This window comes from Acidovorax sp. GW821-FHT09A11 (genome assembly GCF_059418365.1).
Genome location: NZ_JBWKPS010000009.1, coordinates 1 through 56,357, shown reverse-complemented (window position 1 = coordinate 56,357; position 56,357 = coordinate 1). Strand labels below are relative to the sequence as shown.

General features: G+C 68.7%; 51 protein-coding genes and 1 pseudogene (1 of these 52 running past the window's edge). 33 read left to right on the top strand and 19 right to left on the bottom strand.

The window, feature by feature from the left end; all coding sequences use genetic code 11:
- From AC07PV_RS20175 to AC07PV_RS20165, 3 genes are all read left to right on the top strand, one after another.
- Window positions 1-272, top strand: partial view of a response regulator gene (locus tag AC07PV_RS20175; protein WP_218339545.1) — the 3' portion only. The gene continues 388 nt to the left of window position 1, outside the view; the window shows 272 of its 660 coding nt (coding positions 389-660); its start codon lies off the left edge, out of view; its stop codon occupies window positions 270-272.
- Entirely contained in the window at window positions 269-1,729 is a 1,461-nt protein-coding gene (locus AC07PV_RS20170) for a sensor histidine kinase (RefSeq protein WP_494631158.1), read from the top strand. Before AC07PV_RS20175 ends, AC07PV_RS20170 begins: the two co-directional genes overlap by 4 nt.
- A 69-nt stretch (window positions 1,730-1,798) precedes the next feature.
- Window positions 1,799-2,443, top strand: a complete 645-nt coding sequence (locus AC07PV_RS20165; protein ID WP_218295886.1) for a DUF2306 domain-containing protein — start codon at window positions 1,799-1,801, stop codon at window positions 2,441-2,443.
- 55 nt (window positions 2,444-2,498) lie between these two features.
- On the opposite strand, the gene metG is transcribed toward AC07PV_RS20165, so the two are convergent.
- A complete protein-coding gene (metG, locus tag AC07PV_RS20160; protein ID WP_494631157.1) occupies window positions 2,499-4,613 on the bottom strand; it encodes a methionine--tRNA ligase in 2,115 nt (704 codons plus the stop codon).
- Between the two features lie 181 nt (window positions 4,614-4,794).
- Here metG and AC07PV_RS20155 point away from each other — a divergent pair, with 181 nt between their 5' ends.
- Window positions 4,795-5,925 (top strand): SMP-30/gluconolactonase/LRE family protein, encoded by a 1,131-nt coding sequence (locus tag AC07PV_RS20155; protein WP_494631156.1) that lies wholly within the window; start codon window positions 4,795-4,797, stop codon window positions 5,923-5,925.
- A 27-nt stretch (window positions 5,926-5,952) separates the two neighbouring features.
- On the opposite strand, the gene AC07PV_RS20150 is transcribed toward AC07PV_RS20155, so the two are convergent.
- Both AC07PV_RS20150 and AC07PV_RS20145 read right to left on the bottom strand, forming a co-directional pair.
- Window positions 5,953-7,227 carry a patatin-like phospholipase family protein gene (locus AC07PV_RS20150; RefSeq protein WP_218295883.1) on the bottom strand — a complete coding sequence of 425 codons (1,275 nt, stop codon included), beginning with the start codon at window positions 7,225-7,227 and terminating at the stop codon, window positions 5,953-5,955.
- Between the two features lie 103 nt (window positions 7,228-7,330).
- Window positions 7,331-7,915, bottom strand: coding sequence for a restriction endonuclease (locus AC07PV_RS20145; protein ID WP_494631155.1), 585 nt, complete (start codon window positions 7,913-7,915; stop codon window positions 7,331-7,333).
- A gap of 115 nt (window positions 7,916-8,030) precedes the next feature.
- Between AC07PV_RS20145 and apbC the strand changes: the two genes are divergently transcribed.
- Complete coding sequence (apbC, locus tag AC07PV_RS20140) at window positions 8,031-9,122, top strand: iron-sulfur cluster carrier protein ApbC (protein WP_218295882.1); 1,092 nt, start codon at window positions 8,031-8,033, stop codon at window positions 9,120-9,122.
- A gap of 25 nt (window positions 9,123-9,147) precedes the next feature.
- Window positions 9,148-10,092: a LysR substrate-binding domain-containing protein gene (locus AC07PV_RS20135; RefSeq protein WP_369643166.1), complete on the top strand. Its 945-nt coding sequence runs from the start codon at window positions 9,148-9,150 to the stop codon at window positions 10,090-10,092.
- 176 nt (window positions 10,093-10,268) lie between these two features.
- On the opposite strand, the gene AC07PV_RS20130 is transcribed toward AC07PV_RS20135, so the two are convergent.
- The 14 genes and pseudogenes from AC07PV_RS20130 to AC07PV_RS20065 form a co-directional block, all read right to left on the bottom strand.
- The gene (locus AC07PV_RS20130) at window positions 10,269-11,615 is read right to left on the bottom strand and encodes an ABC transporter substrate-binding protein (protein ID WP_218339539.1); all 1,347 of its coding nucleotides are present in this window, start codon (window positions 11,613-11,615) and stop codon (window positions 10,269-10,271) included.
- A 31-nt stretch (window positions 11,616-11,646) separates the two neighbouring features.
- Entirely contained in the window at window positions 11,647-12,201 is a 555-nt protein-coding gene (locus AC07PV_RS20125; RefSeq protein ID WP_370627781.1) for a cache domain-containing protein, read from the bottom strand.
- Window positions 12,202-12,204: 3 nt separating this feature from the next.
- Window positions 12,205-12,819, bottom strand: a pseudogene (locus AC07PV_RS20120) (methyl-accepting chemotaxis protein); the annotation flags it as partial.
- Window positions 12,820-13,234: 415 nt separating this feature from the next.
- The gene (locus AC07PV_RS20115) at window positions 13,235-14,059 is read right to left on the bottom strand and encodes a carbohydrate ABC transporter permease (RefSeq protein WP_218295878.1); all 825 of its coding nucleotides are present in this window, start codon (window positions 14,057-14,059) and stop codon (window positions 13,235-13,237) included.
- Window positions 14,060-14,078: 19 nt separating this feature from the next.
- On the bottom strand, window positions 14,079-14,954 hold the full coding sequence (locus tag AC07PV_RS20110) for a carbohydrate ABC transporter permease (RefSeq protein ID WP_218339537.1): 876 nt from the start codon (window positions 14,952-14,954) through the stop codon (window positions 14,079-14,081).
- Between the two features lie 12 nt (window positions 14,955-14,966).
- A complete protein-coding gene (locus AC07PV_RS20105; RefSeq protein WP_369643164.1) occupies window positions 14,967-16,298 on the bottom strand; it encodes an ABC transporter substrate-binding protein in 1,332 nt (443 codons plus the stop codon).
- A gap of 34 nt (window positions 16,299-16,332) precedes the next feature.
- Window positions 16,333-17,427, bottom strand: coding sequence for an ABC transporter ATP-binding protein (locus tag AC07PV_RS20100; RefSeq protein WP_218295875.1), 1,095 nt, complete (start codon window positions 17,425-17,427; stop codon window positions 16,333-16,335).
- A gap of 15 nt (window positions 17,428-17,442) precedes the next feature.
- Window positions 17,443-18,207, bottom strand: coding sequence for a cytochrome b561 domain-containing protein (locus AC07PV_RS20095; RefSeq protein ID WP_218295874.1), 765 nt, complete (start codon window positions 18,205-18,207; stop codon window positions 17,443-17,445).
- Window positions 18,204-19,154, bottom strand: a complete 951-nt coding sequence (locus AC07PV_RS20090) for a YncE family protein (RefSeq protein WP_218339535.1) — start codon at window positions 19,152-19,154, stop codon at window positions 18,204-18,206. Before AC07PV_RS20090 ends, AC07PV_RS20095 begins: the two co-directional genes overlap by 4 nt.
- Window positions 19,151-20,098 carry an SMP-30/gluconolactonase/LRE family protein gene (locus AC07PV_RS20085; protein WP_218339534.1) on the bottom strand — a complete coding sequence of 316 codons (948 nt, stop codon included), beginning with the start codon at window positions 20,096-20,098 and terminating at the stop codon, window positions 19,151-19,153. Before AC07PV_RS20085 ends, AC07PV_RS20090 begins: the two co-directional genes overlap by 4 nt.
- On the bottom strand, window positions 20,095-20,433 hold the full coding sequence (locus AC07PV_RS20080) for a hypothetical protein (RefSeq protein ID WP_218295871.1): 339 nt from the start codon (window positions 20,431-20,433) through the stop codon (window positions 20,095-20,097). Before AC07PV_RS20080 ends, AC07PV_RS20085 begins: the two co-directional genes overlap by 4 nt.
- A gap of 14 nt (window positions 20,434-20,447) precedes the next feature.
- The gene (locus AC07PV_RS20075; RefSeq protein ID WP_494631152.1) at window positions 20,448-21,377 is read right to left on the bottom strand and encodes a dihydrodipicolinate synthase family protein; all 930 of its coding nucleotides are present in this window, start codon (window positions 21,375-21,377) and stop codon (window positions 20,448-20,450) included.
- Between the two features lie 10 nt (window positions 21,378-21,387).
- The gene (locus AC07PV_RS20070; protein WP_218295869.1) at window positions 21,388-22,560 is read right to left on the bottom strand and encodes an L-rhamnonate dehydratase; all 1,173 of its coding nucleotides are present in this window, start codon (window positions 22,558-22,560) and stop codon (window positions 21,388-21,390) included.
- A gap of 19 nt (window positions 22,561-22,579) precedes the next feature.
- Window positions 22,580-23,626: a 4-hydroxythreonine-4-phosphate dehydrogenase PdxA gene (locus tag AC07PV_RS20065; protein WP_369643157.1), complete on the bottom strand. Its 1,047-nt coding sequence runs from the start codon at window positions 23,624-23,626 to the stop codon at window positions 22,580-22,582.
- Between the two features lie 154 nt (window positions 23,627-23,780).
- On the opposite strand from AC07PV_RS20065, the gene AC07PV_RS20060 reads away from it, so the two are divergent.
- From AC07PV_RS20060 to AC07PV_RS19945, 24 genes are all read left to right on the top strand, one after another.
- Window positions 23,781-24,731, top strand: coding sequence for a LysR family transcriptional regulator (locus tag AC07PV_RS20060; RefSeq protein WP_218295868.1), 951 nt, complete (start codon window positions 23,781-23,783; stop codon window positions 24,729-24,731).
- 161 nt (window positions 24,732-24,892) lie between these two features.
- Complete coding sequence (locus tag AC07PV_RS20055; RefSeq protein ID WP_494631151.1) at window positions 24,893-26,803, top strand: NADH-ubiquinone oxidoreductase-F iron-sulfur binding region domain-containing protein; 1,911 nt, start codon at window positions 24,893-24,895, stop codon at window positions 26,801-26,803.
- The gene (gene fdhF / locus AC07PV_RS20050; RefSeq protein ID WP_494631150.1) at window positions 26,800-29,709 is read left to right on the top strand and encodes a formate dehydrogenase subunit alpha; all 2,910 of its coding nucleotides are present in this window, start codon (window positions 26,800-26,802) and stop codon (window positions 29,707-29,709) included. Before AC07PV_RS20055 ends, fdhF begins: the two co-directional genes overlap by 4 nt.
- Before the next feature lie 63 nt (window positions 29,710-29,772).
- Complete coding sequence (locus AC07PV_RS20045) at window positions 29,773-30,360, top strand: DUF3305 domain-containing protein (RefSeq protein WP_218339528.1); 588 nt, start codon at window positions 29,773-29,775, stop codon at window positions 30,358-30,360.
- Entirely contained in the window at window positions 30,353-31,072 is a 720-nt protein-coding gene (locus AC07PV_RS20040) for a DUF3306 domain-containing protein (protein WP_218339527.1), read from the top strand. The genes AC07PV_RS20045 and AC07PV_RS20040 overlap by 8 nt, the downstream gene beginning before the upstream one ends.
- Window positions 31,032-33,107, top strand: a complete 2,076-nt coding sequence (locus AC07PV_RS20035) for a 4Fe-4S binding protein (RefSeq protein WP_494631207.1) — start codon at window positions 31,032-31,034, stop codon at window positions 33,105-33,107. Before AC07PV_RS20040 ends, AC07PV_RS20035 begins: the two co-directional genes overlap by 41 nt.
- A 14-nt stretch (window positions 33,108-33,121) precedes the next feature.
- A complete protein-coding gene (locus tag AC07PV_RS20030; protein WP_494631148.1) occupies window positions 33,122-33,736 on the top strand; it encodes a TorD/DmsD family molecular chaperone in 615 nt (204 codons plus the stop codon).
- A 146-nt stretch (window positions 33,737-33,882) separates the two neighbouring features.
- Window positions 33,883-34,095, top strand: a complete 213-nt coding sequence (locus AC07PV_RS20025; protein ID WP_492807080.1) for a formate dehydrogenase — start codon at window positions 33,883-33,885, stop codon at window positions 34,093-34,095.
- A 13-nt stretch (window positions 34,096-34,108) separates the two neighbouring features.
- The gene (locus AC07PV_RS20020; protein ID WP_218339525.1) at window positions 34,109-37,075 is read left to right on the top strand and encodes a formate dehydrogenase subunit alpha; all 2,967 of its coding nucleotides are present in this window, start codon (window positions 34,109-34,111) and stop codon (window positions 37,073-37,075) included.
- Window positions 37,076-37,186: 111 nt separating this feature from the next.
- Window positions 37,187-37,804, top strand: coding sequence for a formate dehydrogenase FDH3 subunit beta (gene fdh3B, locus AC07PV_RS20015; protein WP_218295860.1), 618 nt, complete (start codon window positions 37,187-37,189; stop codon window positions 37,802-37,804).
- On the top strand, window positions 37,801-38,037 hold the full coding sequence (locus AC07PV_RS20010; protein ID WP_494598336.1) for a hypothetical protein: 237 nt from the start codon (window positions 37,801-37,803) through the stop codon (window positions 38,035-38,037). The genes fdh3B and AC07PV_RS20010 overlap by 4 nt, the downstream gene beginning before the upstream one ends.
- 13 nt (window positions 38,038-38,050) lie before the next feature.
- A complete protein-coding gene (locus AC07PV_RS20005) occupies window positions 38,051-39,259 on the top strand; it encodes a formate dehydrogenase subunit gamma (protein ID WP_494631146.1) in 1,209 nt (402 codons plus the stop codon).
- An 11-nt stretch (window positions 39,260-39,270) separates the two neighbouring features.
- Window positions 39,271-39,660 (top strand): hypothetical protein, encoded by a 390-nt coding sequence (locus tag AC07PV_RS20000; protein WP_492807086.1) that lies wholly within the window; start codon window positions 39,271-39,273, stop codon window positions 39,658-39,660.
- 127 nt (window positions 39,661-39,787) lie between these two features.
- A complete protein-coding gene (locus AC07PV_RS19995) occupies window positions 39,788-40,729 on the top strand; it encodes a formate dehydrogenase accessory sulfurtransferase FdhD (protein ID WP_494631144.1) in 942 nt (313 codons plus the stop codon).
- 98 nt (window positions 40,730-40,827) lie between these two features.
- Entirely contained in the window at window positions 40,828-42,450 is a 1,623-nt protein-coding gene (locus tag AC07PV_RS19990) for a C13 family peptidase (RefSeq protein ID WP_218339523.1), read from the top strand.
- A gap of 40 nt (window positions 42,451-42,490) precedes the next feature.
- Complete coding sequence (locus AC07PV_RS19985) at window positions 42,491-45,010, top strand: ABC transporter permease (RefSeq protein ID WP_218295854.1); 2,520 nt, start codon at window positions 42,491-42,493, stop codon at window positions 45,008-45,010.
- A gap of 73 nt (window positions 45,011-45,083) precedes the next feature.
- Entirely contained in the window at window positions 45,084-45,518 is a 435-nt protein-coding gene (locus tag AC07PV_RS19980; protein ID WP_494631142.1) for a group II truncated hemoglobin, read from the top strand.
- A 223-nt stretch (window positions 45,519-45,741) separates the two neighbouring features.
- The gene (locus tag AC07PV_RS19975) at window positions 45,742-46,338 is read left to right on the top strand and encodes a LemA family protein (protein WP_369643149.1); all 597 of its coding nucleotides are present in this window, start codon (window positions 45,742-45,744) and stop codon (window positions 46,336-46,338) included.
- A gap of 171 nt (window positions 46,339-46,509) precedes the next feature.
- Window positions 46,510-47,601, top strand: coding sequence for a M48 family metalloprotease (locus AC07PV_RS19970; protein WP_369643148.1), 1,092 nt, complete (start codon window positions 46,510-46,512; stop codon window positions 47,599-47,601).
- Between the two features lie 111 nt (window positions 47,602-47,712).
- Window positions 47,713-48,204, top strand: coding sequence for a RidA family protein (locus AC07PV_RS19965; protein WP_494631140.1), 492 nt, complete (start codon window positions 47,713-47,715; stop codon window positions 48,202-48,204).
- Window positions 48,205-48,253: 49 nt separating this feature from the next.
- Window positions 48,254-48,667: a GFA family protein gene (locus AC07PV_RS19960; RefSeq protein WP_218339518.1), complete on the top strand. Its 414-nt coding sequence runs from the start codon at window positions 48,254-48,256 to the stop codon at window positions 48,665-48,667.
- 26 nt (window positions 48,668-48,693) lie between these two features.
- A complete protein-coding gene (locus AC07PV_RS19955) occupies window positions 48,694-48,930 on the top strand; it encodes a DUF7661 family protein (protein ID WP_218295848.1) in 237 nt (78 codons plus the stop codon).
- A gap of 323 nt (window positions 48,931-49,253) precedes the next feature.
- Window positions 49,254-49,481, top strand: coding sequence for a hypothetical protein (locus AC07PV_RS19950; RefSeq protein WP_218295847.1), 228 nt, complete (start codon window positions 49,254-49,256; stop codon window positions 49,479-49,481).
- A 94-nt stretch (window positions 49,482-49,575) separates the two neighbouring features.
- Window positions 49,576-51,648, top strand: coding sequence for a bifunctional 2',3'-cyclic-nucleotide 2'-phosphodiesterase/3'-nucleotidase (locus tag AC07PV_RS19945; RefSeq protein ID WP_494631138.1), 2,073 nt, complete (start codon window positions 49,576-49,578; stop codon window positions 51,646-51,648).
- A gap of 141 nt (window positions 51,649-51,789) precedes the next feature.
- Here the strand turns inward: AC07PV_RS19945 and AC07PV_RS19940 are convergent, their stop codons facing one another.
- Entirely contained in the window at window positions 51,790-52,437 is a 648-nt protein-coding gene (locus tag AC07PV_RS19940; protein ID WP_218295845.1) for a PepSY domain-containing protein, read from the bottom strand.
- Window positions 52,438-52,671: 234 nt separating this feature from the next.
- Here AC07PV_RS19940 and AC07PV_RS19935 point away from each other — a divergent pair, with 234 nt between their 5' ends.
- From AC07PV_RS19935 to AC07PV_RS19925, 3 genes are read left to right on the top strand one after another with little or no spacing between them, the layout of a single operon-like run.
- Window positions 52,672-53,379 carry a PepSY domain-containing protein gene (locus tag AC07PV_RS19935; protein ID WP_255594761.1) on the top strand — a complete coding sequence of 236 codons (708 nt, stop codon included), beginning with the start codon at window positions 52,672-52,674 and terminating at the stop codon, window positions 53,377-53,379.
- On the top strand, window positions 53,379-54,053 hold the full coding sequence (locus AC07PV_RS19930) for a response regulator transcription factor (protein WP_218295843.1): 675 nt from the start codon (window positions 53,379-53,381) through the stop codon (window positions 54,051-54,053). Before AC07PV_RS19935 ends, AC07PV_RS19930 begins: the two co-directional genes overlap by 1 nt.
- Window positions 54,053-55,558, top strand: coding sequence for a sensor histidine kinase (locus AC07PV_RS19925; RefSeq protein ID WP_255594760.1), 1,506 nt, complete (start codon window positions 54,053-54,055; stop codon window positions 55,556-55,558). Before AC07PV_RS19930 ends, AC07PV_RS19925 begins: the two co-directional genes overlap by 1 nt.
- 130 nt (window positions 55,559-55,688) lie before the next feature.
- Here AC07PV_RS19925 and AC07PV_RS19920 read toward each other — a convergent pair whose 3' ends face one another.
- The gene (locus AC07PV_RS19920) at window positions 55,689-56,315 is read right to left on the bottom strand and encodes a Smr/MutS family protein (protein WP_255594780.1); all 627 of its coding nucleotides are present in this window, start codon (window positions 56,313-56,315) and stop codon (window positions 55,689-55,691) included.
- Window positions 56,316-56,357: the final 42 nt, after the last annotated feature.

Sequence of the window (56,357 nt, the reverse complement as noted above, 5' to 3'; positions counted from 1 at the left end):
GTGCCCTGCAGCTGGACCTGGCCACGCGCGAGGTGCTGCAGGGCGGCGCCCGCGAGGCCCTCACCGCCCGCGAATTCGCGCTGCTGCATGCGCTGCTGGAGCGCCCCGGCGCCATCCTGTCGCGCGAGCAGCTGGAAAACCGCATCTACGGCTGGGGCGAGGAGGTCAGCAGCAACGCGGTGGACGTGCTCATCCACGGCATGCGCCGCAAGCTCGGGCCCGACGCCATCCGCAACGTGCGCGGCCTGGGCTGGCGGGTGGCGGCGCCATGACGGGGCCGGTGCGCGAGCACGCGGCCCGCTGGTACCGCCCCCGGTCCCTGCGCGGGCAGATCCTGCTGTGGCTCGCGCCCTGGATCCTGGTGGGCGCCGTGGTGGCGGGCTGCGCGTTCTGGGCGAGCTACAGCGCGCTCATCCACACCTTCATGCAGTACCAGATGGAGGTGTTGGCGCGTTCCCATGCAGCCGGCGGGCAGGGGCCGGCGGGCACCAGCGATGGCGGCGACGGCCGGGACGCTGGCCACGGGGTCGAGCCCCTGCCGCTGCTCAGCGATACCAACATCCTGGACTGGGGCGCCTTTGCCGTGCAGGTGTGGTCGGCCGACGGGCGGCTGCTGGCCACGTCCCGGCCCGACACCGGTGTGCCACTGCAGGCCGCGCCAGGGCACGGTCTGCTGCGCACCCACGATGCCTGGGCGCCTGGGTGGCGCGTCTACACCGCGCCAGCGGCCGGGCCGCACCAGCGCCGCGTGCAGGTGCTGCAAAGCGAGAAATTCCTGCAGGAAGAAGTGGCGGTGCGCACGCTGTACGTCATCGTGCCCATGGCGCTGCTGGTACCGGCGCTGCTGTTCACGCTGTGGCTGGTGGTGGGGCGCGCATCGCGCTCGCTGCGCCTGGTGGCCGATGAAGTGGCCCAGCGCGACGACCGCAGCCTGGGCGCCATCCGCATGGACCGCGTGCCCGAGGAGATCGTGCCCCTGGTGGGTTCCTTCAATGCACTGCTGGCGCGCCTGGGCGAGGCCTTTGCCGCGCAGCGCCGCTTTGTGCAGGACGCCGCCCACGAGCTGCGCACGCCCATGGCCGCGATGGCGCTGCAGCTGGAGAACCTGCGCCCCTTCGTGCCTGCGGGCGATGCGCAGCAGCAGTTCGCGCAACTGGACGCGGGCATGCGCCGGGCGCGGCACCTGGTCGGCCAGTTGCTGCGCCTGTCGCGCCAGGAGGCACCGGTGGCTGCGCAGGCATCCGCCGCGCCCGTTGACATCACTGCCTTGCTGCGCGACAGCGTGGGCCAGCTGATGCCGCTGGCGGACCAGCGGCGCATCGACGTGGGTTTTGCCGGAGACGGGCAGGTGGCCGTCCACGCCGCCGCCAGCGAGCTGCGCAGCGTCTTCGACAACCTGCTGGACAACGCCCTGCGCTACACCCCTGAGGGCGGTGCGGTGGAGGTGCGCTTGCACCGGCTGGACAGCGGCGCCGTGGTGGACATCATGGACACCGGCCCGGGCATTCCGCCAGACCTGCTGGAGCGGGTCTTTGATCGCTTCTTCCGCGTGCCCGGCAACGACGCCGACGGCAGCGGGCTGGGCCTGGCCATCACCCGCGCGGCAGCGCTGCGCCAGGGCTTGCGGGTGGAGCTGCGGGCGCGGGACGACGGCGCCGCGGGCCTGCTGGCGCGGGTGCATCTGCCCCCGCCCCAGCCCGCGCCCGCGCCGCTGCTAACACCCGCCTAAGGCGCTGCTAACACGGGGCTCAGACGCAATTTCTAGAGTGGATGGACTTCCATTTCACAGAAAGTTGCCATGTCTCCACGTACTCTCGCCCCCGCCCTGGCTTGGGGTTTGCTCGCGCTGTCGGCCCTGGCCGTCGGCATTGTCTCGTTGCGCTATGCGCTGCCCGGCATGCCCTTCCCGATGGACCTGCCCAGCCTGCAGTCGGCGCCCCGGGCTTTCGTGGTGCACGCGGTCAGCGCATCGCTGGCACTGATGCTGGGCCCGCTGCAATTGATGGCGGCATGGCGCACCCGGTTTCCGGCCCTGCACCGCTGGGTGGGGCGCGGGTATGTGGCGGCGATTGCGGTGGGCTGGCTCTCGTCGCTGCCCCTGGCACTGGATGCGATGACGGGTCCCGTGGCCGTCCTGGGTTTCCTGGCGCTGGGCGTGGCCTGGATCGTGGCGACCGGCATGGGCCTGCTGCGCGCGCTGCAGCGCCGTTTTGCCGAGCACCGGCGCTGGATGGTGCGCAGCTATGCGCTCACGGCGGCAGCCATCACGCTGCGCGTCTACCTGGGGGGCAGCATGGCCCTGGGGGTGGATGAGCAGGTGTCCTACCCCTTCATCGCCTGGCTGTGCTGGGTGCCAAACCTGCTGGGCGCCGAGTGGTACCTGCGGCGACAGGCGCTGCGCGCGGGCCGGCCGCAGCGGTCGCCGCCGCTGGCATCGCTGTGAGCGAACGAGCGGCGGGGCCCGGGAAGGCAACGGCCGGCGCGGCCGTTGCAGTGCTTCAGCGCACCCGCATGCCGGGCGTGGCGCCGGGCCAGGGGTTGAGCACGTAGATGCCGGGGTTGGCCTTCTCGTCGCCATGGCTGGCGGCCAGCACCATGCCTTCGGAGACGCCGAACTTCATCTTGCGCGGCGCGAGGTTGGCCACCATCACCGTGTGCTTGCCGATCAGGTCGGCGGGCTGGTAGGCGCTGGCGATGCCTGAAAAGACATTGCGCGTGCGGCCTTCGCCCACGTCCAGCGTCAGGCGCAGCAGCTTGGTGGAGCCTTCGACCGGCTCGCAATTCACGATCAGCGCGATGCGCAGGTCGATCTTGGTGAAGTCGTCGATGGTGATGGTGGGGGCCAGTTCCTCGCCGCCGGGGGATGCTATTGTTTCAGTAGCTACTGGCGCTTGTTCTGCCTGCGCTGGAGCCTCAAACAATGCTTCCAGCTGCTCGGGGGTCACGCGCTGCATCAGGTGCTGGTAGGGGGTGATCGCCTGCACGTCGCCCGCCACGTCCCACTGCCGCATGTCCACACCCACAAAGCCTTGCACGGCCTGGGCCAGGCCCGGCAGCACGGGCGCCAGGTAGCGCGTGAGCGCGGCGAAGGTGTTGATGAGCACCGAGCAGACCTGGTGCAGCGCCTCGTTGTTGGCCGCGTCCTTGGCCAGGTCCCAGGGCTTGTTCTGGTCCACATAGGCGTTGACCTTGTCGGCCAGCTGCATGATCTCGCGCGTGGCCTTGCTGTACTCGCGGGTTTCGTACATCTGCGCGATGGCGCCGCTGGCACCGCGCACCTCGGCCAGCAGGGACGCGCCCGTGGCGCCGAAGTCGCTGGTGAGCTTGCCGTCGAAGCGCTTGGTCAGGAATCCCGCAGCGCGGCTGGCAATGTTCACGTACTTGCCGATCAGATCGCTGTTCACGCGCAGCATGAAGTCCTCGGCGTTGAAGTCGATGTCTTCGTTGCGCGCGCTGAGCTTGGCCGCCAGGTAGTAGCGCAGCCATTCGGCGTTCATGTTCAGGCTCAGGTACTTGAGCGGGTCCAGGCCGGTGCCACGGCTCTTGCTCATCTTCTCGCCGTTGTTCACGGTGAGAAAGCCATGCACGAACACGTTGTCGGGCGTCTTGCGGCCGCTGAAGTGCAGCATGGCGGGCCAGAACAGCGTGTGGAAGGTGACGATGTCCTTGCCGATGAAGTGGTACTGCTCGGTGTCGGCAGCGGCCATGTATTCGTCGAACGAGCGGGTGTCGCCGTGTTTTGCCTTGGGGCCGCCCTTGTCGAACCAGTTCTTGAGCGAGGCCAGGTAGCCCACGGGGGCGTCGAGCCACACGTAGAAGTATTTGCCCGGCGCGTCGGGGATCTCGATGCCGAAGTAGGGCGCGTCGCGGCTGATGTCCCAGTCGCCCAGGCCTTCGCTGGTCGTGCCGTCCGGATTGGTGCGCACGGTGAACCATTCCTTGATCTTGTTGGCCACCTCGGGCTGCAGCTTGCCGTCCTGCGTCCACTTCTCCAGGAACTCCACGCAGCGCGGGTCCGAGAGCTTGAAAAAGAAATGCTCGGAGTTCTTCAGCTCGGGCTTGGCGCCGGACAAGGCAGAGAACGGGTTGATCAGGTCGGTGGGCGCGTACACCGTGCCGCACACCTCGCAGTTGTCGCCATACTGGTCCTTGGCATGGCACTTGGGGCATTCGCCCTTGATGTAGCGGTCGGGCAGGAACATGTTCTTCTCGGGGTCGAAGAACTGCTCGATGGTGCGCACCTCGATCAGCGAGCCGTCGGCGCGGTCGCGCAGGTCGCGGTAGATCTGGCGGGCCAGCTCGTGGTTCTCTGGCGCGTCGGTGCTGTGCCAGTTGTCGAAGCTGATGTGAAAGCCGTCCAGGTACTGCTTGCGGCCCGCGGCGATGTTGGCCACGAACTGCTGCGGCGTGACGCCCGCCTTCTCGGCGGCGATCATGATGGGCGCGCCATGCGTGTCGTCGGCGCCCACGAAGTTCACCGCGTGGCCCTGCATGCGCTGGAACCGCACCCAGATGTCGGCCTGGATGTATTCCATGATGTGGCCGATGTGGAAGTTGCCGTTGGCGTAGGGCAGGGCGGTGGTGACGAAGAGTTTGCGTGCGGATGACGTCATGAAAAGCGGCTTTCTCGGGCGGAACCCGCGATTTTAGGCGTTTGGCGCCCTGCCTCGCGGCCGCGGGCGCTCCAGCCCCGCGCGCGGGTCGCGCAGGTGCCAGCGAACGGGCCCCGGGCAGGGTGCGCGGGGGCTCGCCGGGCCCACAATGCCTGGCACCGACCACAACGGAGGAACGCCGATGGCAAAGAAGCTGGGGAGGAGACTGGGATGGAGCGCCGCTGGCGCCGTGCTGGTGCTGGCGGCCTACCTGGCATGGTGGCCCGTGCCCATCCGGCCCGTGGCCTGGAGCGCCCCGCCCGCGCCCGGCTACCAGGGCGTGCATGCGCCCAACACGCGGCTGGCCCAGCTGCAGGTGATCGACCTCCACGGCGAGGTCGGCCCCGAGCACATCGCCGTGGGCAGGGACGGCAAGCTCTACACCACGGTGCTCAGCGGCAACATCCTGCGCATGAACCCCGATGGATCGGGCCAGGAGGTCTTTGCCAATACCGGCGGGCGGGTGCTGGGCTTTGACTTCGACGCGGCGGGCCACCTCATCGCGGCCGATGCGGTCAAGGGCCTGCTGTCCATCGCGCCCGATGGCAAGGTCACCGTGCTGGCCGACAAGGTGGGCAGCGATCCCATCCGCTATGCCGACGGCGTGGTGGTGGCCCAAAGCGGCAAGATGTACCTGAGCGACGCCTCCACGCGTTTTGCCCCCAAGGACTGGGGCGGCACCTTCGAGGCCAGCGTGCTCGACATCCTGGAGCAGGCCAGCACGGGCCGGGTGCTGGAGTACGACCCCGCGACTCGCGCCACGCGCGTGGTGGCCCGGGGCCTGAGCTTCGCCAACGGCGTGGCGCTCAGCCAGGACGAAAAGAGCCTGTTCGTCAACGAAACCGGCAAGTACAGGGTATGGAAGATCGCGGTGGACGCGAACGACCTGGACATCAGCCTGCCCGGAGCCCAGGCCAGCGTGCTGCTCGACAACCTGCCCGGCTACCCCGACAACCTGATGCGCGGGATGGACGGCCGCATCTGGCTGGGCTTTGCCAAGCCGCGCGGCGCGGCCATCGACAACATGGCCGGCAAGCCCTGGCTGCGCAGCCTGACACTGCGCCTGCCGCGTGCGCTGTGGCCCATCCCCCAGCCGTACGGCCACGTGATCGCGTTCACCGACGACGGCAAGGTGGTGGCCGACCTGCAGGACCCGGCGGGCGCCTACCCGGAAACCACGGCCATCACCGAGACGGCGGACCGGCTATATGTGCAGAGCCTGCACGCGCACGGCCTGGGCTGGCTGCGCAAGGACGTGCTCAAGGCGCGGTAGCGGACGCCGGGGCGGACCGGCGGCCCTTCAGGCGTGCTCGCGGGTCTGAATGTCCGCGCCGCTGTCGGTCCAGCCGAAAAAGCGGCACACCTCGGCGCGCATGGCCAGCGTGTCGGCCCGGCCCAGGGCCATCAGCTCTTGCGTGTAGCCGGATTCGAACAGCAGGTAGCTGGCCAGCGCCGCGCCGCGCACATCCGCCATGTTGGACGTGACGCCCAGCGCCGCCAGCATGGCGCGCACGGGGGCCGGCAGATCGCCCACGTGGCGCGCGGCCACCGCGTCGAGCCGCTGCGAAGGCGCGATCACCAGCAGTTCGATGGGCCGCAGCGCGCTGTGCGCGCGCACGTCGGGGGGGATCAGCGACAGCGTCTGGTTGACCCGCTGCACCCGCTCCACGTCGACCGCCAGCGCGTCCAGAAAGATGTTGGACAGCGCATGCCCCGCGATCTGCGCGAGCGTGGGGTAGCTGGGCGTGGGGTTGGCCGCGGCGTCGCCCCGGGGCTCGTGCATGCGGCCCGCGCCGATCACCAGGATGCGCTCGGCCCCCAGGTGGATGGCGGGCGCGATCGGGGCCGACTGGCGCATGGAGCCATCGCCGAAGTACTCGGTATGGTCGTCGATCGTGATGCCCTTGGCCGGGAAGATGAACGGAATGGCCGAGGACGCGAGCAGGTGCTCGTGCGTGATGCGGTCGCGCGCGGCCTTGCGCTGCGAGCGCACCCAGGGCTGCACCGGCGCGTTGGATTCGAAGAACGTGACGTGCTCGCCCGAGCTGTAGCTCGATGCCGTGACCGCCAGCGCGGTGAGGTGCCCCTTGCGGATGAGCCGGGGCAGGCGCACCAGGGGCACCATCTTCACCAGCAGTTTCTCCAGGGGCGAGTTGTCCAGCAGCGACCGGGGCCGCATGCGGCGCCACCGCGCCAGCGCCCAGCCCATGGACAGCAGCGTGAGCCAGCGCGCCCCGCTGCGCATCACGGACAGCGAATCGGCGCCATACACCTGGCTGGCATGGAACTGGCGCCACACGCGTGCGATGCGGCGCACCGCGCGGTCGAAGTTGTCGGCCCCGCAGGCCAGCGCCGCCGCGTTGATGGCGCCCGCGGAGGTGCCCGTGATGATGGGAAACGGATTGGGCCCGCCGCCCGCGCCACAGGCATTGCGGATGTCGGCGATCGCCTCCAGCACGCCTACCTGGTAGGCGGCGCGGGCACCGCCGCCGGTCAGCAGCAGGCCGGTGGGACGGGCGGGCGGGGCCGCGGGAGCGGGGGCGCAGGCGTCGGTGGGGGGGCTGATCGATGGCATCGTCGAAGGGGTGGGTGATGTGCCAAGTGTGGAGTCCGCCACCGGTCGCTCCATCTGGGAAAACCCGCATGGCGGGCTGCGGGGCGGGCCGGCGGGGCGTGGATCAGCGCCGGCTGCTCAGCAGCAGGGCCGCCACTGCATCGCCCTGCAGCACGGCGATCCCATGGTCGCGGGCATACAGGCGCGCGTTGTCGCTGACCTGCCCCAGGGCCGCCACATAGATGCCCGCCGGAGCGTCGCTGGCCACCATGGCCGCGTGCAGTTCGCGCAGGGGCTCCACGCCATGGGTGGCGGCCTTCCAGCGCTTGGCGCTCACCAGCGTGGTCTTGCCGCCCAGGGTCAGGCGCATGTCGGCCCCGGCGTTGTTGCCGTTGATCCACTCCACGGTGTAGCCCGCCCGGGTCCAGGCGGATGCCAGGGTGTCGGCAAAGCTGCGCCAGGGCATGCTGCCCACGGCCTCCAGCATGTCGGCCACCTGGGCCGGGTTGGGGGCGCGCAGCTGCTTCCAGGCCGCGATGCAGCCCACCACGAAGATGGGGAAACCCGCGAGCGCTCCCACCACGAAGTACTCCTTGGGCAAGAGGGCGCCCGCCGCCAGGACAATGAGGCCGACCACCACGAAGCTGACCCACCAGGGCGAGCGCAGCAGCATGGCAAACAGGGACTTTTCGGCCATCTTGAATTTCACGGGGGTCCTTTTCTTTCGGTTTTGGGCGCAGGCGGCGGCAACGCGGCGCATTGTCCTTCAGACGCGGAGGGCACGGCGCTTGGATAGACTACCCGCCTCTTCTGGAGATTATTGAATGGCAGTCACCGAACAGGGCCTCTTGGCCGCACTTTCCAGCGTGCTGGACCCCCACACCGGCAAGGATTTCGTCAGCACCCGGGCCCTGCGCAACGTGCAGATCACCAGCGGCGACGTGGCCTTCGACGTGGAACTGGGCTACCCCGCCAAGAGCCTGGTGCCTGAGCTGCGCCGCAGCCTCGTGGCGGCCGCCAAGGGGATTGCCGGGGTGGAGAACGTGTCGGTCAACATCACCACCAAGGTCATCGCGCACGCCGTGCAGCGCGGCGTGCAGCTGTTGCCCCAGGTCAAGAACATCATCGCCGTGGCCTCGGGCAAGGGCGGCGTGGGCAAGAGCACCACGGCCGCCAACCTGGCCCTGGCGCTGGCTGCCGAGGGCGCCAGCGTGGGCGTGCTCGACGCCGACATCTACGGCCCCAGCCAACCCATGATGCTGGGCATCAACCGCCGCCCCGAAAGCGACGATGGCAAGACCATGGAGCCGCTGGAGAACTATGGCGTGCAGGTCATGTCCATCGGCTTCCTGGTGGACCAGGACGAAGCCATGATCTGGCGCGGCCCCATGGCCACCCAGGCGCTGGAGCAGCTGCTGCGCCAGACCAACTGGAAAGACCTCGACTACCTCATCATCGACATGCCGCCCGGTACCGGCGACATCCAGCTCACGCTGAGCCAGCGCGTGCCCATGACCGGCGCCGTGATCGTCACCACCCCGCAGGACATCGCCCTGCTGGATGCCAAGAAGGGCATCAAGATGTTCGAGAAGGTGGGCGTGCCCATCCTGGGCATCGTCGAGAACATGGCCGCCCACGTGTGCAGCAACTGCGGCCATGTGGAGCACATCTTTGGCGCCGACGGCGGCAAGAAGATGGCGGCCGACTACCACATGGACTACCTGGGCGCGCTGCCGCTCGACATGAGCATCCGCCTGCAGGCCGACAGCGGCAAGCCCACCGTGGTGGCCGACCCCGACGGGGACGTGGCCAAGATCTACAAGAAGGTGGCGCGCGACGTGGCGGTGAAGATCGCCCAGCAGGCCAAGGACTTCTCCAACAAGTTCCCCACCATCTCGATCAGCAAGAACACCTGATCTCCGTGGGCTGCCGCACTGTGCCATGAACCTGCTCGCGTCCCTGCGCTACCTCGTGGCGCTGCACGAGCACCGGCACTTCGGCCGGGCGGCGCAGGCCTGCCACATCACGCAACCCGCGCTGTCGAACGCGCTGCGGGCGCTGGAAAAAGAGTTTGGGGTGGTGGTGGTGCGCCGGGGCCGCAGCTTCGAGGGCTTCACGCCCGAGGGGGAGCGTGTGCTGGCCTCGGCCCAGCGCATGCTGCATGAACACCAGGTGCTGCAGCAGGACCTGTTGAGCGATGCCGCCCATCCGCGCGGCACCTTGCGCCTGGGCGCCGTGCCCACGGCCATGCCCATCCTGGCGCGGTTTGCGGCGCAGCTGCAGGCGCGGCACCCCGGCATCGCGCCCGTCGCGCTGTCCATGAGCTCGCAGGCGCTGGAAGCGGGGCTGGAGAGTATTTCCCTGGACCTCGCGCTCGGCTACACCGAGCGCATGCCCGCGCGCGGCGGCCAACTGCGGGCCTGGCCGCAGTACGTGGAGCACTATTTCCTGCTGCGGCGGGCCAGCAGCCCGAAAGGGCACGGCCTGCAGATGGGCGGGCCCGTTGGCTGGGCCGAGGCGGCGCGCCTGCCGCTGTGCCTGCTCACGCCCGAGATGCACAACCGCAGCCTGGTGGATGGCGCCTTCCGCAGCGCGGGGGCCACGGTGCGGCCCGCCATGGAAACCGATTCGGTCCTCACGCTGGCCTTGAGCGTGGTGGCCGGCAACCTGTGCAGCGTGCTGCCGGGCGCGCTGGTGGATGCGGTGCGGGGCCATGACGGGCTGGAGGCGCTGCCCCTCCTGGCGCCCGTGCTCACCACGCCCATCGGCTTCATGTCGCACCGCCAGGTGCAGCCCACCCGCGCGCTCGATGCCGCGCTGGCCTTGGCGCAGGATGCCGACTGGCTGCGCCACGCCACCGCGCACAGCGGATTGCTGGCGGCGTAGCCGCAGGACTCTAGGGCCTTGCCGGGTACGCCCGCGCGGTGCTCGGGACGGCCTGCACCGTGGCTGCCCCGGCCGCCACACGGGATGCCAGGTGATGAAAGCCGGCGCTTCGCCAGCTTCAGCAGCGTGAAACTCATGACGGCGAAGCAGGGGCGCCGCAAGCCGGACCAGCGGAACTAGCGGACCGGTGGCGGGGTGGTGAGGTACCCTTCGCGGCGCATCAGGTCGGCCACCGCCTTCGCGGCCTGCGCCAGCGCCGTCTCTGCGGGCTGCTTGCCTGAAATCACCTCGTGGATGCTCTTGCCCAGTATGTCGGTATTGATGGTGTCCCACTCCGGAATGATGGGCCGCCAGTTGGGGTTGGCATCCCCGATGCTGCGCAGGAGCATCTGGAACTCGGGGTATTTCCTCCCCAGGTCGGGGTCGGCCAGGGTGGACAGCCGGTGGGGCACGCCGCCCAGGTGGCAAACCGACTTGTCCTGCTGCTTGGCGGTGAGCCATTGCATCAGCAGGAATGCGCTGTCCGGGTTCTTCGACTGGGCGGGGATGGCCAGTCCCAGGCCTCCGGTCTGGGACGCATAGCGCGCGCCGCGGGGATGGCGCACATAACTAACCTTGCCATTGATCTTCGAGATCTTCTCGTCGCGGACCGCACCGAAGATGAGGGTCGAGTCCAGGTACATGGAGGCCTGCCCTTGCAGGAACGCATTGAGCATCTCCGTCTGGCCCGCCGCCAGCGCGTTGGGAGGGCCGGTGTCGATGATCTTCTTGAGCAGGTTGGCGGCGCGGACTCCGGCCGAATCATGCAGGCGGGGCTGCCAGTTGTTCTCGAACACGCCGCCATTGAGCGGGTTCAGGTGCAACAGCCAGGCATGCACGCACTGGTGGCCTTCCTTGCCGCGCGAGGCCAGCGACCCCATGGCGGTCTTTTCCCGCAGGAGCGGCAGCAGCTGTTCCAGCTGGAAGTACGACTCGGGCGGCTTCAGGTTGAACTTCTCGAAGATGTCGTGCCGGTAGGCCAGCACCGAGGTCTCGGCTCCATAGGGCAGCCCATAGAGCTTGGCGGCCCCGCCGGCCAGGTAGCCTTTCCATCCCCCGACCAGGCCGATGTTCTCCCGGAATCCCGCGATGATGTCGGGCAGGTCGAAGTCCTCGGGGGTGAGCTGCCGGTTGTTCAGGTAGGGCTCGATATCCCGGATGAGGCGCTTCTTGACGTACTCGCCTTTCCACATCACCACATACGACACGAGGTCGAAGTCGCACTGCGGCTTGGCCATCTCCTCCAGCTGCCTCTTTTTCATCTCCGCGATGGGGAGCTGTTCAAACTCGACCTGAATGCCGGTTTCGCTGGTGAACGTGGGGAACAGTTTCGTGGCGGCGTCGTAGTGGTGGTGCCTGGGGATGCTGATCCTGAGCTTCTGGCCCCGGTAGGGGGCATACCTGTTCCGGGCGCGCGATGCCCCCGGGAAGAAGGCGGGGATGGTGGCGGCGCACAGCGATTGGACGAGCAGTCTGCGTTGCATGGGTTTTTTCCTGTCTCGGGGGGAGCGTCGATCAATCCAGGTCCACGGCGTAGATTCCGGACGAGACGAAGGTCTCTCCCACACGCTGGACAAACGCCTTCTTGACCATGATCTTCTGGGTGACCGGATTCAGGATGTGGTACGGCGCGGACCATCCAGAGCCCCTTTGCGTGGCCAGGTCGCGCGAGTTCCTGACGATCGCCACGCCATTCGCGTCGCGCATGTCGATGAGGACCTTTCCGACGTTGGCGGGATTGGCTCCGTGCGCGAGATTGCGGCCGTTGAAGTCGTAGACCGTGATGTACAGGTCCCGGTCCTTGAACGAGGTGCCGTGCGTGAACTCCCGGTAGGCCTTCTCGGCGCCGATGTCGCGGATCAGGTCCACGGCCCTTCGCACCTGCTCTTCGGCTTCGGACGGGCTCCCGTTGAGCGTGAACACGTTCACCGACCCGACGAGGCGCGCAGCCTGCGCCCGCAGTTGCTGCGAGGCGGAGGCTGTCTGCTCCACCAGGGCCGCGTTCTGTTGCGTGGCCTGGTCAATCAGCTCCACGGACTCGATGACCTTGCCCACGCTCTCGCGCTGCATCTGGCTGGAATGGGCGATCTCCGCCATGATCTGCGTCACCCGCTGGATGGCCTCGGTCATGCCGCCCAGCTGCTGGGCGGCCGTCTGCACCAGGGTCGCGCCGGTTTCGATGCGGGCGTTGCCGCGGGTCAGCAGCGCCTTGATGTCCTTGGCCGCGCTGGCGCTGCGCTGCGCCAGCGCGCGCACCTCGCTGGCGACCACGGCAAAGCCCCGGCCCTGCTCGCCGGCGCGTGCCGCCTCGACGGCCGCGTTCAGGGCGAGGATGTTGGTCTGGAACGCGATCCCGTCAATGAGCGCGATGATGTCGAAGGCCCGCGCGGAGTCCGACGCAATTTCCTGCATGGTCTGCTGCACGGACGCGAAGGCACGGTTGCCGTGATCTCCCGCCAGGGCGGTCTGCTGCGCGATGGCGTTGCCCGCATCCGCCTTCTGCCCCACCAGCAGGGCGCTGCTGGCGAACGCCTCCACCGCGTCCGTGGTGTCCTTCAGCGACAGCGCCTGGCGTTCCGTCCGTGCGGACAGATCGGTGTTCGCCTGGGATATCTCGTCGCTGGCCAGGGCCACCTCCTGCGCGCCCGCCCTGACCTTGGTGACGACCCTGGTCAGGGATTCCTGCATTTCGCGCATGGCCGCCATCAAGGGCGAGAACTCGTCGCGCTGCGCGTCGTGAATCAGGCTCGTCAGGTTGCCGATGCGCACATCGTCCGTGAATTTGCGGGCGACGGCGACGCGCGTGCGCAGCGCGCGGCCAATCCACCATGCCAGGGCCAGGCAGCCCCCCGCCACCACGGCGCTGGTCAGGGCCAGTATCCGCAGCGCGGCGGCCGCGCTTTCCACGACGGGATCGGCGTCTGGCAGCGCCGCGCCGAAATGCGAGATCGCCAGCAGGCAGCGCGCGACCTGCCAGGCCCCGAGGAAGAAGCACGCCACCAGCAGGAGCGCGAAGAGGAGCAGCTTCTGCGAAATGCGCAGTGTCTGGACGAATCTCATGGGGTGGGGCGGTAAGCGGGGGTATGCAGGCCAGGGTGCGTCCCTAGCCCTTGACGGCGCCTGCCGTGAGCCCGGTGATGATCTGGCGGGCCGCCACGAAGGTGAAGATCAGCGGGGGAATGGCGATGAGGCTGCCCATGGCCATGACCCGCCCCCAGTCCACCCCCATGTCGGTGACGAAAAGCGAGGCCGCCACGGGCAGGGTGCGCGAGTGGCGATCGGTGAGCACCAGCGCCAGGATGAACTCGTTCCAGGCGATGCGGAAGGTGAAGATCGAGGCCGCGGCGAGCCCGGGCGCCATGAGCGGAAGCAGCACCTTGGTGAACACGCGCAGGGGGCCGCAGCCGTCGATGGCGGCTGCCTCCTCCAGCTCCACGGGGACCTGCAGCACGAAGCCATAGAGCAGCCAGATCGTGAATGGCAGGTTGACCGCCACGTACAGCAGGATCAGGCCCCACAGGCTGTTGACCAGGTGCCATTCGTTCCAGATCAGGAAGACCGGTATGGCCATGACCGCCAGCGGCACGGTGCGCAGCAGCAAGGTGGTGTAGGCCAGCGCGCGCCGGCCGGGGAAGCGGAACCGCGCGAGGCCGTAGGCCGCCATGCAGCCCAGCACCAGGGTGGCGGCCGTGGAAATGAGCCCGACAAAAAGGCTGTTGTACAGATACCGGTCGAACTTGTCTTCCTGCAGGACGGCCCGGTAGTTCTCCAGGGTGGGGGTGAAGATGAAGTTCAGCGGCTCGGCGAAGATGTCCACCTGCTGGCGCAGGCTGGTGGCGAAGATGACCGCGATGGGGGCGATGCACAGCACGGCCAGGCCGACCAGCATGGCGTAGTGCGCGGTGGCGAGCAGGGGAGAGCGTTTCATGGGCATCTCGCGTTCCCGGTTACTTCTCGTTGTCCAGAGGGTTCGAGATGCGCAGGGCGATCCATGACAGCACGGCCACCACCACGAGCAGCAGCACGGAGATGGCGGCGGCCACGCCCAGCTGCTGGCCCACGAAGGCCGTCTTGTAGATGTGCAGCGCGAGGATTTCGGTGGAGTCGCCCGGGCCGCCGAATGTCAGCACGTAGATCACTTCGAGAACCCGGAAGGCATCCACCAGCCGCATCATCAGCGTGATGGCGATCACGTGCGCGATCATGGGCAGCTTGACGAGGGTGGTCATCTGCCACCAGTTCGCCCCGTCGATCCGCGAGGCCTCGATGACCGCGCTGTCCACGTTCGCCAGGGCGGCCACCATCATGATGAAGACGAAGGGCGTCCACTGCCAGACGTCCGCGATCACGATGGCGGCGAACGCGAGCGTGGGATCCGCCAGCCAGGTCAGGGGCGCGATCCTGAGCAGGCCGAGCACGGCGTTGATGAGCCCGAACTGCGCGTCGAACATGTAGCGCCAGGCCAGGCCCACGGCAATGGGCGCGATCATCATGGGCAGGATGAACAAGGTGCGAAAGACCGCCGTGCCCCGCACCGGCCGCTCCAGCGCCAGTGCCAGCGCGATGCCCAGCAGCATCTCGGCGGTGACGCAGACGCCGGCGAACAGCAGGGTTGTCCAGAGCGACGACCACACCCGGGGATTGCTGAACGCCGCGGCGAATGCATCCAGCCCCACCCAGCGGGCCGCGCTCCAGGGGGTGCCCATGCTCCAGTCGTAGAGCCCCAGCTGGAAGGCCGAGATGACCGGGTAGAGGCACGCTGCCGCCATGATCGCGGCGGCAGGCCCCACGTAGAGGAGCGGAACCCAGGAAGGGGTGCGCATGGCGGGCGCGCCTCAGACTTTGTACCCGGCTTCACGCATGATCTGCATGACCGGGGCCACCAGGTCATTGAGCGCTGCCTCGGCCGTCTTCTTGCCGGTCAGGGCCTCGGAGATGCCGACCCCGAGCGCCTGCACGTTGATCTTGTCCCACACCGCGATGATGGGCCGCCAGTCGGGGTTGGAGTACTTGAGCGCCTCCTTGAAGGTGATGAACTCCGGGTACTGCCGCACGAGGTCGGTGTCGGCCAGCGTGGAGTTGCGGGTGGGCGCGCCGCCCGCCCGGGTGACGGCCTTGTCCTGGGCCTTGGAGGTGAGCCACTGCATGAGCAGGAAGCCCGCATCGGCGTTCTTCGCGTTCTTGGCGATGGCCAGGCCCAGCCCGCCGGACTGGGAGGCGCGGCGCGTTCCCATGGGGTGCAGGGCCCAGCTGACCTTGCCGGCGATGCGGGACTTGGCCGGGTCGTTCACCAGCCCGGCGAGGGAGGTGGAGTCCAGGTACATGGCGGCCTGGCCCTGCAGGAAGGCCGTGTTGCTTTCCCCCTGGCCATACCCCGCGATGCCCGCGGGGCCCGTGGCCACCACTTCCTGCAGGAACTTGAGCGCCTGCACGCCCGCCTTGTCATTGAAGCGCACGCGCCATTGATCGTCGAAGACGCTGCCGCCCAGCGGGTTCAGGTGCAGCAGCCAGGCGTGCACGGCCTGATGGCCCGCCTGGCCCCGGGACGCCAGCGCGCCGATACCCTCCTTGTCCTTGATCACGCGCAGCAACTGCGCGAACTCCGCATAGTTCTCGGGCACCTTGAGGCCGTGCTTGGCAAAGATGTCCTTGCGGTAGGCCAGCACCGAGGTTTCCGCGCCATAGGGCAGACCGTAGAGCTTGGCGCCCGGCCCCGCCAGGTAACCCTTGGGGCCCCCCACGAGCCCCAGGTTTTCGAGATAGACCGGAATGATGTCCTTGATGTCGTAGGCGGGGTCCGCCAGGGCTGGGTTCTGCAGGAACGGGTCGAGCGGCCGGATGAGATTCTTGGCGACGTACTCGCCCTTCCACATCACGACGTAGCAGCCCAGGTCGTAGTCGCCCTGCGGCTTGGCCATCTCCAGCAGCTGCTTTTCCTTCATGCGCCCCATGGCCAGGCGGTCGGTTTCCACCTTGATCCCGGTTTCCCTGGTGAAATCCGGCAGGATCTTCATCATCGCGTCGTAGTGGGGATGGGCCGGCACGCTGAAGGTGACCGTCTGGCCCGCGTACCTGGAATAGCGGCTCTGCGCACGGATTCCGCTCAAGGGCAGGCTGGCACCGAACACCGTGGCACTGGTTTTCGTTACGAAATCGCGTCTTTTCATGGTCTTGTCTCCTGGGTGGGGGTGTCGCGGTGTGTCAGGGGCGCAGGGAGCGCCCCGAGGCGGTGTCGAAAACGTGCATGTCCTGCGGGTCGAAGCTCAGGTCGACCCGCTGGCGCAGCCGGTCCTGCGCGTTGCCCGGCAGCATGGCGGCCACGCGCTGGCCGGAGGGAGTGTTCATGTGTCCCACCACCTGGCTTTCGGTGCCGAGGTACTCCACGACGTCCACCTGCAGGCTGAGCAGGCTCACGCCCGCGTTGGAAGGGTGCAGCGCCTGGGGGCGCAGGCCCAGCGTGAGCGACTGGTCCGCCCGTGGGGCCTGTGCCACCAGCCAGTCCGGCGCGATCCACGCGAAGCCTTCTCCGCGAAGCAGCTTGAGGCCATGTTCCTGGCTGTAGCGGGCCCGGAAGAAATTCATGGTCGGCGTGCCGATGAACCCCGCCACGAACAGGCTGGCCGGGCGTGTGAAGACGTCGGAGGGGGTGCCGATCTGCTGGATCTCCCCCTTGTCGAAGATCACGATGCGCGAGGCGAGCGTCATCGCCTCGACCTGGTCGTGGGTCACATACACCGTGGTCTTTCCCAGGCGCTCGTGCAGGATGGCCAGTTCCGCCCGCATGTGGCCGCGCAGCTTGGCATCCAGGTTGGACAGCGGTTCGTCGAACAGGAAAACCTTGGGTTCCCGCACGATGGCGCGCCCGATGGCCACGCGCTGGCGCTGGCCGCCAGACAGCTCCCTGGGCTTGCGTTCCAGCAGGTGTTCGATGCTCAGGATGCGGGCCGCGGACCTGACCTTCTCGAAGATCTCGGCGTAGGGCCGGCCGGACAGGCGCAGCGCAAAGGACATGTTCTCCGCCACGTTCATGTGGGGGTACAGCGCATAGTTCTGGAACACCATGGCGATGTCGCGGTCCATGGGCGCGGCATGGGTCACATCCCTGTCGCCGATCAGGATCTGCCCCTGCGTCACCTCCTCCAGCCCCGCGATCATCCGCAGCGTCGTGCTTTTCCCGCAGCCCGATTCGCCCAGCAGCACGACGAATTCGCCCTCGTGGATCGCCAGGTCCATCTGCTGGACGACGGTCACCTCGCCGAAACGCTTGACCACGTTGCGTAGCTCCAGTCCTGCCATGGGTGCTCCCGTCATCTATCGTTGTGGAGTGCGGCCGGGCGTGTGGCGCTGCCCGAATTTCCGCTGCCACTGGGCCGCCGTGTAGCGCCTGATGCCCCAGCCCACGGGCCGCTTGCGGCTGGCGGCCGTGCCGCTGCCGGGGCCCCAGATGGCCTGGTAGGTGTCGATGCACCGCCCCTGGCGCTGCAGGACCACGAATGCGCTCGCCAGCAGCAGCCACCACAGCGCGAGCGCCAGCCCCATCCAGCGGGGCGCGTCGGCCACCACCAGGCCCAGGACGATCGTGGCGATCGACAGAAGAATGGCGGCATAGCCTCCGGCCTTGTGCACGGATTCAAAGGCCACGCGCCCCGGGGTCATGTCGTAGTGGTCTCCGCGCAGCCGCACGTCGGTGGGGCCGCCCTTGCTGCCCCTGGCCCACGCCGATGCCAGCTGCATGAGCCCCAGCCCCAGCACCCCCCACCCCAGAATGGCGTGCCATGCCGCGGCCTGGCTCACGCCGCGGGCGTTGCCCCAGGCCAGCCCGATGCCTGCCAGCATCAGCGCCATGCCGCCGTACTGCAGCACGCGGTGCGCGTGCCACCAGGTCTTGTTGTCGCGCACCGCTGGCCAGTCCTGGCCGGGCATGATCTTGAAGAAGCGCGCAACCAGCACACCCAGCGGCAGCAGGATGGCCCAGGCCAGAACCATGAGGCGGGCGTGCCAGAAAGCCCACGGCGCGATCTCGTGGTGCGCCGCTCCGCTGATGGGCGTCAGCAGCCACTGCATGAGGCCGTTCATGCACCGCCCCGTGCAGGAAAGCGGGACAGCACGCGCGAGACATCCGGCTCGCGCTGGGTCGCGATCCAGCGTTCGAACTGCAGCGTCTCCATGTTGAGGCAGCCCAGCAGGTCGTTGTCCTGGCTCACGAAGGCCAGCGGCCGCGACGGGTGGAAGCTCAGGGCGATGGCCCGCGCCTCCATCGGCACGTGGGCCAGCTCCCGCAGCGTGGCGGGGTCCACCACGGACAGGCTGCGTTCGCCGTAGTTGGTGACCACCAGCCGGCCGTCCCGGTACAGGTACAGGCGCGTGGGATCGTCGCGCGAGGGCGCCCGGTCCTTGACCTGCATGGTCGCGGTGTCGATCGCGCAAAGCGTGTTGCTCAAGCGGCAGCTCACGTACAGCGTCTTCTCGTCCCCGCTCAGCGCATAGCCTTCGGGTTTCTCGCCGGGAGCGCAGGCCACGGGAGCCACCGTGGCATCGTGGGGCCGGATCCTGGTCACGGTGTGCGACAGCAGGTTCATCGCATAGGCTGTCTGTCCGTCGCGGGTGAGCGCGAACAGGTGGCTCTTGATGCCCCCGGTGCTCGCGGCCCTGCGCGGGGCCGTGTCCGTGGCGGGATGGTCCAGGACCACGAGTTGCGCTCGGTCTTCGCTGAGCGCGTACAGGCGATCCTGTGCGTCCATCTGCATGCCGTGCAGCCGGTTGAAGGGGGCGATGTCGATGCAGCGCACCAGCTTTCTGCGGGCGATGTCCACCTGAAGGATCTGTGTGCCGCCAGCGCCCGGATGGCCCGAGGTTTCCACGCCATAGTGGCCGATGTAGGCATAGGCCTGGTGCGAGTCGATCACGAACTCGTGCGGGAAGTCGGGCAGCGCAATGCTGGCCAGCCGTTCACCGCTGCCGATGTCGTAGTAGCTCAGGCAGTGGCTGCACTTTTCCACCAGAAGCAGGACGTCGTCGGTCATGGCCGGGGGGCTCCGCGTGTGTTGAGAACGATGCTGTACAGCGAGGTGCTGGCGGCGATGAAGAGGGTGTCCCTGCGCGTTCCCCCGAAGGTCACGTTGCCCACCTTCTCGGGCACGGGAATTTTGCCCAGCAGCGTTCCGTCGGGGTGCAGCACCTGCACGCTGTCTTCGCTGCTGGTGTAGATCCGGCCGCGGTGGTCCACGCGGAAACCGTCCGGCACGCCCGGCGAGACCCGGGCGAACACGCGGGGGGCCTCCAGCGCGTGTTCCCGCACGTCGAAGACCACGATGTGGTGGTGGCCCGTGCCGTCCGGGCGCAGCGCGGCCGAGGTGTCGCTCACGTACAGCAGGCTTTCGTCGGGAGAAAAAGCGAGGCCGTTGGGCTCCTGCAGGAACCCGGACGCCTTGTGCAGCTGTCCGTCCGACGGGTCGTAGCAGAACACGTAGTTGCCGCCCAGCTCGGGGGGCGCCTTGTGGCCTTCCCGGTCGCCGAGGATGCCGTAGGGCGGGTCGGTGAACCAGATGCAGCCGTTGCTCTGCACCACCACGTCGTTGGGGGAGTTGAGCCGCTTGCCGTGGAAGTGGCTGACCACCACCTCATCGGGCGTGTCCGCATGCAGGCGCCCCCCGACCTGGGGCGTGCGCACGATGGCGCGTTGCCCGTGGGAGCAATGCAGCAGGTTGCCCGCGCCATCGAGCGCGTGGCCGTTGGTGAAATCGACCTGGTCGCGCCAGACGCTCATGCCGTCGGCGGGGGACCAGCGCAGCATGCGATTGTTGGGAATGTCGCTCCACAGCACCGAATCGTCCTGGGGCAGCCAGACCGGCCCCTCGCTCCAGGCGGCCCCCGTGCACAGCCGCCGCAGCGCCGCGCCCTCGAAGACAGGGGCCAGGCGCGCATCCAGGATGTGGGGTGGTGGAGCGAGGAATTCGGTCACGATCATCCCTGGGCGTGGTGTGCCTTGGCCGTGGCGGACGGCAGGTGGCAGTGGGTGCCCGCCGTGGGCGGGTTGGCTGTCGCCATCCCGGCCTGGCTGTGGCATTGGAAGCGCGCGGCGTGCGGGAGGCGGGGCCCGGCAAAGTCCGCGGGCAGGGCGACGAAGGGCCTGCCCTGGGTGCCTTCATCCCCTTTGGCGCGGACCGCGCCGGCCACGGGGCGAAAGGCTTCCTCGCGGCGGATGCGCGGCGCGGCGGCGGTGGGGTGGGCGGGGCGGCGGTCATCGCTGGCCCACGCGGCAGCCCGGGGCCTGCGGGTGGTGAGGTGATCGCGAGGGCGCATGGCGGGCAGGGCTTTCAATGCGCCCAGCGCAGCACCAGCGGATCGAGCGGGCGTGCGATGGCCAGCAGCTGGCGGCGCACCTCCGGGTGCATGGGCGGCCAGGGCGCGCGCGGTGCGTCGCAGGCGATCACGCGGCCTTCCTTCATCAGCGTCTTGGCCGCCAGGAAGCCCGCCTGGCGGTTCTCGTGGTTGATCAGCGGCAGCCAGCGCTGGTATTCGGCGAAGGCCTGGTCCCTGTCGCCCTGGCGGTGGGCTTCGATGATGGGGCGTATGCCGTCCGCGAACCCGCCGCCCGTCATCGATCCGGTGGCCCCGGCTTCCAGGTCCGCCAGCAGGGTGATGGCCTCCTCCCCGTCCCAGGGGCCTTCGATGGCCTCGCCGCCCAGCGCGATGAGCTCGCGCAGCTTGCTCGCCGCCCCCGCGGTTTCCATCTTGAAGTAGCAGACCTGCTCGATCTCCTGCGCCATCCGGGCCAGGAAGGCCGCAGACAGCGGCGTGCCCGCGGCCGGTGCGTCCTGGACCATGACGGGGATGCCGACGGCGTCGGACACGCCCTGGAAGAAGCTCCGGATGCGTGCCTCGCTGAAGCGGAAGGTGGCGCCGTGGTAGGGCGGCATCACCATCACCATGGCCGCGCCCATGTCCTGTGCGCGGCGGCTGCGCGCGGCGCAGACGGCGGTGCTGGTGTGGGTGGTGGTGACGATGACGGGCACGCGACCCGCCACATGCTCCAGTGCCGTGCGGGTGAGGGTTTCGCGTTCTTCGTCCGACAGCAGGAACTGCTCGGAGAAGTTGGCCAGGATGCACAGGCCGTCCACGCCCGAGTCGATCATGAAGTCCAGGCAGCGCTTCTGGCTGGCCAGGTCGAGCGTGCCGTCCTCGTGGAAGGTGGTGGGCACCACGGGGAAGATGCCACGGTAGCGGGGGGTGGAGCGTCCAGACATGCCGCGGCCCTTATCCGACGATGTGGAACTGGTCGAGGTACTCGGTCTTGAGCGCGAGGCCCAGGCCCGGTGCGTCGTCCCTGAGCTGCAGGAAACCGTTCTCCGCCACGGGCTCGCCATCGAAGAGGTACCAGAACAGTTCGTTGCCGACCTCCACGTCGAAGATGGGGAAGTACTCGGCCATGGGCGAGGCCAGCGTGCTCATGGTCAGGTGGTAGTTGTGCATCTGCCCCGCATGCGGCACCACCGGCACGCTGTGGGCCTCGCACAGGGCGTTGATCTTGTGGGCGGCGGTGATGCCGCCCACGCGGTTGGTGTCGTACTGCACGACGCTCACGGCCTTCTTGTCCAGCAGCTGCCTGAAGCCGTAGAGGCTGAACTCATGCTCTCCGCCCGAAATGGGGATGCTGCCCATGGCATTGAGTTCGGCATAGCCGTCGATGTCGTCGGCGATCACGGGCTCTTCCAGCCAGCGGGGCTCGAACTTCTCGAGCTTGGGCAGCATGCGCCTGGCGTATTCGAGGCTCCAGCCCATGTAGCACTCGAGCATCAGGTCGTTGTCGTAGCCGATGACCTCGCGCACGGCCTCGACGGACCTGAGGTTTTCCTGCACGCCCTGCTGCAGATGGGCGGGCCCGTAGCCGAAGCGCATCTTGAATGCGGTGAAGCCCTGGTCCAGGAACTTCTGCGCTTCGGCCTGCATGGCGTCCAGGTCGGTGCGGTAGAGCTTGGAGTAGTAGCAGGGGATCTTTTCCTTGGTGCGCCCGCCCAGCAGCTTGAACACCGGCTTGTTCACGCTCTTGCCCAGGATGTCCCAGATGGCCAGGTCCACAGCCGAGATGGCGGCCATGGTCACGCCCTTGCGGCCCCAGGCATGGGTGGCGCGGTACATGCGCTGCCACAGGTACTCGTAGTCCCAGGGGTCCTGTCCGATGACCAGCGGCGCGAGGTACTCGTCGATGATGGCCTTGGCGATGCGCGGCGCCAGCGCCACGTTGCCCAGCCCCACGATGCCGTCATCGGTCTCCATCTCCACCACGGTCCAAGAGTGGAAGCGGAAGGTGCTCATGGTCTCGGTCCTGGAGTAGACGAGGTCCATGGCGTTGGCGCAGAAGTTGTCCTGGGGCGCGATGGTCTTGCCCTTCCATTCGTAGACGCGCGCGCGGACCGATTTGATTTTCATGGCGATTTCTTTTTTTCTGTCATTCACCGGCCAGCGGGTCGCCCTGGCGGGCGCGCAGCTGGTTCGAGCCCATGCGTGCGGCGATCCGGAATGCGTTGTGCGTGGCATTGACATCGGCCACGCCCCTGCCCGCGATGTCGAAGGCCGTGCCATGGGCGGGCGTGGTGATGGGGATGGGAAGCCCGCCCTGGACGGTGACCCCCCGGCTGAATCCCAGCAGCTTGATCGCGATCTGGCCCTGGTCGTGGTACATGGTCACCACCGCCTGGTAGTGGCCGTCGCGCGCTTTCAGGAACACCGTGTCCGCGGGGAAGGGGCCTTCCGCCGGCACTCCGGCTTCCTGGAGCGTCCTGACGGCCGGCGCGATGATGTCGATCTCCTCGCGTCCGCACATGCCGCCGTCCCCCGCGTGCGGATTGAAGGCCGCCACGGCCACCCTGGGATCGGGGAACCCGCTGTCCCGCAGCGACTGGTGGATGAGCCTGGCGGCGGCCACGATGCGTTCCTGGCTCAGTGCCCGCGCGGCATCCTTGAGGGGAATGTGCGAGGACACCCGCGATGTCCACAGGCGGCCCAGGGTGTTGAACTCGCAGAAGTAGCCCTGCACTCCCAGGTACGCGGCGAAATGGTGCAGTTCGTCCTCGTGGCGGAGCCCGCCCAGCTTCATGGCGTGTTTGTTCAGGGGGGCGAAGCAGATGGCGTCCACATGGGCGGCCTGGGCCGCGTCCATGCAGAGGTTCAGCACCTGAAGGACGGAGGCCCCGCATTCCGCCGCCACGTGGCCGCAGCGGACCTTGCCGGCATCGATGGACGCCACCGGCACAAAGGCAGGCCGGTCCTGTTGGGGGCGGTCGCGCACTTCGGCCAGCGTCGCGACGGGGTGTGTCGGCACGGCGACGCCAGCGGTCTGCTGGCCGGCATTCCACACCCAGATGTCGCCCACCACGACCACGTTGGCCTCCTCGTGGACGTCAGGCCGGCTGAGCAGCTTCGCGATGAGCTCAGGACCGATGCCCGCGGGGTCGCCCAGGGTCAGGGCCACGACCGGTTTTGCGGCGTTTGTCATGGATGGGATTCGGTTTTGGGTGGTGTCGCCTGCTGCATGTGGGCCGATTATTGGGAGGCGGATAGTTAACGTAAATTCAAAAATTGAGCATAACTAATAATCACTGGTTATGATTTGACGCTGGGTTTTCCCGTAAGCCAGAGGCGGTTCCTCCATGCACAAAACAAGTCCTTTTGTCGTCTCGCAACTGCTCAACCGGCTGCGCATGCGGCAGGTCGCCCTCATGCTGGCTTTTGCCGAACATGGCACCTTGCGGGGGGCGGCGGTCGAGCTGGGAATGAGCCAGCCCGCCGCCACGAAGATGATTCAGGAGCTGGAGTCGGCGCTGGGGCAGCGCCTGTTCGAACGCGAGGGGCGGGGGCAGCGGATGACACCGGCCGGCGAGCGCGTGCTGGGGTACTTCCAGGGCATGCGCGGCTCGATGGAGTCCATGGCCCGCGAACTCGATGAACTGAAACTGGGAAGCGCGGGGCGCCTGGCGGTGGGCTGCATCATGGCGCCGCTGCCCACCTTGCTGAACCAGGCCATCATCGCGTTCAACAAGACCTATCCGCTGACCACCATCCAGGTGACGCTGGACACCAGCGACAGGCTGGTCGAACTGCTCAAGGACGGCCTGATCGACATCGCCATCGGGCGCGTGCGGCCGGAGCACAAGGCCCTGTTCGGCTTTCAGCCGCTGGCCAACGAGTCGCTGGCCGTAGTGGTGGGAGTGGGGCATCCGCTGTCCAAGAAAAGGCAGGTTCCCTTCTCCAGCTTGCTGGACTACCCCTGGATACTGCAGCCCTCCGGCAGCCCCATGCGCGAGGTGCTGGACCAGGAGTTCCGCTCGCTCCACGCGCCGCCGCCCCGTGGCCTGATCGAGACGGCCTCCATCCTGACCACCATGCAGCTGATCGCGGACACCACCATGGTGGCCGTGATTCCGCTGTCGATCGCCACGATCTATGCGCGGCACCATCTGCTCAAGATCCTGCCCTGCCACATCAAGCACAAGATGGGCGAGTTCGGCGCCATCACGCGCAGGGACCGCCCCCTGCCACAGGCCGCGCGCTACTTCCTGTCGGCGCTGCATCGCAGCCGCCCGCCGCCGCCGCAGGCGTAGCGGCCGCGCAGGGGACGGCCCGGGCTCATTTGTTTTTGTGATCGTCCCATGTGCGTAAGCAATTTGACGCCCCCGCGGGCCTCGTCGACACTGCGCTCGCCAGCCTGCGGTATGCAGGCGGCTTCATAACCACCGCTGCGCGCCCCCCACGATCCCGATCCATGAATCCTGCACCCGAAGCCCCCACCGTGGCCGCCGTGTCCGTCAACGACATGCGCGAGCGCATCCGCCGCAAGAGCCGCCTGAAGGGCCGCCAGCCCGAGGATGCCGCGCTGGCCGAGGTGGCGCAGCTGCTGGGGCCGCGCCCGGCCGATGGTTTTCGGCGCGATCTGCTCATCGAATACCTGCACCGGCTGAACGACCACTTTGGCGTGCTGCACGACCGCCACCTGGTGGCGCTGGCCAAGCAGCTCAACCGCCCGATGGCCGAGGTGTATGAAGTGGCCAGCTTCTACCACCACTTCGACATCGTGCGCGGCGAGGATGCCCAGGCCCCGCGCCTGGTGCTGCGGGTGTGCGACAGCCTGAGCTGCAGCCTGGCCGGAGCACATGAACTGCTGGCCGAGCTGCCCGGGCGCCTGCGCGCGATGAACCTTGGTGCAGGGCAGGGCGATGTGCAGGTGGTGGCCGTGCCCTGCGTGGGCCGCTGCGAGCAGGCGCCCGTGGCCGTGGTGCACCAGTGCCCGGTGCCACACGCCACGGTGGATGCCGTGCTGGACACCATCATTTCGAAGCCAAATCGGGCCCTGGCGCTTCATCCACAAGCGCTGGCAGCTATCAATTTTGATATTGCCGCGCTGGCCGAACACAGCGTGCCTGCGCAGCCAGACCCGGTCAGTCCCGCCCACACCGACCTCGCCACCTACCGCGCGCACGGCGGCTACCAGACGGCCGCCGCGCTGGTCAACGGCGAAATGGATGCCGAGGCAGTGCTCTCGGCCATGGAGAACTCGGGCCTGCGCGGCCTGGGGGGCGCAGGCTTTCCGGCGGGACGCAAATGGCGCATCGTGCGCGACCAGCCCGCGCCACGGCTGATGGCCGTCAACATCGACGAGGGCGAGCCCGGCACCTTCAAGGACCGCACCTACCTCGAACGCGACCCGCACCGCTTTCTGGAAGGCGTGCTCATCGCCGCCCAGGTGGTGGGCACCGAAGCCATCTACATCTACCTGCGCGACGAGTACCACGGCTGCCGCGCGCTGCTGCAGGCGGCGCTGCGGGATTTGCGCGCCGAACCGCCATGCCCCTTGCCGCACATCGAGCTGCGGCGCGGCGCGGGTGCCTACATCTGCGGTGAAGAGTCGGCCATGATCGAGAGCATCGAAGGCAAACGTGGCGAGCCCCGCATGCGCCCGCCCTACATCGCGCAGGTGGGCCTGTTCGGCCGGCCCACGCTGGAGCACAACTTCGAGACGCTGTACTGGGTGCGCGACATCATCGAGCGCGGGCCCGAGTGGTTTGCCAGCTTTGGCCGCCACGGGCGCAAGGGGCTGCGCAGTTTCAGCGTGAGCGGACGCGTGAAGCATCCCGGCGTCAAGCTCGCGCCTGCGGGCATCACGGTGCAGGAACTCATCGATGAATACTGCGGCGGCATGCCCGACGGCCACCAGCTGTATGCCTACCTGCCCGGCGGCGCGTCGGGCGGCATCCTTCCCGCCAGCCTGAGCAACATCCCGCTCGACTTCGATACGCTGCAGCCCCACGGCTGCTTCATCGGCTCGGCCGCCGTCATCGTGCTCAGCCAGCACGACCGGGCCCGCGATGCGGCGCTGAACGTGATGCGCTTCTTCGAGCACGAAAGCTGCGGCCAGTGCACGCCCTGCCGGGTGGGCACGGCCAAGGCTGCGGCGTTGATGCGCGCCCCGCAGTGGGATGAAGAACTGCTCGACGACCTGGCCCAGGTGATGGGCGATGCGTCGATCTGCGGCCTGGGCCAGGCGGCGCCCAACCCCATCCGCTGCATCCACAAATATTTTGCCCACGAGGTGGGCGAGGCGCCCTGGCCAGGCGACCTGCCCAGGCCGCGCAACAGCCCGCTCGCCGAGCAACTGCCCGGAGGGCTGCAGCCATGAGCGCCGTGTTGACATCCACGGCGGCGCGGCCTGGCGTGGCCTTCGAGCTGGACGGCCAGCCCGTCACCGCCCACGCCGGTGAAACCATCCTCAAAGCCGCGCAGCGCCATGGCGTGGACATTCCCCACCTTTGCTACACCGACGGCCTGCGCCCCGACGGCAATTGCCGCGCCTGCGTGGTCGAGATCGCCGGCGAGCGCACGCTCGCCCCCAGCTGCTGCCGCGCGCCGACCGAGGGCATGAAGGTGTCGGCCGCCAGCCCGCGCGCCCGCAAGAGCCAGCAGATGGTGGTGGAGATGCTGCTGTCGGACATGCCCGATGTGGGCTATCGCTGGAACGACGACCAATCAAATACTCCTGAATTGATAGCTGGTGGCGCTTATCCATCAATCGCTAGCGGCAAATTTGATTCAAATATTTCAGAAACGGTAGGCCAGCACGGCGAACTGAGCGAGTGGGCCGACCGCCTGGGCGTGGCCGTGCGCCCGGCCCTCAAGGCCCTGCGCCGCGAGCAGCCCGCGCCCGACCTGAGCCACCCGGCCATGGCGGTGAACCTGGACGCCTGCATCCAGTGCAACCGCTGCGTGCGCGCCTGCCGCGAGGAACAGGTCAACGATGTGATCGGCTACGCGCTGCGCGGCGCGCAGAGCAAGATCGTCTTCGACCTCGACGACCCCATGGCCGAGAGCGCCTGCGTGGCCTGCGGCGAATGCGTGCAGGCCTGCCCCACGGGCGCGCTCAGTCCCAAGACGCACATCGGCCCGCAGGCGGTGGACCGCAAGGTCGATTCGGTCTGCCCGTTCTGCGGCGTGGGCTGCCTCATCACCTACAACGTGCGCGATGAAAAAATCATCAGCGTCGAGGGCCGCGACGGCCCGGCCAACCACGGCCGCCTGTGTGTGAAAGGGCGCTTTGGTTTCGACTACGCCCACCACCCCGACCGCCTGACGGTGCCGCTGATCCGCAAGAGCGGCGTGCCCAAGGAGGTGCGGCCCTACGGCGCCGACTGGCGCGATACCTTCCGCGAAGCGACCTGGGACGAGGCGCTCGGCCTGGCCGCCGGCACGCTCAGGTCGCTGCGCGACACGCACGGCCCCAAGGCGCTCGCAGGCTTTGGATCGGCCAAGGGCAGCAACGAAGAGGCCTACCTGTTCCAGAAGCTGGTGCGCACCGGCTTTGGCAGCAACAACGTGGACCACTGCACGCGGCTGTGCCACGCCTCCAGCGTGGCCGCGTTGCTCGAAGGTGTGGGCTCGGGCGCGGTGAGCAACCCGGTGAACGACGTGGAGCATGCCGGGCTGATCTTCGTGATCGGCTCCAACCCCACGGCCAACCACCCCGTGGCGGCCACCTGGATGAAGAACGCCGCGCAGCGTGGCGCGAAGATCGTGCTGGCCGATCCGCGCATCACCGACATCGGCCGCCATGCCTGGCGCACACTGCAGTTCAAGGCCGACACCGACGTGGCCATGCTCAACGCGCTGATCCACACGGTGATCGACGAAGGCCTGGTGGATGAAGCCTTCATCCGCGACCGCGCCAACAACTTCGAGGCCTTGAAGGCTAACGTGATGGGCTGCAGCCCCGAGGCCATGGCCCCGGTGTGCGGAATCCCGGCCGAGACGCTGCGCGAGGTGGCGCGGGCGTTTGCAAAAAGCAAAGCCTCGATGATTCTGTGGGGCATGGGCGTAAGCCAGCACGTGCACGGCACCGACAACGCGCGCTGTCTGATCGCGCTGTGCGCCGTCACCGGCCAGATCGGCAAGCCCGGCTCCGGCCTGCACCCGCTGCGCGGCCAGAACAACGTGCAGGGCGCGAGCGACGCGGGGCTGATCCCCATGATGTTCCCCAATTACCAGCGGGTGGACAACGCGGAGGCGCATGCCTGGTTCGAGGACTTCTGGGGCGCCCGGCTCGATGAGGCGCCGGGCTACACCGTGGTCGAGATCATGCACAAGGCCCTGGCCGACGACAGCGACCCGCACAAGGTGCGCGGCATGTACATCATGGGCGAGAACCCCGCCATGAGCGACCCCGACCTGAACCACGCGCGCCACGCGCTGGCCAGCCTGTCGCACCTGGTGGTGCAGGACATCTTTTTGACCGAGACCGCCTGGCTGGCCGACGTGGTGCTGCCCGCCAGCGCCTGGCCCGAAAAGACCGGCACCGCCAGCAACACCGACCGCATGGTGCAGATGGGCCGCCGCGCCCTGAACCCGCCCGGCGAAGCGCAGCCGGACCTGTGGATCATCCAGCAGATCGCCGCGCGCATGGGGCTTGGCTGGAACTACGAAGGCGAAGAGTCCGGCGTGGCCGCTGTCTACGACGAAATGCGCCAGGCCATGCACGCCAGCATCGAGGGCATCACCTGGGACCGCCTCGCGCGCGACTCCAGCGTGACCTACCCCTGCCTCACGGAGGGCGACCCGGGCCAGCCCATCGTCTTCACCGAAACATTCCCCACGCCCACGGGCCGCCTGCAGCTGGTGCCCGCCAGCGTGATCCCGGCGGCCGAAAAGCCCGATGCCGACTACCCCCTGGTGCTCATCACCGGCCGCCAGCTGGAGCACTGGCACACGGGCAGCATGACCCGGCGCAGCACGGTGCTCGACGCCATCGAGCCCATGGCCACCGCATCGCTGCATGGCGACGAACTGGCGCGGCTGGGCGTGGCGCCCGGGGCGCTGGTGGGCATCCGCTCGCGGCGCGGCATGGTGCAGGTGCGCGTGCGGCGGGACGACGGCACGCCGCGCGGCACCGTGTTCATGCCGTTTGCGTATGTGGAGGCGGCGGCCAACCTGCTGACCAACGCGGCGCTGGACCCGTTCGGCAAGATCCCCGAGTTCAAGTACTGCGCGGTGGCCGTCGAGCGGCTGGAGGTGGCGCAGGCCAATGCGCCGCACTGAGAACCCGCAAAGCCGCCTGGTTTTGCCTGAGCGCCGGCTGAGGGCGGAGTACAGTCAACGCCCATGACCGAACGCCCCCACACCGACGTTGCCGTGATCATGCGCTGCGAGCGCATCGACAACCGCTGGCAGCCCTGGCGCTGGTCGCTGGCCGAGGTGGTGATCAACGAGCCCACCTTCGGCACCGCGCCGCGCCGCCTGCTCAGCGACGAGCGCGAGCAGCGCTGGCTGTTCCCCGGCTTCGTGGTGGAGCTGTTCCGCGACGATGCCGAGGGGTACCACCTCAACCTCACCTCGCCGGCCCCGTGCTGGTTCGTGCTGTGGCGCCGCGATGAGGACACCGGCACGGGCGAGATCCCGCTGGCGCGCCCCGTGGCCGTGAGCCTGAGCTACCACGACGCCGGCCGCTGGCTGGACGCGCAGGAAACCGTGGAGCAGGTGCCCGCCCCGCCCGAGGTGCTGGAGGTGCTGCGCGCCTTCGTGGCCGAGCACTACCAGCCCGAGCCCAAGCGCAGGAAGCGCCCCGACAGCTTCCGCCCGCTGCAGGACCGTTTTGGCAACCCTGCGGCCGTTTCCACCGAGAAACAGCGCGGCGGCGGCGGGCGTGGTGGTGGTGGCGTCGTGGAGCAGGGAAGGGCAGACCGTGGCTGACGGATTCCTCGGGCGCTGGTCGCGCCGCAAGCAGGAGGTGCGCGAGGGCAAGCCGGTGGCAGACCCACCGCCCGCCGCCGCACTGCCCCCCGTGCCGGCGCAGGGCTTGCCCGTCACGGCAGCGGCGACGGGGCAGGCCGCCCATCCCCCAGCGGCGGACAACCCGCCGCCCGTCGACCCGGCGCCACCGCCGCCCACGCTGGCCGATGCCCAAGCGCTCACGCCCGCGTCCGACTTCAAGCCCTTCGTGCAGCGCGCGGTCTCGCCCGAGGTGCGCAACCTGGCGATGAAGAAGCTGTTCGCCGACCCGCACTTCAACGTGATGGACGGCCTGGACATCTACATCGGCGACTACACGCAGCCCGATCCCTTGCCCGAGGGCATGCTGCGCAAAATGGCCAGCGCCCATGCCATGGGCTTCTTCGACCATGAAAAGCCCTCCCCGGACGCGGAGGGCGCTGCGGCAAAGCCCCCGGGTCCCGCTCAGCATCGGGATGATGCGGAGGCGCAAGAGGCCGCGGGCGTGGCACAGTCGGGGGTATGCACCGCTGTTCCTAGCGAGTCCTCCAGCGAGCCCGGCGCGCCCGCGCTGTCCCCCACCGGGACAGCCGACGCGCCAGCCAGCCAACCCGACCATGACCACGACGCTCATCTGCGACTGCAACCAGACGATGCCCCTCGACGCGAAGGCGTTGGGCGCGGCACTGCATGACGACCAGGGCCTGACCCTTCACTCCACGCTGTGCCGGCGCGAAGCCGGCGCTTTCCAGCAGGCCATCAAGACCGGCCAGGACGTGGTGGTGGCCTGCACGCAGGAGCAGCGCCTGTTCGCCGAGCTGGGCCAGCAGACCGAGGGCGCCATCTCCCCCCTCCGCTTCGTCAACATCCGCGAGACCGGCGGCTGGAGCCGCGATGCGAGCCAGGCCACCCCCAAGATCGCGGCGCTGCTGGCCGCCGCGCAGTTGCCCGAGCCCGCACCCGTGCCCACGGTCACGTTCAGGAGCGCAGGGCGCCTTCTGATCATCGGGCCGCTGGATGCGGCCGAGCGTGCGGCGGCCATGGTGTCCGACGTGCTGGAGGTGACGGTGTTCACCCAGGGACCGGGCGCTGCGGGGGGCGCGCAGGCACGGCGCTTTCCGGTGCTGGGCGGGCGCATCACGGGCGTTGCTGGCTGGCTGGGCGCGTTCGATGTGCAATGGACGGCCGACAACCCCATCGACCTGGACCTGTGCACCCGCTGCAATGCCTGCGTGGCCGCGTGCCCCGAAAACGCCATCGGGCTGGACTACCAGATCGACCTGTCGGCCTGCCAGTCGCACCGCACTTGCGTGAAGGTCTGCCAGGTGGCGGGCGCCATCGACTTCACCCGCGAAGCCGCGCCGCACACCGAGCGCTTCGACATGGTGCTCGACCTGCGCGCGGCCACGGCCACGCCCACCTTCGTGCAGCACGCGCTGCCGCAGGGGTACTTCCGCTGGGACGGCCGCGACATCGCCACGCTGCTGCGCCTGCGCGAACTGGTGGGCGAGTTCGAGAAACCCAAGTTCTTTGCCTACAAGCAAAAGCTGTGCGCCCACAGCCGCAATGAAACCGTGGGCTGCAATGCCTGCGTGGACATCTGCTCGGCCGAGGCCATTGCCAGCGACAAGAGCCGCCAACAAATCAAGGTGAACCCGCATTTGTGCGTGGGCTGCGGTGCCTGCACCACGGTGTGCCCCACGGGCGCGTTGACCTATGCCTACCCCGGCGCCACGGACCAGGGCACGAAGCTCAAGACGCTGCTGTCCACCTATGCCGCGGCCGGCGGCAAGGACGCCGTGGTGCTGCTGCACAGCCAGGAGCGCGGGCAGGCGCTGGTGGAGGAATTGGGCCGCGCGGCGCAACTCAAGGTGGCGCACGGCGTGCCGGCGCGGGTGATTCCGGTGGCGGTGTGGCACACGGCCAGCCTGGGCGTGGACCTGTGGCTGAGCGCCGTGGCTTACGGTGCCTCGCAGGTCGTGGTGCTGGTGACCGATGAAGAAGCGCCGCAGTACCTCGAAGGCCTGCAGGCGCAGATGGATGTGGCGCAGGCCATCCTGCGCGGGCTGGGCTACACGGGCAGCCACCTGCAGTTGGTCAAAGCGGTGCATCCCACGGCGCTCGATGCCGCGCTGCAGGCGCTGGGGCAGACCCGCCAGGCCACGCCCGCCGTGGCCGCGCGCTTCGCCGTGGCGCAGGAAAAGCGCAGCACGCTGGAGATGGCGCTGGACCATCTCATCGACCACGCGCCAGCCCCGGCCACGGTGCGGCCCGATGCCATTGCGCTGCCGGCCGCGGGCTCCCCGCTGGGCAGCATCACCGTGGACAAGGACCGCTGCACGCTGTGCCTGAGCTGCGTGAGCGCGTGCCCCGCCAGCGCCCTGCAGGACAACCCGCAACTGCCCCAGTTGCGCTTCATCGAGAAGAACTGCGTGCAGTGCGGCCTGTGCGCCACCACCTGTCCCGAGGACGCGATCACCCTGCAGCCGCGCCTGTTGCTCACGCCCGAGCGCGCGCAGCTGCGCGTGCTCAACGAAGCCAAGCCCTGGGCCTGTGTGCGCTGCAGCAAGCCGTTTGGCACGGTCAAGGCCATCGAGGCCATGCTGGGCAAGCTCTCGGGCCATCCCATGTTCCAGGGCGAGGCGCTGGAGCGCCTGAAGATGTGCAGCGACTGCCGCGTGATCGACCTGTATTCCTCCCAAAGCGAAGCGAAAGTGACGGACCTGTGAGCGCCCAACCTTCAATGACCACCCCCGGCAGCGCGGCGCTGGACGAAGAAACCGCGCGCGCCGAGCTGTATGGCCTGCTGTCGCAGCTGTACTACGCGGCGCCCGGCCCCGAACTGCTGTCCGCCCTGCGCGTGGCCGTGACGGAGGCTCCGGCCGCTGGCGGCTTTCTGCAGGAGCCCTGGCAGCAACTGGTGGGTGCGGCGCGCGCGCTGGATGATGCGGCCGTGGCGCTGGAGTTCGACCGCCTGTTCGGCGGCGTGGGCAAGCCCGAGGTCTACCTGTACGCATCGCACTACCTGAGCGGCTTCCTGAACGAAAAGCCCCTGGCCCGCCTGCGCACCGACCTGGCCCGCCTGGGTTTGGCGCGTGATGAGGCGGCCATGCCCGAGACCGAAGACCACATCGCCTACCTGTGCGAGGTGATGCGCTACCTGATTGCCGGTGACGACGTGGCCGTGTGCAACCTGGCGTCCCAGCGCGACTTTTTTGCAACGCACCTGCAGCCCTGGACCGGGGCGCTGTGCGATGCGCTGGCGGCCCACCCCCAGGCCCGCCTGTATGCGGCGCTGGCCGCATTCACGCGGGCTTTCGTGGCCGTGGAGGCGCAGGGCTTCGACATGCTCGATTGAGCGGGGCGCGCTCGCGGCGTCTGGCCGGGCCGCTATAAAAGGTGAGTAACTTGGTGGGAGGTATTTGCCTCAATTGCAGTGTTGCACTCAGTGACATAGACTGTATGAACAGCCTTTCATAGCTGCCAGCCATTCTGGAGACAAGCATGCAGAACAGCCAACCCCCATCCTCGCGCCGCAGCTTCTTTGCCGGCGCCGCCACCGTCGGCGCCGCAGCGGCCGCCGTGGTGGCCCTTCCCCAGGTGGCGCCGTCTTCCGATGCGGCAGTGTCCGCGCCCCCCCGCGTGGCGCCGGAGAAGGGCGGCGGGTACCACCTGTCCGCCCATGTGAAGCAGTACTACAAGACCACCCAACTCTGACGCGGGGCGCCCCATGTTGCTCACCAAGAAATCGCCGCACGCCGCGCCCGGCGCAGCCCCGGCATCTCCCTTTGTCCACAGCCTGCGCCGCGGTTTGTCGCAGGCCCTGCCCACCATGGACCGGCGCTCGTTCCTGCGCCGCTCGGGCCTGGGCGTCGGCGTCGGCATTGCCGCGTCGCAGCTGACCCTGGTCAAGAAGTCCAGTGCCGCCGAAGGCGCCAAGGTGGGCCTGGGCGACAGCAAGATCGAAGTGCGCCGCACCGTGTGCACCCACTGCTCGGTGGGCTGCGCGGTCGATGCCGTGGTCGAGAACGGCGTGTGGGTGCGCCAGGAGCCCGTGTTCGACTCGCCCATCAACCTGGGCGCGCACTGCGCCAAGGGTGCCGCGCTGCGCGAGCATGGCCATGGCGAGTACCGCCTGCGCTACCCCATGAAGCTCGTGAACGGCAAGTACGAGCGCATCAGCTGGGACACGGCGCTGAACGAGATCACCGCCAAGATGCAGGAGCTGCGCAAGGCCAGCGGCCCTGACAGCGTGTACTTCGTGGGCTCGTCCAAGCACAACAACGAGCAGGCCTACCTGCTGCGCAAGTTCGTGAGCTTCTGGGGCACCAACAACTGCGACCACCAGGCGCGCATCTGCCACTCGACCACGGTGGCCGGCGTGGCCAACACATGGGGCTACGGCGCCATGACCAATTCGTACAACGACATGCAGAACAGCAAGGTCGCCCTGTACATCGGATCCAACGCGGCCGAGGCCCACCCGGTGAGCATGCTGCACATGCTGCACGCCAAGGAAACCGGCTGCAAGATGATCGTGGTGGACCCGCGTTTCACCCGCACGGCCGCCAAGGCCGACGAATACGTGCGCATCCGTTCGGGCACCGACATCCCCTTCCTGTTCGGCCTGCTGTACCACATCTTCAAGAACGGCTGGGAAGACAAGAAGTACATCAACGACCGCGTCTACGGCATGGACAAGGTGCGCGAGGACGTGCTGGCCAAGTGGACGCCCGACAAGGTGCAGGATGCCTGTGGCGTGAGCGAGGCGCAGATGCTCAAGGTCGCCACCATGCTGCACGAGAACAACCCGGGCACCATCGTCTGGTGCATGGGCCAGACGCAGCACTCCATCGGCAATGCGATGGTGCGCGCATCGTGCATCCTGCAGCTGGCACTGGGCAATGTGGGCAAGACCGGCGGTGGCACCAACATCTTCCGGGGCCATGACAACGTGCAGGGCGCGACCGACGTGGGCCCCAACCCCGATTCGCTGCCCGGCTACTACGGCCTGGCCGAAGGCTCCTGGAAGCACTTCGCGGCGGTGTGGGGCGTGGATTTCGAATGGATCAAGAAGCAGTACGCCTCGCCCGCGATGATGACCAAGAGCGGCATCACGGTGTCGCGCTGGATCGATGGCGTGCTGGAGAACAATGAGCTCATCGACCAGGACTCCAACCTGCGCGGCGTGTTCTTCTGGGGCCACGCGCCCAACTCGCAGACGCGGGGCCTCGAGATGAAGCGGGCCATGGACAAGCTGGACCTGCTGGTGGTGGTGGACCCGTACCCCTCGGCCACGGCGGCCATGGCCGCGATGCCCGGCAAGGCCGAGGACCTCAACCCCAACCGCGCCGTGTACCTGCTGCCCGCGGCCACGCAGTTCGAGACCAGCGGCTCCTGCACGGCCTCGAACCGTTCGCTGCAGTGGCGCGAGAAAGTGATCGATCCGCTGTGGGAGAGCCGCTCCGACCACATGATCATGCACCAGTTCGCCGAGAAGCTGGGCTTTGCCACCGAGCTGTCCAAGAACTACAAGATGCAGAAGGTCAAGGGCATGGACGAGCCCGTGCCCGAGGACATCCTGCGCGAGATCAACAAGAGCGTGTGGACCATTGGCTACACCGGCCAGAGCCCCGAGCGCCTGAAGGCGCACATGAAGAACATGCACGTGTTCGACGTGAAGACCTTGAAGGCCAAGGGAGGCAAGGACAAGGACACCGGCTACGACTTCACGGGCGACTATTTCGGCCTGCCCTGGCCCTGCTACGGCACGCCCGAGCTCAAGCACCCCGGCTCGGCCAACCTGTACGACACCTCCAAGCACGTGATGGATGGCGGCGGCAACTTCCGCGCCAACTTCGGTGTGGAAAAGGACGGCCAGAACCTGCTGGCCGAGGACGGCTCGCACTCGCTGGGCAGCGAGATCACCACGGGCTACCCCGAGTTCGACCATGTGCTGCTCAAGAAGCTGGGCTGGTGGGACGACCTCACCGACGCCGAGAAAACCAAGGCCGAGGGCAAGAACTGGAAGACCGACCCGACGGGCGCGATCATCCGCGTGGCGATGAAGCATGGCTGCCATCCCTTTGGCAATGCCAAGGCGCGCGCGGTGGTGTGGAACTTCCCCGACGCCATTCCGCAGCACCGCGAGCCGCTGTACGGCACCCGCCCGGACCTTGTCGCCAAATACCCCACCCATGACGACAAGAAGGCGTTCTGGCGCATGCCCACGCTCTACAAGAGCCTTCAGGACAAGAACGTGGCCGACAAGGTGCACGAGAAATTCCCGCTCATCCTGAGCTCGGGCCGCCTCGTGGAATACGAAGGCGGCGGCGAGGAAACCCGCTCCAATCCCTGGCTGGCGGAGCTGCAGCAGGAATCGTTCGTCGAGATCAACCCCAAGACGGCGGCGGATCGCGGCATCCGCAACGGCGAGCGCGTGTGGCTCAGTTCCCCCACGGGTGCGCGGCTCAATGTGCAGGCGCTCGTCACCGAGCGCGTGGCGCCCGACACGGTATGGATGCCGTTTCACTTCTCGGGCCGCTGGCAGGGCGCCGACATGCTGGCGTACTACCCCAAGGGCGCGGCGCCCGTGGTGCGCGGCGAGGCCGTGAACACGGCCACCACCTATGGCTACGACAGCGTGACCATGATGCAGGAAACCAAGACCACGATATGCAACGTGGAACGCGCCTGAAGACATGGCCCCCACGCTTGTCACTTTGTGTACTGCGCTGCCCCCGAGGGGGCCGCGTTTTGCCTTGGGGCGGCCCGGCGGCAAAACCTGAATCGCTGATTGGAGACAGCAATGGCACGAATGAAATTCATCTGTGACGCAGAGCGCTGCATCGAATGCAACGGCTGCGTGACCGCCTGCAAGAACGAGCACGAGGTGCCGTGGGGCGTGAACCGCCGCCGCGTGGTCACGCTCAACGACGGAGTGCCCGGCGAGAAGTCCATCTCGGTGGCCTGCATGCACTGCAGCGACGCACCCTGCATGGCCGTGTGCCCCGTCAACTGCTTCTACCGCACCGAAGAAGGCGTGGTGCTGCACGACAAGGATGTGTGCATCGGCTGCGGCTACTGCAGCTACGCCTGCCCGTTCGGCGCGCCGCAGTTCCCGTCGCAGGGCACCTTCGGCGTGCGCGGCAAGATGGACAAGTGCACCTTCTGCGCCGGGGGGCCCGAGGACCACGGCAGCCAGGCCGAATTCGACAAGTACGGCCGCAACCGCCTGGCCGAGGGCAAGCTCCCGGCCTGCGCGGAGATGTGCTCCACCAAGGCCCTGCTGGCCGGCGACGGCGATGTGGTGGCCGACATCTTCCGCAACCGCGTGGTGCAGCGCGGCAAGGGCGCCGAAGTGTGGGGCTGGGGCACGGCCTACGGTTCGCAGCAGGCCGGCCAGCCTGCGGGGGGCAAGTCATGAAGCGGCTTCCCTTTCTTGTTGTTCTTGCAGCGGCAGGGGCTGTCGCGGCCCTCGCCGGCTGCGGCGAAAAACCCCAGACGGGCGCGGGCATCCGCAGCGACGCGCCGCCATATGCCGGCACGGGCAGCAACTTCACCCAGCCTGGCTGGAAGGCCGGGGACAAGGCCGGCTGGGAAGCGCAGCTCAAGGCGCGCCAGCAGTACGGCCAGAACGAATACACCCGCACCAAGTGAAGCGAGGTTCACCATGAAACACATCGTGTGTGCCTTGGTCGTGGCGGCGGGTGTGGCCTGGGGACCCGCGGGTGCCCAGGCGCCAGCGGCGCCCGATGCGGGCACGGCCGCAGCGGTGGTGCCGCAAGCACCCGGCGGCATCCAGGGCCAGAACATTTTCGAGGTCAAGCCGGATGCCAGCGCGGACCCCAAGTACGCCGGGCAGACCAACGGCGAGCGTGCCAAGGTGCAGCCTGGCAACAATGCGCCCATGTGGCGCCAGGTGGGGCAGGGCGTGACGGGCTACAGCAGCCTGCCCAAAACGCAGGCGCCCGAGGCGGGCAACCTGATCCAGCCCTTCGTGCAGTATCCCGGCTCGCGTTTCACCAATGCGGGTGAGGCCTGGCGGCAGGTGCGCAACCACTGGATCATTCCCTATGGCGCGGCGCTGTTCGCCATCGTGCTGCTGGCGCTGGGCATCTTCTACTTCGTCAAGGGCCCGCTGGGGCATGACCATCCCGAGGGCGCCGGCACCCGCCGCATCGAGCGTTTCACGCCCTTCGAACGGGCGGCGCACTGGTCCAATGCGTTCGCCTTCTGCACGCTGGCCCTCTCCGGCATCGTGATGGCCTTTGGCAAGTTCTTCCTCCTGCCCGTCCTGGGTGCCTCGCTGTTCGGATGGATCACCTATGCGCTCAAGAACGTGCACAACTTCATGGGCCCGTTGTTCGCCGTGTCGCTGCTCGTGATCATCCTCACCTTCGTCAAGGACAACATTGCCAACCGCGCGGACTTCGTGTGGCTGTCCAAGGGCGGCGGCATGCTGGGCGGTGACCACCAGGTTCCCTCCCACCGCTTCAACGCGGGCGAGAAGGGCCTGTTCTGGTGGGGCATCACCATCCCTGGCATCCTTGTGGTGGCCACGGGCCTGGTGCTCGACAAGCTCATCCCCGGCTTTGGCGACGTGCGCGGCGACATGCAGATCGCCCACATGGTCCATGCCTCCCTGGCCATCTGGATGATGGCGCTGATCTGCGGACACATCTACATGGGCACGGTGGGCATGCGCGGCGCCTACAAGGCCATGAAGACGGGCTACGTGAGCGAGGCCTGGGCCCGGGAGCACCATGAGCTCTGGTATGACGACGTCCAGGCGGGCAAGATTCCCCGCCAGCGCAGTGCCAGCACGCCGGGGGGCGATGCTGCCGCAGCGCCATCGGCAGGCCAACCCGCACAGGTATGAGGTACCGCACCATGACGCATCTTTTCCGTTCCTCGCTCCTGGCCGTGTGCGCGGCCAGTTCCTGCATGCTGGCGGTGGCCAAGCTTCCCGCGCCATCGCCCGAGGCCGCGGCCAAGGCCGCCGAAGCCGCCGCCAAGACGGCCTGGGCGGGCAAGGTGGACAACTACAAGCTGTGCCTGGCCCAGGACCGCGTGGCGGCCCACTATCGCAAGACCAGCCCAGCCGCCAAGCCCGCCACGGCCACCAGTGCCGCCGCATGCACCGACCCCGGACCGTTCGCGTACACGCCGCCGGAGGCCAAGCCCCTGGAGGCCTCAGGCGCGCATTCGCCGCCTGGCACGGCGAGCAGCCCGCCCAGCACGTCGACGCCCGCGGCGGCGGCATCGGCCCCCAAGTCCTGAACGCGGGCCCGGCGGCTGGCGCTCAGCCTCTTCCCAGGGGGGCTCCGCGCCCCTGCCCCGGGCAGGACACCATGAGGCATTGCGGCCTCGGGCTGCGGCGCGCACGGAGCCTGCGTATAGTCCGGCCATGACTTCCCGCACCGCCACGGACCTCGCCACCCCGCCGTTGCCGCGCCTCACGCAGGCCCAGGCACCGCTCACCCATGGGGTCGAGGTGGTCAATGAACTGGGTGAACGGGAGCAGGTGTCCATTCCCGCCGAACGGCCGCTCACCGTGTATGTGGACAAGCGCGAGCTGGTCACGCTGATGACGCTGGGCGCCCAGCCCGAGCTCCTGGTGCTGGGCTACCTGCGCAACCAGCGGTTGGTGGAGTCCGTCTTCGACATCGAATCCGTCACCGTCGACTGGGAGGTCCACGCCGCCGCCGTGCGCACGCGCCACGGCATCGCGCGCATCGAGGAGCGGACGGCCAGCAAGGTGGTGACCACCGGCTGCGGGCAGGGCAGCGTGTTTGGCGGGCTGATGGATGAGGTGGACCGGATCGCGCTGCCCGAGGCGCGCCTCACCCAGGCCCAGCTGTATGGCATCGTGAACGCCATCCGCATCAAGGAGACCACGTACAAGTCCGCGGGCTCCGTGCATGGCTGCGCGCTGTTCCAGGGGGAGGAACTGCTCACTTTCGTGGAAGACGTGGGGCGCCACAATGCCATCGATACCATCGCGGGCTGGATGTGGATGAACCCCGAGGCGCCGGCCCGCACCGGTGGCGGGCCCTCCGCGGGGGGGCATGTGCCGATGTCGGGCTCGGACAAGGTCTTCTACACCACAGGCCGCCTCACGAGCGAGATGGTCATCAAGTCGGCCCAGATGGGCGTGCCCATCGTGGTGTCGCGCAGCGGCATGACGCAGATGGGCCATGCCGTGGCCCAGCAGCTGGGCCTGTGCGCCATCGGGCGCGCCACCAACCGCCGCTTCGTCTGCTACAGCGGGGTGCACCGGCTGGTGCTGCAGCCTGAACTGGCGCGGGTGCCTGCCATGGCGCCGGCGGCGTCCGCCAGCGCGGCCTGAGAGGCACTTTCGGGGGTATCCCGCGGCGGTCCGCCCCGGTTCCCCTGCGCATGTTCCCCGGCCCCCGGGCCGTCATCCCGCGGTGGCATGATGCGCGCATGCAAGACCTGAACGCCAAGGGCGCCTGGGCCGATACCCAACCGAGCCAGTGGGCCCCCGAACCCGCCAAGATCGAAATCCCGCTGGATGAGGGGCTGCCCCCCGGTGCGCCCGCCACTGCGCCGGCGGCGGCCTCGGCCGGGGCGCCTGCCCCTCTTCGCCTGCCCCTGGGAGCCTGGGTCCGCGAGGGCCTGCGGGCCACGCTGTTCCTGCCGCCCCGCACGGGGGCCGCGGTTCCCACCCCGTGGCAATTGATCGTTCTGGTGCTGCTCGGTGGCGCGCTGCTGGTGGGGGCGGCGCGGTTCCAGGTGGCAGGGCCCGCCCAGTTCAGCCTGCGGGGCTGGCTCGCGCCGATGTGGAGCGGCCTGGCGCTTCTGTGGCTGGCCTGGTGGGCCATGGCACCCGCGCAGCGCCTTGCGGCCGGCGCGCCGGCCCCGGAGGGCGCGCCAACGGGCGGGCTCGCCGCCTGGTATGTGTTGTCGGCGTGGGCTCCGCTGGTGCCCCTGCTCGTGCTGTATGCCCTGCTGGGTGCCACCGTCCACCGGCCCGCGCTGTGGGTCGGGAACACGGCCGGAATCGTTTTCTGGACTGCCTACGGCGTGCTGACGGCGTGGGTTCTGGCGGCGCTGGTCGTGGTGAGCGCGCGCTTCATCCGCTCGCGCCTGCGCACCGCAGTGTTCGCGGTGTCGATGGCGGCGGTCATCGGGGTGGGCATGTGGCAGTTCCAGGACCAGCCCTGGGAGCTGGACGGTGCGGCCCTGGCGGCGGCGCAGGCCGCCGAGGAGGGCCCCGAACCCGCGCAGCTGACCTTGTCGCAGCCGGTGTTCGAGGCGCAGCAGGCGCTGTGGGAGCGCCAGGTGCAAGCGCTGGCGGCCCAGCGGGACGGGGTGGTGGATGTCTACGGCCTCGTGTTCGCTCCCTATGCCGAAGAGAACGTGTTCCGGCGCGAAAGCACCATGGTCAGCACGCTGCTGCAGGAACGGTTCGACGCGCACGGCCGCGTGATCCACCTGCTCAACCATGCCGAGACCGCCGACACCCACGTCTGGGCGACGCCGCAGAACCTGCAGCGCGCCATTTCGGCCCTGGGTGCGCGCATGGACCGCGACCATGACCTGCTGGTGATCTACATGACCTCGCACGGCGCGCGCAACCACGAGCTGGCGGCATCGCACGGACCGCTGCAGGTGCAGCCCGTCACGCCGGAAATGCTGCGCGCCGCGCTGGACGAAGCCGGCATCCGCCACCGCGTGATCGCGGTGTCGGCCTGCTACTCCGGCGGCTGGATCGGGCCCCTGGCCACCGATGGCACGCTCATCATGACGGCCGCCGACGCCACCCACACATCGTATGGCTGCGGCACGCGGTCCGAGCTCACGTTCTTCGGCCGCGCGGTGTTCAACGAGCAACTGCGCCAGACCCATTCATTCACCGAGGCCTTTGCCAAGGCCGTGCCGCTGATCGCGCAGCGCGAGGTGGAGGCCGGCAAGACCGACGGATTCTCCAACCCCCAGATCCACGTGGGCACACAGATCCAGCCCGTGCTGGAGGCGCTGCAAGCGCGCCTGGACGCGGGTGCCCCCGGTGGCGCGGCGCCGGCGGCCGGCGACGCAAAGCCCTGAACAGCGCCAGAGCGCTCCGTTTGCGCTAAGGTTCCGTGCCATGAACCTGTCTTTTCTGCGCCTTGGCTGGCGCACCCTGGCCCGCGACCTGCGCGCGGGCGAACTGCGCCTGCTCATCGTGGCGGTCACGCTGGCGGTGGCGGCGCTCACGTCCGTGGGGTTTTTCGCCGACCGCCTTCAGGGCGGCCTGCAGCGCGATGCGCTGCAGCTGCTGGGCGGCGATGCCGTGGTGGCCAGCGACAACCCCACGCCAGCGGCGTTCGTCGAGCGGGCCGCGGCCCTGGGCTTGCAGGCGGTCACCACGGTGGGCTTTCCCACCATGGGCCGGGCCAGCGATGCGCAGGGCGGTGCCAGCAAGCTGGTGGCCCTCAAGAGCGTGCCGCCGGGCTACCCGCTGCGCGGCAGCCTCAAGGTGGCTGACGCGCCGGGGGCGCTCGACCAGCCCACCCGCGACATCCCTGCCCGGGGCGAGGCGTGGGTGGATGCTCCCCTGCTCGAATCGCTGAACCTGGCCATGGGCGACATGCTGTTGCTGGGCGATGCGCAGCTGCGCATCGCGCGCATCATCGTGATCGAGCCCGACCGGGGCGCGGGCTTCATGAGCTTTGCCCCGCGCGTGATGGTGAACGATGCCGACCTGCCCGCCACCGGCCTGGTGCAGCCGGCCAGCCGCCTCACCTACCGCTTCGCCGTCATCGGGCCGGGCCCCGCGGTCAAGGCCTTCAGCGAATGGGCCGTGGCGGAGGCCAAGAAGCCCGAGGTGCACGGGGTGCGGGTGGAATCCCTCGAAAGCGGCCGCCCCGAGATGCGCCAGACGCTGGACCGCGCGCAGAAGTTCCTGAGCCTCGTGGCGCTGCTCGCGGCGCTGCTGTCGGCCGTGGCCGTGGCGCTGGCCGCGCGCGGTTTCGCGGCAGAGCACCTGGATGCCTCGGCCATGCTGCGGGTGCTGGGGCAGAGCCAGCGCACCATCGCGGGCGCCTACACGGCCGAATTCGCTCTCGTGGGCCTGTTCGCCAGTTCGCTGGGCGTGGCGCTGGGCTATCTGGTGCACTACGCCTTCGTGCTGCTGCTCGCGGGGCTGGTCGAGTCAGCCCTGCCGCCGCCCAGCCTGTGGCCCGTGGCATTTGGCCTGGGCATGGGGCTCACGCTGCTGTTCGCCTTCGGCCTGCCGCCCGTGCTGCAGCTGGCCCAGGTGCCGCCCCTGCGCGTGATCCGGCGCGACGTGGGCGGGCTCAAGCCCGCGTCGCTGGCGGTGCTGGGCATCGGCATCGCCGGTTTCGCGGCCTTGCTGCTGACGGTCAGCAGCGACATCAAGCTGGGGCTGATTGCCGTGGGCGGCTTTGCCGGCGCGGTGGCCCTGTTTGCGGGGCTGTCGTGGGTGGCGGTGAAGCTGCTGCGCAAGAGCGTGAACGAGGCCACCGCCCCGCGCTGGCTGGTGCTGGCCACGCGGCAGATCTCCGCGCGCCCCGCCTACGCCGTGGTGCAGGTGAGCAGCCTGGCCGTGGGCCTGCTGGCGCTGGTGCTGCTGGTGCTGCTGCGCACCGACCTGGTGGACAGCTGGCGCAAGGCCACGCCCCCCGATGCGCCCAACCGCTTCGTCATCAACGTGATGCCCGACCAGTCCGATGCGTTCCAGCAGGCCCTCAAGGACGGCGGCGTGGCCCGGTACGACTGGTATCCCATGATCCGTGGCCGCCTGCTGGCCGTGAACGGCAAGCCCGTGGGCCCCGACAGCTATACCGACGACCGCGCCAAGCGCCTCGTCGACCGGGAGTTCAACCTTTCCAACGCCACCGAACCACCCCCCCACAACCAGATCGTGGCCGGCCAGTGGCGCCAGGGCGAGGAAGGTGCCATCAGCGTCGAGGAGGGCATTGCCGAGACCCTGGGCCTGCAGATGGGCGACCGGCTGCTGTTCGACATGGGCGGCGTGCAGAACGAGGCGCGCATCACCAGCCTGCGCAAGGTGGACTGGGGGTCGATGCGGGCCAACTTCTTCGTGATGTACCCCGTGGCCAGCGTCAAGGACGTGCCGGTCACCTACCTGGCGGCGTACCGCGCCCCCGAGACCAACGGCTTCGACAACGCCCTGGTGCGCCAGTTTCCCAACATCACCAACGTGGACATGGGCGCCACCATCACCCAGGTGCAGCGCGTGCTGGACCAGGTGATCCGCGCGGTGGAATTCCTGTTTGCCTTCACGCTGGCCGCCGGGCTGGTGGTGCTGTTCGCGGCCGTCACCGCCACGCGCGAGGAGCGCGCCCGCGAGTACGCCATCATGCGCGCCGTGGGCGCGCGCGCCAGCCTGCTGCGGCAGGTGCAGCGCGCCGAGCTGGTGGGCGTGGGCCTGCTCGCGGGCTTCCTGGCCAGCGCCGTGGCCGTGGGCGTGGGCTGGGCGCTGGCGCGCTTCGTGTTCGACTTCACCTGGACGGCCGCGCCCTGGGTGCCCCTGGCGGGCGCCGTGGCGGGTGCGGTGCTGGCGCTGGCCGCGGGCTGGTGGGGCCTGCGCGAGGTGCTGGTGCGCCCCGTGGTGGACACGCTGCGCCGTTCGGCGGAATAGGCTGCGTGTCGATTGCTACTCATTTGATAGCTTCCAGCGCTTTATAGGAAAGCGCTGGGGCCAGTTTTTTTATATGAATTCCGACGTTCCCAAAGACACCGGCACCGGCGCAGAAACCGCCACCGCAACCACCCCCTTCGACTGGATCGGCGGCGAAGAGCGCGTGCGCGCCCTCACCGAGCGCTTCTACGACCTGATGGATCTGGAGCCCGGTTACGCCGAACTGCGTGCAGCCCACGGCAGCGACCTCGTGCAGGCGCGGCAAAAACTCTTCTGGTTCTTGTGCGGCTGGCTGGGTGGACCTGACCACTACCAAAGCCGCTTCGGCCACCCGCGACTGCGCATGCGGCACATGCCGTTTTCCATCGGCATCCAGGAGCGCGACCAGTGGGTGGCCTGCATGGACCAGGCCATGGGCGAGACGGGCGTGCCCGAGGCGCTGCGCGCGCGCCTGAAGGAGAGCTTCATGGGCACGGCCGACTGGATGAGGAATCGGGGCACCCCCTGAGCGGCTGCGCCGCTTCCCTCGCAGCCTGTGGATGGGCCGGGTGTGCGCCCATAGCATCGATTGCTATGTTTTTAATAGCTTATAGCGCTTGATGGGTAGGCGCTGCAGGCGGTTTGAACGCTTAAATCCCTACCCGCTGAAATGTATGGCCCCTTTGGGAAAGGCGCGCTACTAAGATGCGCCCAGCATCCATTCATTCAATTCACAACAAGGAGGGTGGGACATGTCAGCTACTGCTTGGATCGTTCTGGGCCTGGTCGCCGTGCTGGCGGTGTGGGCCGTCACTGTGTACAACCGGCTGGTGCAGCTGCGCAACCGCATCGCCAATGCGTTCGGCCAGATCGACGTGCAGCTCAAGCGCCGCCATGACCTGGTGCCCAACCTGGTCGAAGTCGCCAAGGGCTACCTCAGCCACGAGGCCGCCACGCTCGAAGCCGTCATCCAGGCGCGCGGCCAGGCGCAGGGCGCTGCCGCCGCTGTGCGGGCAGAGCCTGGCAGCGCCAACGCCATGGGCGCGCTCGCAGCCGCCGAGGGCATGCTGGGCAGCAGCCTGGGACGCCTGATGGTAGTGGCTGAGGCGTATCCCGAACTCAAGGCCGACGCCACCATGCAGTCGCTGTCCGAAGAGTTGACCAGCACCGAAAACCGCCTGGGCTTTGCGCGCCAGGCGTACAACGACCAGGCGCTGGAATTCAACGACGCGGCGGCGCAGTTTCCTGAACTGGTCGTGGCGCGCCTGTTGGGCTTTCCCACCGTGCCCATGCTCGAGTCCACGCGCAGCGAAGCAGAGCGCGCTGCGCCGCAGGTTCGCTTCTCTTAGGCCGGTTTCTTCGCAGCTGCCTGGTGCGCAGGCCCGACGGGGTACATGCCCCGCGGGCCGCCAAAGCCGTGCCGAATGGTCGCCGGGCGCTGGCGGGCAACACGGCAGCTCCTGTCGTGGCTGCGGGCCGCTTGAAGTCCCGCGCGAGAAAGTCTCATACAGGGAGGGGCCATGAAATTCTGGGACCACCAGGCGGATGCGCGCAGCGAGACGCACCGCCTGCTGCTGGGCTTTGCGCTCGCGGTGGCGGTGCTTATCGTGGCCGTTCATGCCGCACTCGCGCTGGCCTGGGTGCTGATGGCGGCGGTGCTGCCGGGGCGGCTGCCGTTTCCCCACGGCTTTCTCGCCGCCAACGTGGGCGTGTCGCTCATGCTGGTGCTGGGCGGCTGGTGGGTGGAGACGTCCAACCTGCGCGCGGGCGGCGTCAAGCTGGCCCGGCGGGTGGGCGCGCGCGAGCTGCGGCCCTCGCTCTCGCATGCCGAGCAGCGCCTGTCCAACATCGTCGACGAGCTGTGCATTGCCGCCCACATGCCGCGCCCCGAAATCATGGTGATGCCGCGCACCGATGCGATCAACGCGTTTGCCGCCGGCTGGGACGAGAGCGACGCCGTGATCGCCGTGACGCAGGGCGCGCTCGACTACCTGAACCGTGAGGAGATGCAGGGCATGGTCGCGCACGAGCTGAGCCACCTGCACGAGGGCGACACGCGCATGAAGATGCAGCTGGCCGGCATGGTGTTCGGCCTGGAGCTGGTCTACAACTTCGGCGACACGCTGCGCGAGCGGCGGGGGCTGGCGTGGTGGTTCGGCTCGGCCATCATGCTGGCGGGCTTCGCGGGCTGGATCACCGGCCGCATGCTCAAGGCGGCCGTGTCGCGCCAGCGCGAGTACCTGGCCGACGCGCGCGCCGTGCAATGGACGCGCAGCAAGGACGGCCTGGGCGGCGTGCTGCGCAAGGTCATGGCCCAGCGCCGGGATACCCCGCGCGGCTATGAACAGCACAGCCACAGCGGCCTGAACCATCCTTCGGTGCAGCACATGCTGCTGGTGGACGTGGAAGGCGGCGGCAGGATGGAGCACTGGCTCGATTCCCACCCCACGCTGCAAGAGCGCGTGCAGCGCGTCTACGGCCGGCGCATGTCGCCGCTGAAGGTGGCACCGGTCACCGCAGCCCCCGAGCCGGCAGGGCGCCCGCAGGGCGTGGGCCAGCCGGCCGGCGTGACGATCGCCTCGCTGGTGGACCCGTTCGCGCGGCATATGTGAAGCATCTGTGCCGCCTTCCCCCGGAGGGCGGCGCGCCCGCTGGCCTGGCAACGCCAGGGGCTGCCTGCCGGGTGGCATAGTGGAGGCATTTCACTCGGCGAGGTTTTTTTCATGTCCCGTGACGCCCGTTTTCAGGAACAAGCCCAGGCCCTCGGCTACAGCTTTGACGGCGAGATCAAGATCGGGGGCAACTACGTGCCCCTGGTGCGCGACGGCCACCACATCTACCTGAGCGGGCAGATCCCGCGCGTGGGCGATACCGTGGTGGCCACGGGGGCGGCCGGCGCCGGCGCCACCCTGGCCCAGGCGCAGGCGGGGGCCAAGGTGTGCGCCCTGCGCGCCCTGGCCTTGCTGCAGCGTGCGCTGGGCTCTCTGGACGCCGTGCAGTCGGTGCTGCGCATCACCGTGTATGTGCAGTCGGCGCCCGGGTTCACGCAGCAAAGCGAGGTGGCCGACGGCGCCTCTGAAATCCTGTTCGCCGTGCTGGGCGAGGCGGGCGCCCACACCCGCACCTCGGTGGGGGTGCTGCAACTGCCCAAGAATGCGACGGTGGAGGTGGACCTGATCGCCTCCGTGGCCACGCCGGCGCCGCCGCGCGCCTGACCCGGCCGCGTACTCCACCCAGGCACCCCGTCGAAGGAGAACCCAGGCCATGACCGAATCCGTCGTGCACCACCGGGGCAGCTGCCTGTGCGGCGGCGTGCGCTACGAAACCACGGCGCCGCTGCGCAGCGCATCGCACTGCCACTGCTCGATGTGCCGCAAGGCCCATGGCGCGGCGTTCGCCAGCTACGGCTCGGTGCACCGCGAGCACCACCGCTTCGTGCAGGGGCAGGCGCTGCTGCGCGCCTACCGCTCGTCGCCGCGGGTCACGCGGCAGTTCTGCTCGGCCTGCGGCTCGCCGTTGCTCTGGCACAGCGAAGGCGTGCATGCGGACAGCGTGGCCGTGCCCCTGGGCACGCTCGACACCCCTTTTGACGCGCCGCCGCAAAGGCACATCCACGTGGCTTCCAAGGCCGCGTGGGTGGTGATCTGCGACGGCTACCCGCAGATCGCCGGAGAATAGGCGCGAGACCCGTCACGAGGCAGTCCATGGAAAACACACCACCCCCCGCCCATCCCCGTTTCAATGTCTTTGGCCGCATCGTTGAAGTGCGGCGTGAGGGCCCGCTGTGGCAGGTCTACCGCGTGGGCGGCGACGGCAAGCGCACCCCCGCGGGCTTCGTGGTCCCCGACTTCGTGGAAGAGCACGAACTGGCCCAGTTTCTCGAAGACCTGTTCCATGAGAGCGCTTCACCGCACAACGGCGACGTGCGCCGCATCGCCTGACGCGAACCCTGCGGCTCCTTCCCTTGTGCCGGGTGCTGCGGCGCAGGAGGTCGTAAGGCTTTGTCGGCAAACGACTACATACAGCGCGCGCCCAACGGCGCACGCTGGGGCTGCACAGAAGACCACTGGGCAGGGCCTCCTCGCCGCAGGCACCGGCAGCCCCGCCACAGCGGCGCATTGCGGCGCGTGGTGCAAGAGCGCGGTGCAAGAGCGTGGGCGGTCCGGCCTGTGCGCGCTGGCGTCCTCGCACGACCAGGGGCCACGGACCAGGCAGGGTTGCGCACGAACGCGCGGGCTGACAGGCAAGTTATGTGAGGGTTCCCATGGGCAGCACCATCACCGTCGCGCACACGGTCTCGGCAGATGATTTCGAACAGGTCGAACTCCTGGCGCGCCACCTGCAGGGAAGCGACTACAACTTCAGCGGCCGCGCCATCTGGGTGCTGCGAGGCCCCCATACCACCGTGACCGACACCCACGACGAGTTGCGCGCAGCGCTGCTGCTGCTGATGGTGGAAGGCCTGCTGAGCCGACGGCGCCCCCCGCGCTGACACCCCCGTGGGACGCGCGGCGGCCGCGTGCCGTCATACCGTTGTCAAACCCCCGCCAGACACTCGGTCCTTTGTTTCATCCTGGGCCTTGTTCATGTCTGAACGCATTCGCAGCCAATCCGATTCCTTTCCGTTTTCTTGCTATTCGCGCCGCACCGCCACGCTGAGCGTGCTGGCCCTGGCCGCGTCCCTCTCCGCCTGCGGCGGCGGCGATGGCGGCAGCAACAACAACGCGGGCGCCACGGCCACGCTGGCCGTGCTGGAGACCACCGACCTGCACTTCAACGTGCGCAGCTACGACTACTTCAAGCTGGCCGAGGACAAGAGCTACGGCTTCGAGCGCACCGCCACGCTGGTGCGCGCGGCGCGCAAGGAGTTTGCCAACACCCTGCTGGTGGACAACGGCGACACCATCCAGGGCACGGCGCTGGCCGACTATGAAGCCACCATCAGCCCCATCCCGTGCACGCAGCAGCTGTCCATGTACAAGGCGATGGGTGCTTTAGGCTTTGACGCCGGCACGCTGGGCAACCACGAGTTCAACTACGGCCTGCCGTTCCTGAACCAGGTGCTGGGCGGCGGGCTGGAGGTGGACGGTGTGGATGCCGCCAGGAAGTGCGCGGGCGCGGGCTTTCCGATGGTGCTGGCCAACGTGACCAGCAACAAGACCCAGAAGCCGCTGGTGCAGCCCTACACGGTGCTCGAGCGCACGCTGGTGGCCAAGGGCGCGGACGGCAAGGAGGTGAAGCTGCCCATCAAGGTGGGCGTGATCGGTTTCACCACGCCGGGCATCATGAACTGGGACAAGCGCTACCTCGAAGGCAAGGTCACCACGCAAGGCGCGGTCGAGGCCGCGACGAAGTACGTGCCCGAGCTGCGCGCCAAGGGCGCCGACATCGTGATCGCGCTGCTGCACGGCGGCATGGACAGCGCGGCGTATTCGCCCACCATGGAGAACCCGGGCCTGTACCTTTCCAAGGTGGCCGGCATCGACGCGATGGTGATGGGCCACCAGCATGGCGTGTTCCCCGACACCGCCGCCACGCCGGGCTTCAACATGGCCGGCGTGGACCACAAGGCGGGTACGGTGAACGGCGTGCCGGCCGTGATGGCCAGCTCCTGGGGCAAGGCCCTGGGCGTGGTGCAGCTGGCGCTGCAGTGGGACGGGGCCAAGTGGGTGGTCAACAAGTCGGCCAGCAAGTCCGAGCTGCGCAACATCCAGTCCAAGAACGCCGCGGGCGCCACGGTGACGGTGGACGCAGATGCCAGCGTGGCGCCGCTCGTCGAGACGCAGCACCAGGCCGCCATCCAGTACGTGAAGACGCCCATCGGCCAGACCGACTTCCGCATGAGCACGCTGTTCGCCGACGTGGGCGACCCGGGCGCGATCCAGATCGTGAACCAGGCGCAGCAGGCCTATGTGGCCGCTTACATCAAGGCCAGCCTGCCGGAGTATGCGCAGCTGCCGGTGCTGTCGGTGAGCGCGCCGTTCAAGAGCGGCTTCCAGGGCGGTGCCGACTACACCGACGTGGCCGTGGGCCCGCTGGCCATCAACAACGCGGCCGACCTGTACCTGTACCCCAACACGGTGTACGCGGTGAAGGTCAACGGCGGTGACATCAAGAACTGGCTGGAGGCGGCTGCCAAGCGCTTCAACCAGATCGACCCCGTCAAGACCGGCGAGCAGCAGCTCATCAGCACCTTCCCGGGCTACAACTTCGACATGTTCACCACGGCCGATGTGCAGTACGAGATCGACGTGACGAAGCCCGTGGGCAGCCGCATCAGGAACCTGACCTACCTGGGCAAGCCCATCGACGTGGCGCAGGAGTTCGTGATCGCCACCAACAACTACCGCGCCACCAGCGGCAAGAGCTTCATCGACAAGCTCGATGGCTCGGGCACCATCTGGGCCTCGCCCGACGCCAACCGGGACGTGGTGATCGACTACATCCGCAAGAACCCGGCGGTGACGCGCAGTGCCAACGGCGCGGCCAAGAGCTGGCGCTTCGCCAAGGCCAGCGTGGCGGGGCCGGTGGTGTTCAGCTCGGGCGGCAATGCGCTCGCCGTGGCGCAGGCGGCAGGCCTGGCCAATGTGTCGCTGCTGGCAGCGGACGACGGCTCGGGCAAGGGCACGTCGAAGTACGCGGTCGATTTGTCCAAGTAAAGCCGGTGCGCGGCACGCTCGGCGTGCCCGCCGCCAACGGCCCTGAAAAGACACCTGGACCGGCTGCCTGGGCATGCCGGGGCCCGGTGCCTTTTTTTGTGGGTTGCTTCAGCACCCTGGCGCAGGGCAGCCGCCGGCCGCTCAATCGTCCAGCTGTTCGCGCAGCACGGCCCCGGTCACGGCGTCCACCCGCAGCTCCACCGCCAGGTTGGCTGTGTTGGTCGCCTCGGCTTCCCAGTAGCCGTCTTCGTATTCGACACCGCGCACGCGGGTGTAGCCGGCCTGCTGCAGGGCTGTCACGACCTGGTCGGCGCTGAGCACGGGCTGGCCGTTCACGGTTCCGCCGCTGCGGCCCACCTGGCTCAATACCTCCAGCGTCACGGGGTGCAGCACGAACTCGACCTTCTCGCGGTTGGTCACGGACTGGCGGGCCTTGGCCTGCCAGAAGCCGTCGTCCAGCTCCACGTCGTACACAAAGCTGTAGCCGGTGGCGCGCACCTGCTGCGCCACCCGTTCCACGCTGGGCAGGGCGGTGCCGATGTCGCCCTTGCGCACGGCGGTGAAGCTGCCGTTGGCATCGTTGACCAGCACGGTGGCGCGCACCCCGTCGTTGGAGACGGCCTCGGCGGTCCAGTAGCCGTATTGTTTTTGCAGGTCGTGCGGCGCCACGAAGTGGTTCTTGGCCATCACGTTGACGGCCTCCTGGGCGCCCATGGCCCAGGCCATGGAGGGCAGGGCGGAGGCCGCGGCGGCTGCTGCGAAGGCCAGGGTCAGAACGGTCTTTTTCATGGTGCTTCCTTTCGGTGTGGCAGTGGTTGTGAAGAACTGGGAGGCAGTGTGCGCAACCGTTCCTAAACCCACCGTGAAGCGCCCGTTCATGGACTGTTTAATGCCAACCGCAATAATCGCGCGATGAGAGATATGGCCCCCACGTTCCCCACTTCGTGTGGTCACTGCCCCCCGAGGGGGCGCTCTTCATCTTGGGGCGGCCCGGCGATGAAGAATGGAATTTTGCGGACCTGGATGCAGGCCACTGCCTGTGCCGTGGTGGCGCTGGCCTGTGCACAGACCCCCGCCGCCGAGCAGGATGTGGCGCGGCGTGGCGTGCAGAGCGGGCAGCTCAAGCCGCTCAACAGCATCATTGCGGACATGAGCCGCCAGTACGGCGGGCGCGTCATCGACGTGGAGACCAAGCACGGCCGCAAGGGCGAGCTGCGCTACGAGATCAAGATCATCGACGCCCGCGGCACCAAGCACGAGGTGCTGGTGGATGCGGCCACGGGCAGTGTCGTGGCGCAGGAGCGCGACTGGCCCACGCAGCCTGTGGGCCTGGCGCAGATGGCCCGCTACATCCAGCAGCTGGAGCAGCGCTACGGATCGCGCGTGGTGAACGCCGAGTTCGAGCGCGACGCGCAGGGCAAGGCGGTGTACGAGGTCAAGCTCTCGGACCGGCCCGCCGGCGAGATGAAGCTGCTGGTGGATGTGAACACGGGCGAGGTGCTGACCCCGCCGCAAGCGGCGGGCACGCCCGCGGCGCCCAAGTCCATGGCCGTGATGCTCGAATCCTTGCGGCCGCGCTTTTCGGGCCTGGTGCTGGAGGTGGAGCTGGAAACGGACCACCGCCGCCGCCCGTACTACAGCGTGGAGCTGCAGCAACCCAACGGTTTCAAGCTGGAGCTCGAAGTGGACGCCGTGAGCCTGGAAGTCACGCGGCAGAAGGTGGACGACTGATGCGCATCCTGGTGGTGGAAGATGATGTGGCGCTGGCGCAGCAACTGCGCGTGGCGCTGGAGGCGGCGGGATTCGCGGTGGATGTGGAGCACGACGGCGAGGCCGCGTCCTTTGCCGGCAGTGCCGAGGCCTACAGCGCCGCCGTGCTGGACCTGGGCCTGCCGCTCAAGGACGGCCTGAGCGTGCTGCGCGACTGGCGCGACGCGGGCCGCGGCTGGCCGGTGCTGGTGCTCACCGCGCGCAACCGCTGGAGCGACAAGGTGGCGGGCTTCAATGCCGGCGCCGACGACTATTTGACCAAGCCCTTTCTGATGGACGAGGTGGTGCTGCGCCTGCGGGCCATGCTGCGCCGCACGGCCGGGTCGGCCGCCGCCGTGCTGGCGGCCGGCCCGCTGGAGTACGACGTGGTGCAGGGCCGCTTTTCGCTGCAGGGCCAGAGCCTGCAGCTCACGGCGCAGGAGCACAAGATCCTGGCGTATTTCATGCACCACCCGGGCAAGCTGCTCACGCGCACCGACATCAGCGAGCATGTGTATGCGCGCGACCTCGACCCGGACTCCAACACGCTGGACGTGCTGATCGGCCGCATCCGCCGCAAGTTGAACGGCGCGCCGCAGCTGGTGACCGAGCGCGGCCAGGGATTTCGCCTGGTGGCGTCCGACGTGGCGGGCTGATGCGGATCGAACCCGCCACGCCGCCTGGGCCGCCCGCACCGCCTGCGCCGGCCCGGGCACACAGCGGCGCCGCGTGGGCGCTGGCGCTGGCCCAGTGGCCCATGGCCACGCGCATTGCGCTGCTGGCGCTGGTCCCCATGCTGCTGCTGGTGGGCGCCGGGGGGCTGTGGCTGCGCGTGCAGATGCACCAGAGCCTGCTGGCCAGCTTCGAGCAGGTGCTGCGCGACAAGGCCCAGCGCGTGGGCGCGCGGCTGCACCTGGGGCCCCAGGGTGGCTTGCGGGAGTCCACCGGCGGTGCCGATGAGTTCAGCGCCATCTACGCCGGGTGGTACTGGCGCGCGCAGGCGGGCAGCGATGTGCTGCGGTCGCGTTCGCTGTGGGACATGGACAGCCTGCCGACCGAGGCCCTGACCACCACCGGCTCGGCCACGCTGCACCGGGCCACGGGGCCGCTGCAAGAACCCTTGCTGTCGCTGACCCAGCCGGTCGCCCTGGGCCAGCCTCCCGTGCAGGTCACGCTGACGGTCTACGGCCCGGCCGCGCAGTTGCACAGCAGCATGCGGCAGATCGACCGCACGCTGGTGGTGGCCGGGCTGGTGCTGATGCTGCTCACCGGGGGGCTGGCGTGGCTGCAGGTGCGGGTGGGGCTGGCGCCGCTGCGCCGGCTGGAGGCCATGCTGGCTGCCCTGCGCGCGCCGCAGGGCGCGGGGCCCGATGTGGCGCTGCACCTGGCCGCCCCCACGGGGCGCGACCTGCAGCCCCTGCAGAACGAGCTGGCAGGCCTGCTGGCGCACAACGCGCACGTGGTGGCCCGCGCGCGGGCCCATGCGGTGGACCTGAACCACGCGCTCAAGAAGCCTCTGGCCCTGCTGAGCGCACAGGCCAGCGCGCAGCCGCAGGTGCCCAGCAGCGAGGTGCAGCGCCAGGTCGAGGCCATGGCCCAGCTGGTGGACCGCTACCAGGCCCGCACCTTGAGCGATGCGCTGCACGCCCACCCCGGCAGCACCGGCCAGGCCGTGGACGTGCGCGACTGCGTGGCCCAGCTGCTGCGCATGATGGAGCGCCTGCACGCCGCGCAGGGGGTGGACTGGATGCTGGCAGACGATACCCAAGGCCCGCTGCACTGGCGCGGAGAACGCGCCGACCTGGAGGAGGTGCTGGGCAACCTGCTGGACAACGCGGGCAAGTGGGCCGCCTCGCGGGTGCGGCTGACACTGTCGGTGTCTGTGTCGGTGCAAGGTGGCGCAGAACATGCCAGCCTGTGCCTGGACATCGAAGACGATGGCCCCGGCATGACGCCCGCACAATTGCAGGCGGCGGGCCAGCGCGGAGTGCGTTTTGACGAGTCCGTGCAGGGCAGCGGGCTGGGCCTGGCGATTGCCAGCCAGATCGCGCAGGCCTATGGGGGCCACTTGCAGTTGCGCAAAAGCGAGGAGCTCAAGGGCTTGGGCGTGCGGCTGGAGATGCGGGGGCTGGCGCCCGCGGGACGCACCAAGACGGCGTGAGGCAGGGTGCATCGCCACAACCGTTGCAGCGGCTGTGGTAGCGGCCGTCGCGGCGGGCGTCGGCAACACGGCAGGCTGCCCGGCTCTCCAGGTGCGCAGGGCAGAGCGGGGCGATCTGCGCTGCGCGTGCCTAGCGCTGGCGTGGATGCACGGGCTGCAGCAGCACCACCAGCGCGCCCGCGCCGCCGTCGATGGGCCGGGCCTGCACGAAGGCCAGCACTTCGCTTTTTTGCACCAGCCAGCGCTGCACGCGGCTCTTGAGCACCGGACTCTTGCCCGGAGAACCCAGGCCCTTGCCATGCACCACGCGCACGCAGCGCAGGCCGGCCTTGTGGGCGTGGCGGATGAATTCGCCCAGTGCCTCGCGCGCCTCGTCCACGCGCAGGCCGTGCAGGTCCAGCTGGCGCTGGATGCTCCAGTGGCCCGAGCGCAGGCGGCGCGTGATTTCCACGCCGATGCCGGGGCGGCGAAAACTCAGCTGGTCGTCGGTGTCGAGCAGGGTGCTCACGTCGAAGTCGTCGCTGATGGATTCGACCAGCACGCGCTCTTCGTCCAGCCAGTGCTGCACGGGCAGCGGTGGCGGCTTGTGGCGGCGCAGGCGTGCCACGTTGGGGCTGCGCAGCGGCGTGACGGGGCCTACGCTGCGGCTGAAGAGGTGGCGCTCGGCCTCCAGGCGCGCGGCGGCCTCGCGGCGGGCCTTTTCGTCGGCCTCGGCGCGCGCGTGCTCCTCGCGCAGGCGGCGGGCGATGCTGGCCAGGTCCTGCAGGTGCGCGATGCGAGCGCTGGCCCGCCGGGGCGG

Excerpts from the sequence above, each read along its gene's own strand:
- AC07PV_RS19950 (WP_218295847.1), top strand. The coding sequence starts at position 49,254 with ATGGGCAGCACCATCACCGTCGCGCACACGGTCTCGGCAGATGATTTC.
- AC07PV_RS19935 (WP_255594761.1), top strand. The coding sequence starts at position 52,672 with ATGCAGGCCACTGCCTGTGCCGTGGTGGCGCTGGCCTGTGCACAGACC.
- metG (WP_494631157.1), bottom strand. The coding sequence starts at position 4,613 with ATGACGTCATCCGCACGCAAACTCTTCGTCACCACCGCCCTGCCCTAC.
- AC07PV_RS20035 (WP_494631207.1), top strand. The coding sequence starts at position 31,032 with ATGCCCCTCGACGCGAAGGCGTTGGGCGCGGCACTGCATGACGACCAG.
- AC07PV_RS19990 (WP_218339523.1), top strand. The coding sequence starts at position 40,828 with ATGCAAGACCTGAACGCCAAGGGCGCCTGGGCCGATACCCAACCGAGC.
- AC07PV_RS19925 (WP_255594760.1), top strand. The coding sequence starts at position 54,053 with ATGCGGATCGAACCCGCCACGCCGCCTGGGCCGCCCGCACCGCCTGCG.
- AC07PV_RS19955 (WP_218295848.1), top strand. The coding sequence starts at position 48,694 with ATGGAAAACACACCACCCCCCGCCCATCCCCGTTTCAATGTCTTTGGC.
- AC07PV_RS20070 (WP_218295869.1), bottom strand. The coding sequence starts at position 22,560 with ATGAAAATCAAATCGGTCCGCGCGCGCGTCTACGAATGGAAGGGCAAG.
- AC07PV_RS20005 (WP_494631146.1), top strand. The coding sequence starts at position 38,051 with ATGAAACACATCGTGTGTGCCTTGGTCGTGGCGGCGGGTGTGGCCTGG.
- AC07PV_RS20000 (WP_492807086.1), top strand. The coding sequence starts at position 39,271 with ATGACGCATCTTTTCCGTTCCTCGCTCCTGGCCGTGTGCGCGGCCAGT.
- AC07PV_RS20170 (WP_494631158.1), top strand. The coding sequence starts at position 269 with ATGACGGGGCCGGTGCGCGAGCACGCGGCCCGCTGGTACCGCCCCCGG.
- AC07PV_RS20025 (WP_492807080.1), top strand. The coding sequence starts at position 33,883 with ATGCAGAACAGCCAACCCCCATCCTCGCGCCGCAGCTTCTTTGCCGGC.
- AC07PV_RS19970 (WP_369643148.1), top strand. The coding sequence starts at position 46,510 with ATGAAATTCTGGGACCACCAGGCGGATGCGCGCAGCGAGACGCACCGC.
- AC07PV_RS20060 (WP_218295868.1), top strand. The coding sequence starts at position 23,781 with ATGCACAAAACAAGTCCTTTTGTCGTCTCGCAACTGCTCAACCGGCTG.
- AC07PV_RS19995 (WP_494631144.1), top strand. The coding sequence starts at position 39,788 with ATGACTTCCCGCACCGCCACGGACCTCGCCACCCCGCCGTTGCCGCGC.
- AC07PV_RS20045 (WP_218339528.1), top strand. The coding sequence starts at position 29,773 with ATGACCGAACGCCCCCACACCGACGTTGCCGTGATCATGCGCTGCGAG.
- AC07PV_RS20065 (WP_369643157.1), bottom strand. The coding sequence starts at position 23,626 with ATGACAAACGCCGCAAAACCGGTCGTGGCCCTGACCCTGGGCGACCCC.
- AC07PV_RS20165 (WP_218295886.1), top strand. The coding sequence starts at position 1,799 with ATGTCTCCACGTACTCTCGCCCCCGCCCTGGCTTGGGGTTTGCTCGCG.
- AC07PV_RS20150 (WP_218295883.1), bottom strand. The coding sequence starts at position 7,227 with ATGCCATCGATCAGCCCCCCCACCGACGCCTGCGCCCCCGCTCCCGCG.
- AC07PV_RS19980 (WP_494631142.1), top strand. The coding sequence starts at position 45,084 with ATGAATTCCGACGTTCCCAAAGACACCGGCACCGGCGCAGAAACCGCC.
- AC07PV_RS20130 (WP_218339539.1), bottom strand. The coding sequence starts at position 11,615 with ATGCAACGCAGACTGCTCGTCCAATCGCTGTGCGCCGCCACCATCCCC.
- fdhF (WP_494631150.1), top strand. The coding sequence starts at position 26,800 with ATGAGCGCCGTGTTGACATCCACGGCGGCGCGGCCTGGCGTGGCCTTC.
- AC07PV_RS20100 (WP_218295875.1), bottom strand. The coding sequence starts at position 17,427 with ATGGCAGGACTGGAGCTACGCAACGTGGTCAAGCGTTTCGGCGAGGTG.
- AC07PV_RS19945 (WP_494631138.1), top strand. The coding sequence starts at position 49,576 with ATGTCTGAACGCATTCGCAGCCAATCCGATTCCTTTCCGTTTTCTTGC.
- AC07PV_RS19985 (WP_218295854.1), top strand. The coding sequence starts at position 42,491 with ATGAACCTGTCTTTTCTGCGCCTTGGCTGGCGCACCCTGGCCCGCGAC.
- AC07PV_RS20020 (WP_218339525.1), top strand. The coding sequence starts at position 34,109 with ATGTTGCTCACCAAGAAATCGCCGCACGCCGCGCCCGGCGCAGCCCCG.
- AC07PV_RS19930 (WP_218295843.1), top strand. The coding sequence starts at position 53,379 with ATGCGCATCCTGGTGGTGGAAGATGATGTGGCGCTGGCGCAGCAACTG.
- AC07PV_RS20085 (WP_218339534.1), bottom strand. The coding sequence starts at position 20,098 with ATGATCGTGACCGAATTCCTCGCTCCACCACCCCACATCCTGGATGCG.
- AC07PV_RS20030 (WP_494631148.1), top strand. The coding sequence starts at position 33,122 with ATGACCACCCCCGGCAGCGCGGCGCTGGACGAAGAAACCGCGCGCGCC.
- AC07PV_RS19975 (WP_369643149.1), top strand. The coding sequence starts at position 45,742 with ATGTCAGCTACTGCTTGGATCGTTCTGGGCCTGGTCGCCGTGCTGGCG.
- AC07PV_RS20110 (WP_218339537.1), bottom strand. The coding sequence starts at position 14,954 with ATGCGCACCCCTTCCTGGGTTCCGCTCCTCTACGTGGGGCCTGCCGCC.
- AC07PV_RS20080 (WP_218295871.1), bottom strand. The coding sequence starts at position 20,433 with ATGCGCCCTCGCGATCACCTCACCACCCGCAGGCCCCGGGCTGCCGCG.
- AC07PV_RS20155 (WP_494631156.1), top strand. The coding sequence starts at position 4,795 with ATGGCAAAGAAGCTGGGGAGGAGACTGGGATGGAGCGCCGCTGGCGCC.
- AC07PV_RS19940 (WP_218295845.1), bottom strand. The coding sequence starts at position 52,437 with ATGAAAAAGACCGTTCTGACCCTGGCCTTCGCAGCAGCCGCCGCGGCC.
- AC07PV_RS20055 (WP_494631151.1), top strand. The coding sequence starts at position 24,893 with ATGAATCCTGCACCCGAAGCCCCCACCGTGGCCGCCGTGTCCGTCAAC.
- AC07PV_RS20095 (WP_218295874.1), bottom strand. The coding sequence starts at position 18,207 with ATGAACGGCCTCATGCAGTGGCTGCTGACGCCCATCAGCGGAGCGGCG.
- AC07PV_RS20090 (WP_218339535.1), bottom strand. The coding sequence starts at position 19,154 with ATGACCGACGACGTCCTGCTTCTGGTGGAAAAGTGCAGCCACTGCCTG.
- AC07PV_RS20135 (WP_369643166.1), top strand. The coding sequence starts at position 9,148 with ATGAACCTGCTCGCGTCCCTGCGCTACCTCGTGGCGCTGCACGAGCAC.
- AC07PV_RS20075 (WP_494631152.1), bottom strand. The coding sequence starts at position 21,377 with ATGTCTGGACGCTCCACCCCCCGCTACCGTGGCATCTTCCCCGTGGTG.
- AC07PV_RS19960 (WP_218339518.1), top strand. The coding sequence starts at position 48,254 with ATGACCGAATCCGTCGTGCACCACCGGGGCAGCTGCCTGTGCGGCGGC.
- AC07PV_RS20010 (WP_494598336.1), top strand. The coding sequence starts at position 37,801 with ATGAAGCGGCTTCCCTTTCTTGTTGTTCTTGCAGCGGCAGGGGCTGTC.
- AC07PV_RS20115 (WP_218295878.1), bottom strand. The coding sequence starts at position 14,059 with ATGAAACGCTCTCCCCTGCTCGCCACCGCGCACTACGCCATGCTGGTC.
- AC07PV_RS20105 (WP_369643164.1), bottom strand. The coding sequence starts at position 16,298 with ATGAAAAGACGCGATTTCGTAACGAAAACCAGTGCCACGGTGTTCGGT.
- apbC (WP_218295882.1), top strand. The coding sequence starts at position 8,031 with ATGGCAGTCACCGAACAGGGCCTCTTGGCCGCACTTTCCAGCGTGCTG.
- fdh3B (WP_218295860.1), top strand. The coding sequence starts at position 37,187 with ATGGCACGAATGAAATTCATCTGTGACGCAGAGCGCTGCATCGAATGC.
- AC07PV_RS19965 (WP_494631140.1), top strand. The coding sequence starts at position 47,713 with ATGTCCCGTGACGCCCGTTTTCAGGAACAAGCCCAGGCCCTCGGCTAC.
- AC07PV_RS20125 (WP_370627781.1), bottom strand. The coding sequence starts at position 12,201 with ATGCAGCGCGAGAGCGTGGGCAAGGTCATCGAGTCCGTGGAGCTGATT.